The following is a 57,641-nucleotide window of genomic DNA, read 5'->3' as shown; positions in this document are numbered from 1 at the left end:
TTTTACTTCTTTTTTACACGTTCGCTTTATACCTTTATCACACTTTTTATCACTTTCTTCGTTCGTTTTTTATCCAGTATAAACTAATAAAACTATCTATAAGTTTGTCTTTGTATAAACGTTGACTAATAAAAAAACCGCCAAAGCGGTTTTACTTGGCGCGATGCCATCGCTGCCCTTGTGGTGTATCTTCTATGATAATACCTAATGTCTTAAGTTGCTCACGTAGCTCATCTGATGTTTGGTAGTCTTGCGACGTCCGTGCAATGGCGCGGGCATCAATCAAGCGGCGTTGTTCAGCCGTCAGATCCGACGCTCCTGATAACCCATCAATTCCCAAAACACCCATTAGCGTCTCAATTGTCGTTAATAGTTTTGTCACCGTACCATCGTAAACAGTTGTCGCTTCTGCATACGTATTTGCTAATGTAATCAACTCAAAAATTGCAGCTACGGCATTGGGTACATTAAAGTCATCATCCATCGCTAGCTCAAAGGCTTCGACCTGTTGCTGGATGGTTGTTTCTAGCACAGTATCTTGACCAGGGACAGCATCTGCTAAACGGAATTGTAAATTGCGATATCCTGTCCGGAGCCGTTCTAGCGCAGCACGTGCCTGTGCCAATGTGTCCGGCGCATAGTTAATTGGCCGCCGATAATGTGTTGTGGCAAGTAAATAGCGAATTGCCATTGGGTCATCGTAATCCGTTAGCATATCATGCAGGGTGGTAAAGTTCCCTAATGACTTGGACATCTTTTCATTATCAACATTCACAAAGCCGTTATGTAGCCAATAATTCACAAATTTTTGACCCGTCCGTGCCTCTGATTGGGCAATTTCATTTGTATGATGTGGAAACGCCAAATCAATGCCGCCACCATGAACATCAATCGTTTTGCCCAAATATTTTTGTGACATGACCGAGCACTCAATGTGCCAACCTGGTCGACCATTGCCCCAAGGCGATGCCCAAGCAATTTCATCGACATCACGACTAGCTTTCCAAACCGCAAAGTCAATCGGATCTTCTTTGCGGGTTTGTTCGTCATCATCTAAGCGGCCAGCAGCATTAGCAGTCATTTCGGTTAAGTCTTGATGGGCCAAAATACCATAGCCCTTGAATTGCTTGGCACGGAAATAAACATCTCCCGCCGATTCATACGCATACCCTTTATCAATCAAATCTTGTACAAAGGTAATAATATCTGGAATGACTTCGGTCGCGCGTGACCGAATCGTTGCAGGCTTAATGTTAAGTGGCAACGTATCGGCATGAAAAGCATCAGCATATTTGTTGGCAATCGTCATTTCATCAACGCCTTCTTCGCGTGCGCGCTTGATGATTTTATCGTCCACGTCGGTAAAATTCGAGACATATTTGACAGTGTAACCGCGATATTCAAAGTAACGACGAATCACATCAAAAGTAATCGCCGATCGCGCATTGCCAATATGGATGTAGTTATACACTGTCGGTCCGCAGACATACATACTCACTTTACCCGGTGTTAGCGGTTTGAAAACTTCTTTTTCTCGAGACAATGTATTATAAACCTGAATCATACGACACTCCTAAATCTTAGTTGACTTCGTTAGTCCTATTATACATGACATCGTCAAAATTATCCGAAGCCGACCTGATCAAAACCAACTAAAAAACAGCCGTTTGGCTGTTTTAACGTTTACTTTTCTGTAATTGCGGCAATTCCTGGCAATTCCTTACCTTCAAGGTATTCCAATGAAGCACCACCACCAGTTGAGATATGTGACAATTGGTCAGCAACACCTAATTGTTGTACGGCTGCAGTTGAATCACCACCACCAACAATTGTTGTACCACCGTTTTCAGTGACCTTCACTAATTCTTCGGCGATAGCCAAAGTTCCCTTAGCAAAGTTAGGCATTTCAAAGACACCCATTGGGCCGTTCCAAACAACTGTCTTAGCACCATCCAATGTATCTTGGAACAACTTCACTGACTTTGGTCCAATGTCTAGTCCCATGTAACCATCAGGGATACCGGCTGCTGCATCAACAACTTCTGTCTTGGCATCATTTGAGAAAGCATCAGCGGCAACTGAATCAACTGGCAAAACAAGCTTGTCGCCAGCTTCTGCCATCAATTCCTTAGCCAATTCAACCTTATCCGCTTCAAACAATGAGTTGCCAATCTTGTAACCCTTTGCAGCATCAAAAGTATAGGCCATCCCACCACCAACAATTACCTTGTCGGCCTTTTCAAGCAATGACTTGACGATTTCAATCTTATCTGAAACCTTGGCACCACCAATAATGGCAACAAATGGACGCACTGGGTTTGCCACAGCGTCACCCAAGAACTTGATTTCCTTTTCCATCAAGAAGCCAGCTGCTGCTTGTGACACATTTGCTGAAATACCAACGTTTGAGGCGTGGGCACGGTGTGCTGTACCAAAGGCATCGTTGACGAAGATATCATCACCCAATGATGCCCAGTACTTACCAAGTTCATCATTGTTCTTTGATTCATACTTTGTTTCTTGGCCGTCTGCAACGTCTTCAAAACGTGTGTTTTCAACCATCAAAACTTCGCCATCCTTCAAATCTGCAACAGCAGCTTCAAGTTCAGCACCGCGTGTTTGTGGGACAAACTTCACTTCTTGACCCAACAATTCACCCAAACGCTTAGCAACTGGTGCCAATGACAAGTCCTTCTTATCGTCTTCAGACTTGATACGACCCAAGTGTGAGAACAAGATCGCACGTCCACCATGCTCAAGTACGTACTTGATTGTTGGCAACGCTGCCACAATACGGTTATCGTTTCCGATAACGCCTGCCTTGATTGGCACGTTGAAGTCAACGCGCATCAATACTTTCTTACCTGAAAGTTCCAAATCTGAAACAGTCAATTTAGCCATGATAGCCTCCAAAATTTTATTCTTACATACCTATTATAGAACAAAATCCCAACGTTGTGTTGGGATATGTGAAAAGGTATTCAAATTGTGACGACTTGGACTTTTTGCAACGGTAATCCTAGGACTTGCAGTGCTTGGTAGTCCTGTTCTGACACCCGTATCGTGGTCACTGGATGGGTGTCATCACGTAAAATATCTGCTAATTGTGCCCGTAAACGCCCTTTGGCATCTAGTACCCCATCTACCAGTGTTAATGTCGTCTGTTTTGGGACAAACGCCAATGTGCGATCTAACTGCGTCACATTAAACTGTGCCTGTGGCCAACGCTGGCACACCGCAGCTAAATAACTGGCAGCAGACGCATATTTTTGATCATACGCATACACAAAATTACGGTGCCCTTCAAAGTAAAAATCACGTACCTGGACAGTTTGTTTGCCAAAATAAAAATCGGATTGTTGCAACTCACCCGCACTAAAATATTGTTTGGCAAATAATGCCCCATTACGCTGGTAGATTTCTTTATAGTCTACTTTACCCGCTAAATCTAGCCAAATCACCGCTTGAACAAACCGTTGCGCATCATTAAACCAGCGCACCCGCGCACGATCATAACCGTGACTCACAATATGTTTGGTCCAATCACTATAAATCAAAAATTGCGCATCAGCTGGTACTGGAAAATCCGTCCACCAAATACCCGTCGTGTCATCAATAGCCGTTAAGTACCGTTGCGCATACATATCATAAACTTGCTCTGGTAATAGTCCTAATTTTTTCACAAGATGAACCGCGTCTTCATGCGGTGTTGCCAGCCACAAAGCGTCACTTTTCCCCGTACGTACCCGCTCAATTTGCCAAGCAACGCCCGGTGCATCACTATAAGTTAAGGCATTAATCATTTCAATCCTCATCTCAAAGCCTCCACTAAACGCCCCCACTGCCTGGCAATATCAGCATTGAGAAATACACTTGATCGTCGACTAGCACCACGCGATAACGCATCATAGTTATCAAAAATGCGGCGCATGGCCGCAGCCAAATGTGTGATGTTCTGTGCTTCAGCCGTGGTTTGTGGCTCAAAGGCCGCCAAATAGCCGTTCTCGCCGTCACGCACTAAAGTTTGTGCCCCATAGCGATTCGTATAAGTTGCAATTGGCAGTCCTAAACTCATCGCCTCTAGGTAAGCCAGCCCAAAACCTTCGGAATAAGAAGCAGAAACAAACGCATCATACTGCTGCATGTCTGCTAACACATCCTGACTCAACCCTTTTAGCGTCACGACATCTGCTAACTGATGCGTTTGGATGAATTGTGCTAAGGGGGCATATTCTTGTCCCACACCATAAATTGCTAAAGTTAGGGGCATCCCCGCATCACGTAATTGTTTGACGGCCATTATGACATGCGTTAAATTCTTTTCGACGTGTAAACGTGCTGCGGTGACGAATTTAGCCGTGTGCCCTTGCCAATGACGCGCCGGCGCAATGGCCGGCACCCCACCAACTGGTATCACCACGATTTTATCAGCAACATCCGACACACCTAGCGTTTGTAACTGCGATAGGATATCTTCACGCTGCTGATGCGTTGAGACAATAATGACATCGACGACAGCTAAATGATCAAATAAGTATTGATAATAAGTATTCCAAAGTGGATGGCCGTTAACAAAACCAACAAAATGCGCCGCATGAATGACCACCCCCAGCTGCAATGGCGAACCGGCCTGCTTCAAACTAATTAAGGCTGCTTCATGTGAGACACCACGATCAACGAAATAAACATTTTGGGTAAAATAACGCTGCAGTTCTGCAAAGAAAAAGGTGAGCAACTCTTCCTGCGTTGTGAATAAGTAGTGCTGACCGCGAAAGTTATCGACATGGATATTGACAGGGCGTTTACCATTTTCGCCATCATATTGATAATGCCAAGCCACGCGATGTTGCTGATTTTCAAGTATCACGCGATCATCAACCACAACATATTCACCGTCTCGTGTCCGACGCTTTCGGCGTTGGATCGTTTCTGTATACCGACCAGTGGCTTGTCTAAACAGTAGTCGTTGTGTTTGCTCAGTATCCCAAAGCGATTCTTCATAATAGACTTGTGGCTGACGCGTCCCCTGTTGTAGATAATCATCTGGGTCGTCACTTAACAAATAGTCATAAAGTCCAATAACTTCATGTTCAGCCAGTTGCCATTCTGACATATGTTGATGTAACTGTGGTAAATGGTCAGTAAACACCAACTTAAACGGCAAGCCTTGTTCACGAAAACGGGCCGCACGATAAAACTGGGCATGTTCGACACCACTATTGCTATGGCCAATGCCTTGATTGACAAAAAAATACATGCGTAAATTCACCCTCCTGTCGCTGACTGTGACCCGTACCATATCGGTACACTAGCCCATTATTTTCATTATCATAGCATAAAAGCGACAACCTCTAAAGTCGAAGTTGTCGCTTTTATCTGTGCTTATTGTGTAATTTGCAACACTTGTTTAATCTGATCAACTTGTGCGCGGGCGGCCCGATCTGGGTCTATCTTGGCCAAAGCAGCTAATTCCGCTTGCTTGGCCGCAGCACCAGCTTGTTCTTCTGGTGTCTTAGGTGCCATCTTGGCAGCCAACGACTTCGCCTGATCCGGCGTCATCGCAATCCAAGTTGCCGGCACTTGATAAATCACATGCTTGTGCTTCAACTGGTGATTATTATCTGCCCAACCAAACAAGAACTTGTAAGTGTTGTTACGGTAGACATAACGCGTTGTTTGCACAATTTTGTATGCCTTATCACCAGCAACGGCGACACGCTGAGAGGTCGTCTTCAAATCCGGTTTTGCCAATGTCGTTTTCTTGGCGTCCGGTGAAGCCTTGTAAATATAAACATTTTCTTTACCCGCAGTCCCAACACTTTGATACAAAAGTACCCCAAATTGTTGTTGCGGTGAACCTGCTGAGTAAATTTCAGTTTTAGTCGTTGTCACCACTGTTTTCATACCAAAATGGCTATGCATGTTGGCAACAATCGCAATAACACTCAAAATCAAACCGATAAACATGACGGTTACCGTCACATAACGTGTCACAGTTGACTTAATCGTCATATTTGCCCAAAAGGCTAGAACGGCAAATACTGCCAGAATAATGATAATCATCTTATGCTGCCTCCTTTGCCGGTGTATTGACCTTACCACTGTGTAGGAAGAACGCGATTAAGATGGCAACAATCGCAAAGCCTGCAGCTAGGAAGAATGAGGCGTGGAAACCAGTTAACGTGGCATCCAAGGCTTTCTTACCAAACAACAATGGGTCTGCGCCCTTCATAGTGGTTGCTGGCATGTGATTTTGTGTGACCGATTGCATCACTGAAGCCAACACCGCTGTTCCCAAAGAAGACGCCACTTGACGCATGGTATTGTTTGCAGCTGTCCCTTGGGCAGCTGTTTGTGGTGACAAGGCACCCATCGCTGACGCCGTTAATGGCATCATGGTCATGGCAATACCAAACATACGCAATGTATAGAGCGCTGTAATGTAAAGTGTTGGGGTATCAGCAGTTAAATAAACCAATGGTACTGTCCCAATAATTAGGATCGTAAAGCCGGTAATCGCTAAACGCTTGGCGCCATGTTTATCGTAAAATGCCCCAGCAATTGGTGACACAATACCCATCATCAAGGCACCTGGTAACAAGATCAAACCAGAGTGAAGTGGCGTTAAGCCACGGATGTTTTGCATGTAAATTGGCAAAACCATTTCCACACCGATCATGGCCATCATGGCAAGTGATACCAAGATTGTTGTAATCGTAAACTGTTTTGATTTAAAGACGGACATATCCAAAAACGGCTTGTCCATTTTTGATTGATGCCAGATAAATTCGATCACGGTCAAAAAGCCAATGATTAATGGCACAATGACCTGCGCACTACCCCAACCATTTGAGGCAACCATCGCAAAGCCATACAAAACCAACCCAAAACCAAAGGTTGATTCAATTAATGAGCGCACGTTCAACGTCACCTTTTGCGTTGGTAAGACATCATGGAAAATGAAGCATGACGCAATCATAACTACAATGACCACGGGTAGTACCACACCAAAGATAGAACGCCAAGAACTCACTAATGTGAAGCCCAATAACGTATGATCCTCTTCAAGAATCCAACCAGATAACGTTGGTCCGATGGCTGGTGCCATACCGATAACCAAGCCCCCAAGCCCCATGGCTTTACCACGTGATTCTGCATCAAATAATGATAGCGACACCACCTGCATTAAAGGCATCAAGATACCAACCGCCATGGCTTGCAAGACACGGGCCACCATCAACAGCCAAAAAGCATTAGTTGGCGTCACAAAAGCCACCAAGGTCCCGATAGTAAATAGTCCCAAAGACGAAAGATACAAAGCCTTCGTTGGAACGCGTGTTGTCAAGTAAGCTGAAACTGGCACCATAATACCGTTTGCCATCAAGAAAATGGTTGTTAACCATTGGACGGTTGAGGCATTCACGTTAAAAGCGGTCATTAACGCAGGTAACGCAGTCCCTAATGCTGTTTGCATCAGCATCACTGAGAACACGCCGACAAGCAAGACCATCATCATCGCCATACGATTGACGGGTTTCCCATGCACGTCGAGAATTTTTTCACTCATATATAACTCCTTTTTTGATCATTATCACATTAATTAGCGTTTTCTAAACGAACGATCCATTTGATCATGTAGAATATCTTACCGCTAACGAAAAAAATTGTCAACAAAGTTGACAATTAATTACGATCATTTTATTGTTATACGGCGAATCTGATGTTCCGAATCCAGACTGACAACAGCATCAGCCTGTTGTTGTGTGGGTAAAATATAGCGATCCAGATTGACTTGATTCGTTTCATCCCAGGTGGTCATCGCTAATTCAGATAATTCAGCAACCGGCATTTTGGCAAACTGATACCGCCATGAGGTCGGATCGTCTTGCGCTTGCGCCGTCATGGCCAATGTCCGTGACAAATACCACGCTTTAATATCTGCTAATGACGCATCTAAATAAATTTTAAAATCAAGGACTGCCAATTGCAGGGCGACAACACCTTCAATAATTAAAATATCCGGACGCGAAATCGTTTGCTGGGCTTGGGCATCAATATCTGCAATATCTTGGCGATAAAGCGGTATTGTAACGGTCGATTGACCAGCTTGAAAGGCCGCAATCATCTGTGCCATTTTGTCCAACCCATACGTTTGCGGGAAGCCCTTTTGATCAAATAACCCCTGCGACATGAGCGTCGCGTTAGACATCAAAAAATCATCCGTGCTAACAACAGCGACGTTAACGGCTAATGCCTCAGCCAAATTGGCCGCAAACGTACTTTTCCCAACCGCCACCGATCCGGTAATCCCCACTGTCATGAAGTCACCCTGATAGCGTTGTTGAATCGCTTGTACTAACGTGTTCATGCCTTAACCTCATAGAGGTCTGCCGGCACATCATCCAACAAAACCGTGGCCTGGTCTTGCGCTAGCATCGTCAATTCGTGCATCGCGCGGCTCGCTACCGTATATAACAGACGGCGTTCTGAATCATCCCCATAACGGGTATTATCCGCATGCCAAATCACCACTGAATCAAATTCCAACCCTTTAGCTAAGTAAGACGGCACAATAATGGCCCCTTGTGCCAGTCGCTGATTTTCAGATTGAATCAACGTCACCGAACGATCACCCAATTGACGCGCCAAGTTCTGGGCATCTTCCAGTGTTTTGGTGATAATGGCCGTCGATGTTTTCTGCTCAGCATCTACTGCTAACCGTTGACGGAGTTGTGCCAGCATCGCCTCCTCATCAGGTAACACGTATAATTCTGGCTTATTTCCTGCACGGTTAAAGGCATCAATATCCTCACCACCTCGCAAAATGTGCTTGGTAAAGTCAGTAATTTGTTGGGTTGACCGATACGTTTGGGTCAATTTAACCGTTTCAACGCGATCTGGATCAAATAAGGTCGCAAAATCTTGTTGTAACGTTGTGGCATTATCTTTGGTAAAGATCGCTTGATTCAAATCACCTAGCACCGTGAATTTTGCGCGTGGGAAGCTAAACTTCAAAAAGGCCAGTTGGAAAGGCGTGTAATCTTGTATTTCATCAATAAATAAGAAGCGAATATCACGTTCCCCATTTTTTCCGGTAATCAAATCATAAAGATACAGGTAAATGGTCGTGTCAATTAATGATAATTGCTTATTTTTTAGGGCATCGATCACGCTGTCAACATGGGCTGTCCAGTCCGCCATGGATACCCCAAATTTTGACAAATCAATATACTCATGAGCATGACGTAAGAAATCAACAAATTGCGCATTGATATTCAAAAAGCTACCCCGTCGAATTTGACGTGCTAATGGCTTTAAGGCACGCGTTACAATTTGTCGTGACAAGAATTGGCGTTCCGCTTTTTCACTCGCAAACTCGCGTTCTTTAGGGCCTTCACCCAGCTGTGCTAAGCGTGTTTTTGCAGCCGCATCTTGCTCTTGATCATCGCCCATCCGGACACGGCCGGCACCAACTAATTCGTCATATTCTTGCTTAGAGAGGTTTTCAATTTCAAGTTCAACCCAGTCTTTGCGCATTTCCGTCCCAATTCGCGCACTTAACAGCCGCATGAGACTGTCACGTGTTGCTTCTAACCGTTGGCCCAACTTATAGTTGTCGTTATATTGGTAATAAATTTCGGCAATGCGTTCTTTCGTTACCAATGGTTCACCGCGGAACATAATATTACGAATACGCATATCGGCGCGGTTCAAATGTTCAGCATACGCGGTAACCGCGTCAAACATCGCCAAACTTCCCTTCGCTAAGTTGATTGCAGCGGAGGTGTGATCATATTCAAAGCGTTCTTGCAGGGTTTCCACCGCAATCTTTGGTAAACGACGTGACGCATACTGATAAAATGTCATCTGGACCATATTTTGTTCACCAAGTTCTGGCAAAACATTATCAATATAGTCATTAAACAATTGGTTTGGACTAAATAATACCACTTGTCCAGATGTCAACTTACCGCGGTAGCGGTACAACAAATAAGCAACACGCTGCAAGACAGCCGCCGTTTTCCCCGATCCGGCAGCACCTTGGACAAATAACAAGTCGGCAGCCGTGTTACGAATGATTTTATTTTGTTCTTTTTGAATCGTTGTCACGATGGACTTCATTTTAGTTGATGATTCACCTGACAAGGCATTCATCAACATCGCATCCCCAATCGCTTCCTCTGTGTCAAAGAGTGTGACAATCACACCATCTTCAATCTGGAATTGTCGTTTCAACGTCACATTTGCTTGTTGGGTACCATCTGGTGTCAGATAAGAGACATCACCAATGCCGCCATCATAGTAAATCGACGCCACTGGCGCACGCCAATCATACACTAAAAACTTATGGTCTTCATCACTAAATGACCCAAGACCAATATAAATCGTTTCGGCTTCGCCAGAATCACTTGCTGACTCGCTAAAATCAATCCGCGCAAAGTACGGCCGTTCAATTTGCTTCGTCAACGTGGCAAAACGTTGTTCTGCCCGCGTCTTAGAATTTTCTCGTTCGGAAAGCATTTGTTGCTGTTGCCGAATTGAGGCGGCTGTCTCGACAATCCCAGAATAAGTGTCCGTCTTGAGGCGAACACCCCCCCAATTCTGGGCAACACTGTTAATGTTTTTATTTGTCCGTTTAATTTCAGCATCAGTGGTCTGCAATGCTTTTTTCATTGCTGTTAGCGTTTTGTTCAAGTATTTTGTTTCATCAGTTTTAATTTCGTTGGCCAAAATCCGTCTCGCTCTCTTCAAATTCAGTGCTTTAATTATACGCTTTATCCAGCCAGAACACAAAAAAGCACCAACCAACAATTGGTCAGTGCTTTTGGACACATAAAAAGCCGCAACCGAAGTTGCGACTTGATATAGCTCGTGAGAGAATCGAACTCTCGATTCCGCCGTGAAAGGGCAGCGTCTTAGCCACTTGACCAACGAGCCATGGTCAGTGATGTTTGATCTGTATCAAACAACTATATTAGTATAGCAAGAAATCAAAACGCCGTCAATACTTTTTATCAAAAAATGTCATCAATTTTTACAAATTAATTGCCCTCACATTGGTTTATTCAGATTGTGACGCTTTTGGCTTCATCGTTAAGAGTTGGGTTGGCTCAACTGGCCGTGGCGCATTCACAACGTTGTGCTTATAGTATTGCCATGGAACTTTGGGATCAAACTCCGGATCGGTTGTAATGGGCAAACCATTTCTAAAGCGTGTCAGTAACCACTTTTCTAATGGCTTTGGCACTCCTAACAACTCAAAATCAGCTGGTGAAACCGCATACCGAATGGCTTGTATATCATGTTGCGCCACCTTTTGTACCCAGTTTGGTTCCACAATCAATTCACGGCCTAAGGCGGCAAACGTCACCCCTTCATCCATCAAACGTTCAACTTGTTCTGGTTGCTTCAATAGCCCAGCCACCATGATCGGAAAGTCTGCTGGTAATGCCTGCTTGTAGTGTGAAATAATCATGGCCGTGTCTGTTTTATCTTTAAACGGTGTTTGAAACGCATCTTTCAGTGATAAATGTAAATAGTCCACCGGCACTGCTGCAATCTTTTGAGCAAATGCTAACGAATCAGCTAGCGTAATCCCTGGTGTCATCGGTTCTTCCGGCGATTGTCGGTACCCTAACAAAAACGGCCGATCAGCATATTTATCAATCGTTTGTGCCACTTTAGCCGTCACGGCTAAGCCAAAACGCTCACGTTTTTCTAACGAGCCACCCCAAATATTATCCCGTCGGTTACTATCTGGTGAAAAAAACTGTTGCATCAAATATAAGTTCGCCCCATGCAACTCGACGCCATCAAAACCTGCTAAGATAGCACGCCGTGTGGCCTGTGCAAAATCATCAATCGTTTGTACAATTTCATCATGCGTTAATGCCCGTGGTGTTTCGTGATCACCTTTTGGATAAGGCTGCGCTGAAGCCGAAACAGGGGTTTCGCCACGTAAAATCGCACTTGTCGCTTGGCGACCAGCAGAAAAAATTTGTAAAATGGCCTTCGCACCACCAGATTGAATCGCACTTGCTAAGCGGCGCAAACCAGGAATATTGTCATCATGCGCCGCTGAAAGGCCGCCCTCCCAACCACGGCCTAATTCGTTCACATAAGCCACTTCGGTCACAATCATCCCCGGCCCTTGTGCACGTAATTGATAAAAATGCAATTCATTATCTGATACACTACCATCTTCTAGTGACGAGCGTAATGTCGTTGGCGCCATCACCACGCGGTTACGTACCGTCATCGCTTTATTTTTAAAGGTATAGTTGTCTAAAAAATCATAATTTATTTGCATAAGTCCATTATACAAGAAAAAGCAATTATCGTACGGCGTTGGTGACGAGAATTGCTTTTTCGAAATGGTCAAAATCATGGTACAGTAACTTTTCATAATTGAGCCATTGGTCTGCTGGTTGAATAAAATAAACCAGCTCAATTAATTTACTGTACAGCATTTTGGCTGTGGCGGTCTGATCTTGTAAAATAGCTTGAATCACAGTGACAATTTTTTTAATGAATTGAGCATGCCAAGCCAATGCATCAGTTGAAACGGTCGTAATTTGTGTCACAAGTTGCATACTTGTGGTCATATCTTGCTGTTGCAGGGCTGCCATCAACATTTTGTATTGCATTTCAACTAAAAAATTCGTCAAATACGGTGCGACGTCATGACTGTCTGTCAGTCGCTGCGTTAATGCCGCTTGGGCTTTAGGAAAATTCATTTGTAGTTGGTCATAAGTTAAATGTGGTATCACCACTAAAAAAGCGCAAGTTCAGTTGCTGTACGGTACGTTGAGGCACACAAAATACCGGTTATCAGTGGTAACAACGGCTGAATTTGTGCCCGTTCTTCGTCATAATCAACGGTTTGCTGTATTTGACGCAACACCTGCACCAACGGTGCATAATCATGCACTTGGGTCGCAACTTGTGCGGCTATTTGTAATTGTTCTGATCGTGACAAACCTTGCTGTGTCGGCTTTTTGCCTATTGTTTGGCAAGCTTCTTCTTGTAAGACACGGGCATACATCAAAAAATCAGTCAAATTAACGTGTAATACATTGAGAATGGATAACAACCGCGTCATCCCCAAATCACCCGCGCCGTTAAGATAAGCATAAAAACGACTACGTGAAATATTGGCTTCCGTTAAAATACGCTTAACCGGCACTCGTTTTTCATGCACAAAAAACTTTAATGCCTGATTATAGTATTGGCTCTCTAACATTGTCATCGTTCCCCTCCCCAAAGGCCCTCTTGCGTTGATACAAGTATACCGACTTGCTAAAAAGGTGTCAAACAAGTTCAGCCAAAATGGCAACAAAAAAAGATCACCGTAGTGATCTTTTAACGTATAAATTCGGGCGTATTCACGCTAAATTTTAATACCAACCAGTTTCTTGTGAGTGTGCCCAAGCGTTTTCGGCTGTACCATAACGTGCTGCAATATAAGCCTTCATGGCGTTCAATTGGTCGTTATAGTCAGCTGAGTTACCACCGTAAACGGCACGTGCTTGTGCTGACAATTGACCGATACCATAGTATTGACCGTTACGTGCATGCACGTTACCACCAGATTCGCGCGCAATCAAAGCGTTCAAAGCCGCTGAAGATGATACTTGTGGTGCAGCTTGGCGAACAGGCGCTGCAGCTGGTGCTTGTTGTACTGGCGCTTGTTGTACCGGTGCGGCAACAGGTGCTGCTGGTGCTTGAGCAACTGGTGCTTGTGCTGGGGCAGCAGTTGCTTGTGACGCAGCTGCTTCAGCAAAAGTCAAATGTTGACCAACAAAAATCAAGTTCACATCAGTGATGTTGTTCTTAGCAGCGATATCTTCAACTGTTGTGTTGTATTCACTTGACAACTTGTTCAATGTGTCGCCAGCCTTAACAACATAGTCTGTTGGGCGGTTTTGTGAATCTGTCGTGTCGGCGCTAGCATGTGATGCACCGAAAGCAAATGCGCTGGCTACACCAGCAGCAACTGTTAATGTCTTTTTAAAACTAAGCATGAAATATATACCTCTTATTGGATTGATTTAAGTTTTTCTTACGATATGTTACGTAGAGTATTCTATGCTTTAAATATAATAAGCAAACATCGAGATGATGTCAGTTATATTACGCACTGTTATTTAATAAACTTTAACAATCAAATTTGTTCAATATTTCAGTTTGAAGGCGAGTTTTGGGGCGGTTGGGAGCTGCTGATGCGTTTTAAAATAGGCCGTTAGCAATTCTTGTACGGCCCGATCATCACTAAAAACAGTTGGTGCCTGTTGATAAGCCGCATAATTGCCACCACCAACAGCACGATAACTATTCATGGCAACGGTTAAGGTATCCTCGTCCTGGACCGCTTGTCCGTTAAAACGCATGGCAGTCACCCGTTGCCCAACTGGTTGCGTGACATCAAACGTGTATTGCAACCCATACACCAAATCATAGTTATAGTGTTCAACTTTAGGCTGGAGCCAAGCTGGATTAATCGCCAACTGGCCGTTTTCTTCTAATATAAAGTAGTCTGCGGTATGTTCTAAACTAGCCCGCAACGCACGACCCGTGACCCGCTTAGTGACTAAGGTGTTATCAAAGGGATAGTTTTGCAAAATTTGTCGTAACGTGACGTTGACCGGTAAACTCATCGGATTGTTGTTTAAACTCACCAGTGTCACATCAGCTTGCGAAGCAGCGAGTTGCACGGCAGCAAGCCATTGCAAAATAGGATGACCAACTTGCGCTAATTCCAAAGGCGTCGCCGATGGTACTGGCGCATTTAATGTCGCAACCGGCTGGTCCAGCCACGCCTCAACTTGTTGCTGTAACGGCGCGAGGGCTGTAACGATGTCTGGGCGGGCGATGTCACCAACTGGTTTCGTTTCAGCAGCAAACTCCCATTGGTCTTGATGCTTTTGACCTGTTACCACTGCAAATTTTTTCGCTTGATTGGGTAGTTGTAGCGTTAACACCCCATTAATCACTTGCGGCTGCACGTCACCATGCTGGTGCGCGGTGAGTAAGATGTCTAAATCAAGCGCTTGCGTTAATGCCCACGCCATATTTTCTGTCGTGTCACTCAGTAATTGACCAGTGGCCAAATCGCGTTCATACCCCCCATGATAAAGCCCAATCACCACATCAGCATGTGCCCGCAAGTAAGCAACGGTTTGTTGGGCCTGATGCAATGGTGCGGTAATTTTAATGCCATTTAAATGGGCCGGTTGTTCCCAAATATTGATATAATCCGTAACTAAGCCCATTAACCCAATCCGTGTCCCATCCCCTAGCGTTTTAATTTGTGCGGGGTACAGAGTGTGGCCGTTCAAATCCGTCACATTTTCGGCAATCACCGTCGCATCCAGGCGCGCTAAATGTTGCTGGAGGGCATCATAACCAAAATTAAAATCATGATTTCCTAGGGTCACATAATCGTAACCCGCCAGATTCATGGCCGTCGTCACGGCATCTTGTGCCGGCTGTTGTTGTAAATATTGCAACATTGGTGAGCCTTGAAACATATCGCCGCCATCAATAATAAGCGTTTGGGCATCTTTTTGAAAATGAGTGGCCGCATTGGCTAAGCCTAACGGCTGCGCACCTGCTTGTATGTAGTCCGTTGGAAGTAAGTAGCCATGGACGTCAGATGTATAATACAGTTTAAATTGTTTCATTGTCTCCTCCTAAAAAAAGACGACCTTGGTCGTCTAGGTGTCCTAGCCCCGTAAAATTTTTTGTCGTAATTTGTCCGACAAAATTTCCACAACAAAGACCAAAATGAAGAGTCCGATTAAAATAGCGCCCACTTGATGCCAATGATACGCACTCAAGGCAAAAATCATTGGCGCTCCAATACCACCAGCGCCGACAAGCCCTAAAATAGTCGCTTCCCGTAAATTCATATCAAACCGATACACTAAAATTGAAATAAAATCTGGCCCCAATTGTGGTAAGACGCCATAACGAATTTTCTGGAAAAAAGTTGACCCAAACGCATCCAACGATTCTAAAATACCAGGATCCAAATCTTCAATTGTTTCAATAAATAACTTCGAAATCATTCCAATTGAAACCACCGCCAATGTCATGACCCCCGCAAATGGCCCAGGCCCCGTGACACGAATAAACATCAAACCATAAACTAATGACGGAATGGTCCGAATGGCCATAATGATAAAACGGGTCACAATCACAACTGGTCGCGGCACAATATTCGTCGCTGATACAAATGATAGCGGCACCGCAATCACTGCCCCAACCAAAGTGCCAAGAAACGCAATAGCAATCGTTTGCAAAATCAGGTAGAAAACACCACTATCACCTAAGCCAAACAGCAATTGTGTATCTGGTGTGACAAGCCCCGTTAAAATACTCTGACCAATGTCAAAACCTTTAGCGGTAATATCTGCCCCCTTTAATGCCGGTGACGATAACCCAACCAAAACAAGCAATACCAGCGCAATCAGGGTATATTGACGGCCACGGCGTGGTGCTTGATTGAGAACTGACGTTAATTTTTGATTCATCTGCTCTCTCCTTAACTCAAATAGCGACGTAATTGTTGACTAACCATCTCAATCACAATCACAGCGACAAAGATTGCTAGCAAAATCATGCCCACACTTTGAAATTCCCGCCAGCCAATTTTTTCGTTCAAAATCATGCCAATACCACCAGCGCCAACATAGCCTAAAATAGCGGCGTAACGCACATTACCTTCAAACGCAAATAACGACGTTGATAAATAAGTCGGTAAAATTTGTGGCAAGATGGTGGTCACAAACGCCCGCGGTGCACTGGCACCAGTAGCGATTAACGCTTCATAGGCCCCCATATTCACCGTTTCAATATATTCAAATAATTGTTTCCCGACAAATGAGAAACTAAAAAGGAAAATCGCCACGGTGCCGGCAAAGGTGCCCAACCCGAAAATATAAGTCGCAATCAAAGCGGCCACCAATGTCGGAATCGTTCGCACAACGGTTAAAATAAAGCGCACCACTAAATTGACTAGTCGATGATTCATCACGTTGTGCGCTGCTATAATTGCAAACGGCAAAGCCAACGCTGCCCCAAAAAACGAGCCAAAAAATGACATTTGAATCGTGACCAACAACGGTGGCCACACTTGTGAAAAATAGGCCAAATTAGGTGGCCACATGCTCGCCAGAATTTGCCAAAAACCGACAAAATTGGTCACTAAGGTGACCAAACTAAACCCAGTTACCCACACCGAGATACTAATACCAATTAGCAATAACACGATAATGAGTGGCAATCGCGTAAATTTTTGTGAGACCACTTTACCATTAGCTAACTGATAGCTTTCGGCTTCAAATAATTTATCATACCAACCCATTACTGTCCCTCATCTTTACTGTAGATTAAGTCCAGGGTGGCTTGATTGATGCCGCTAGCTGGGCCATCATAAACAATTTGCCCCGCACGAATACCGATAATACGCTGCGTATATTCTAAGGCTAAGTCAACGTGATGAATGTTAATCAGCACCGTTTGGCCTAATTCTTGGTTGATCCGCTTAAAGTCATCCATGACTTCGTGCGCCGTCACCGGATCTAACGCTGCCACAGGTTCATCAGCCAGTAGGACACTTGGGTTTTGCGTTAATGTCCGCGCTAATGACACCCGTTGTTGTTGACCACCAGACAATTGATCAGTCCGCACGAATGCTTTATCTAACATTGACATCCGATCTAGTGCCTCTAGTGCGCGAATCTTTTCTGTTTTGGAAAATACCCCAAACAACACGCGCCAAAATGGCATATCCGGCACCAACGAACTCATCACATTTTTGAGAACTGAGATACGTGGCACAAGATTATACGATTGGAAAATCATGCCTACTTTGCGCCGATATTGTCGCAAGGCTTGCCCTTTCAAAGTTGAAATTTCAATCCCATCAACCGTGAGTTGGCCTTCGGTAATATTATTCAAGCGATTGATTGTCCGAATCAGCGTCGACTTCCCTGCCCCCGACATCCCAATAATGCCAATAAACTCACCGTCTTGAATTTCTAAATTAATATCTTGTAGCCCCTTAACCCCATTGGGATAGGTTTTTGAAACATGTTCAAATTTGATCATTTTTGCCGTCCTCATTTTCTGTGCCGTGCGCCAGTCTTGCTGTTCTAACGCAAGAAAAGCGGCGCAAAGTTGCGCTGCTTTTCTATGATAGCCACTCACTGTTCTAACACTTTGACTGATGACGCTATTATCAGCGCCGCCTTATCTTGTGTGTTTACTTTTGTGTTGATTTCAGCAACTTTTGGGCAGCGCGTTCGCCATCATAGTTTGATGACTTCGCTGGCACATAACCTTCATGTGAGTAGATGGCAATCACTTTTTTACCTTCAGGCGTCTTAGCTAAATTAATGAAAGCTTGTGACAAAGCCTTTTGAAATGCCGGTGTCATAATCTTTGACTTCTTTGAAACAGAAATTGTATCGTTATAAATGTTTTGTGACACACCGATGACGTTTGTCTCGGCCCAGATTGATTTTGGTTGTTGGTAATCTGTTGTCCACATTTTCGCAAAGTCACTACGGGCATCGGCATAAGCTGGCAAAATATCAATTTGACCAGCAGCCAAACGTGCCATACCTGAGCCGTATGAGTCAACGGTTACGGTGTTTTTCAAATCTGCAACCGTTTTACCATAGCGCTTATCCAACCAGAGTGATGGATAAATGTAACCTGCTGATGACGTCGTTGATGACAAGCCCCACTTGGCTGAATTCAAATCATCCCAGGTCAACTTTTCACCAGCATTGACTTTTTTGGCCAATTCTTGTCCCTTAGCTGATGGCCCAGCAATCAAAATTGATCGGTACGTTGATACTTGCTTATCTGTCTTCTCGGTTGGCTTACCATCATTCCACTTAGCTGCATCAGCAGAATCCTTGTTCAGACCAGCGCGTGTTGCAGTCAACAACGCTTGCGCACCATCTTGGTACATGACATAAGTTCCCCCAGGAATGAAGCCGACATCAGCCGTTCCTGAAGTCAAGGCTTCCCCAGCTGCTTCGTAACTTGTCCCAACTTTGATATCAACGTTTTTAACGTCATAACCTTCTTTTTTCAATTGCTCAATCAGCAAACCTTTTAACGGCTTGGTCATGGTAATGATTTGATCTGGTTGCTTTGATGGCACAAAGTAAACCTTGATGTCTTGAATCGTCTTTTCTGACGTTGACTTTGACCCTGTATGTGTGAAACCAAAATAGGCTGCAATTGCAATTATCACAACAACAGCGATCCCTGCGAGCGTTTTCGCATTCTTACTCATGGTATTTCTCTCCTTATACCCATCGTGCAATTTGTGTCTCAAATATGACTGTCTTCAGCATACAGAAGCTGTGTCAAAAAACACGGCCTAGTTGCGTAAAGATGGTGTATATTTGCGTTCTTTACAATATAGCAGAAAAACATGGCAGTAATTCTGATTTCAAATTATAATCTCCTCATTTTAAAATGGAACATCCGGCACGTCGTGAACATTAAACCAAAATATAACGTCTAATCCGAACGTTTGTATTTTGAACAACGCCTAACATTTAAAAAGACACAAAAAAACCGAACATTACTGTTCGGTTTTTCATGCTTTATCTTACAGCACATTACTTGCCTTGCTTGACCGCCGCCACATGGATACGGTTAACGGCACGCATTAAGGCAACCCGTGCTCGTGCCAATTCGGCATCATTTTTATCATCTTGGGCATGCGCAATACGGGCTTCCGCACGTTCTTTGGCATTCTGCGCCCGAGACACATCAATGGTGTCAGAAGTTTCAGCACTGTCAGCAACAACTGTTAACAGGTCATTTGAAAATTCCGCAATACCACCATTCACCGCTAAAACTTCACGTTGATCGCCTTTTTTGATGATTAATTCATCAATGGTTAACGCAGCGAGTAACGGCACATGCTTTTTCATGACACCAATTTGGCCGCCTTGTGTATTCACAATGGCCAAATCTACATTTGGTTCATTATATATTTCACCAACAGGGGTCACAATTTGGACTGTAATGCCTGTTGCGGTCTTTTCATCTGCCATCTCTCAATACCCCCTTATTGGGCCATTGTCTTGGCTTTTTCAACAACTTGTTCAATCACACCAACGTTACGGAAAGCATCTTCTGGCAAGTCATCATACTTACCGGCCAAGATTTCCTTAAATGAACGCACTGTTTCTGAAACAGGGACATATTCACCCTTAATACCGGTGAATGTTTCCGCAACTGAGAATGGTTGTGACAAGAAGAATTGGATACGACGTGCACGGTTAACCGTTGTCTTTTCTTCGTCTGACAATTCATCCATTCCCAAAATTGAAATAATGTCTTGCAATTCACGATAGCGTTGCAAAGTCCGTTGTACTTCTGTTGCTACTTCATAGTGTTCTTGACCAACAACTTGTGGGTCAAGCGCTGAAGAAGTTGACGCCAATGGATCCACGGCTGGATAAATACCTTGTTGTGTTAGGGAACGTTCCAAGTTCGTTGTGGCATCCAAGTGCGCAAATGTTGTAGCTGGTGCCGGATCCGTATAATCATCGGCAGGCACATAAACGGCTTGAATAGATGTGACAGAACCCTTCTTGGTTGACGTGATTCGTTCTTGCAATTGACCCATTTCTGTGGCCAACGTTGGCTGATAACCAACGGCTGAAGGAATACGACCAAGCAAGGCTGACACTTCAGAACCAGCTTGCGTAAAGCGGAAAATGTTATCGATAAACAACAACACATCCTTACCTTCGTTATCACGGAAGCTTTCTGCCATTGTCAAACCAGTCAACGCAACACGCATACGCGCACCTGGTGGTTCGTTCATTTGACCATAAACCATGGCTGTTTGGCTCAAAACACCTGATTCAGCCATTTCATGATACATATCGTTACCTTCACGTGTGCGTTCACCGACACCCGTAAAGACAGAAATACCATTGTGGCCTTGTGCAATATTATGAATCAATTCTTGAATTAGCACCGTCTTACCAACACCGGCACCACCGAACAACCCAATTTTTCCACCACGGATATAAGGTGCTAACAAATCAATCACCTTAATCCCAGTTTCCAAAATTTCTGTTGAACTTGCCAATTCATCATACTTAGGTGCAGCACGATGGATTGAATGACGTGGTGTATCAGGCGCCACCGGACCATTATTGTCCACTGGTTCACCCAAAACATTGAACACACGACCCAATGTCGCATCCCCAACTGGCACTTGAATTGCAGCGCCAGTGTCCGTTACTGACATACCGCGTTGGAGGCCATCAGTTGAGTCCATCGCAATGGTACGAACCACACCGTCGCCCAGTGCCAATGATACTTCAACTGTCAAATTTTGACCATTGCCCTTATCGATTTTGAGCGCGTTATTGATTTCAGGGATGACATTTCCTGGTTCAAACGCAACATCGACGACCGGACCAATCACTTGTACGACTTTTCCAGTACTCATTGTCGTTTTCCTTTCAATTTAGCATATGACATCTTTAAATTTGTACCACACATCACTGCAAACACGCAGCGTTTAATTTGATTAATGGTTACAGTTGGTCGCGCCTTACTCAAGCGCTGCCATACCACCTGTAATTTCTGTAATTTCTGTCGTAATTGCTGCCTGACGCGCACGGTTAAACTGCAACTCCAAACCACTGATAAGATCTTTGGCGTTATCAGTAGCACTCTTCATCGCTGTCGATGAAGCTGCATGTTCAGCCGTCTTCGCATCAAGAACAGCCTCATACACGAGACTCTGTGCAAATTGCGGTAACACTACGTTTAAGACAGCCGTCGTATCTGGTTCAATTTCATACGCACTTTGAACGTCTAACTCTGCTTTCGCAGCATCTGTGCCACCCATCGCATCCAACGTATCACCGGTCAAAGGTAAGAGTTGGACATCACGATATTCACTCGTCAAACGGTTTACAAAGTGATTGTACACGACATGCAAAGCATCAAACACTTCTGTTTCATACAAGCTTGTCACCGTTCTAACGACCGAACGAATTTCATTAAATGATGGAATATCAGACACACCACGATGCTCTAAGATCACGTTGAAGCCACGCTTTTTATAGAAATCAGCCCCATTACCACCAACTGCCAAAATCACCGTGTTGTTTTGGTCCAAACCTAAACGCGCCAACAAGGCGTTGGTTTGTTTAATGATATTAGCGTTATAAGAACCCACCAATCCACGATCAGAGGTTACCACAAGAATCCCAGTCTTCTTAATTGGACGTTGTGCAATGAGTGGAATGTGCTTAGCATCAGCATTACGAAACAAGTTCGCTGATACTAAATGTTCGACAACCGCCTCTAACCGTGCAGCGTAGGCTTGATAGCCCGCACTGTAACGTTGAATTTGGTTGAGTTTAGCTGTTGAGACCATTTGCATGGCACTCGTAATTTGCCGCGTCTTTTTTGTGGATGAGATACGACGCTGAATATCTTGCAAAGAAGCCATTGCAGCGTCCTCCTATTATTCTGCTGCTGAACCAGCAAAACCAGCCTTAAAGGCTTCAATTGCTGAATTCATAACAGCTTCATCTGGCAAGTCCTTTGTTGCAACAATTGTCTTAAAGATATCGTCTGCATTGGCTGAGACATAAGCAATCAATTCATCTTGGAAACGTTGAATATCTGTAATTGCCACGTCATCCAAATAACCGTGTGTCAAGGCATACAATACCAACACTTGTTGTTCAACCGGCATTGGATGGTGTAATGGTTGCTTCAAAACTTCAACCGTCCGACGACCACGCGCCAACTTAGCTTGGGTTGCCGCATCCAAATCAGAACCGAATTGCGCAAAGCTTTCAAGTTCTCGGAATGATGCCAAGTCCAAACGCAGTGTGCCGGCAACCTTCTTCATCGCCTTAATTTGCGCATCACCACCAACACGTGACACAGAAGTTCCCGCATCAATGGCTGGTCGTACACCAGCATAGAATTGTTCAGCATCCAAGAAAATTTGACCATCCGTGATTGAAATCACGTTAGTTGGAATATAAGCAGAAACATCGCCAGCTTGTGTTTCAATGATTGGCAAGGCTGTCATTGAACCACCACCCAGTTCATCTGACAACTTGGCTGCACGTTCGAGCAAACGTGAGTGCAAGTAGAAGACATCACCTGGATAGGCTTCACGACCTGGTGGCCGACGTAGAATCAATGACAGTTCACGGTAAGCCGTGGCTTGCTTTGATAGATCATCATACACAATCAACACGTTCTTGCCGTTATACATGAATTCTTCACCCATTGCTGCGCCAACATAAGGGGCCAAATACAGCATTGGTGCTGGTTCTGAAGGACCAGCATTCACGACAATGGTATAATCCATCGCCCCAAGTTGACGTAATGTTTCAACTTGTGTACGCACCGTTGAATCTTTTTGTCCGATCGCCACATAAATCACGATCATGTCTTGATCTTTTTGATTCAAAATTGTATCCATGGCCAAAGACGTCTTACCTGTCTTACGGTCACCGATAATCAATTCACGTTGGCCTCGACCAATTGGTACAAGGGCATCAATTGCTTTAATCCCCGTCTGTAATGGTTCAGAGACAGACTTACGTTCCATGACACCTGGTGCTTTAACTTCAACCGGACGTGTCTTATCTGTCTTGATTTCACCCATACCATCAATGGGTTGTCCCAACGCGTTCACAACACGCCCAATTAATTGTTCGCCGACCGGTACTTCCATGATGCGGCCAGTACGCTTAACTGTATCACCTTCGCGAATATCGTCATAATCACCAAGAATGATGATCCCGACTTCACTTGATTCGAGGTTTTGGGCCATACCGAACGTGCCATTAGCAAATTCGAGCAACTCACCAGCCATAACATTGGCCAAGCCAGTTGCACGGGCCACACCGTCACCAATATAAGTAACAGTTCCCACTTCTTCTACCGTTAGCGTTGTGTCGAACTTTTCGAGCTGTTGCTTAATTAAAGCAGAAATTTCTTCAGCTTGAATCGCCATTATTCTTCCTCACTAACCTAATAATTGTGCCTTCATTTTGGCAATTTTTGTTTGTAGACTACCGTCAATCAGGGTTGACTGTGACTTTAAAATCACCCCACCAAGAATTGTTGCATCCACAACATTTGTCAGATTAACCTGCTTTGCGCCAGTTTTAGCGGCAAAGACATTGGCTAATTTTGATAAACGCGCGTCGTCCAATGCCACAGCTGTTGTTGCTGTCACATCCACGATGCCGTTGGCCTCGTTATAATACTGATTAAACGCATCAACCACTAAGGGCAATACGTTAAGACGTTGATTACGTGCTAATAGTTTCACCAAATTTTGCACGGGTTCAACTGCGCCTTGTGTCAACGTCTGTAACAAATTAACACGGACCTGCGCGTCAACATCATTTGATGTTGCAGCTTGAATAAAATCTGGGCTGTCTGCCAGCACGGCCTTAATCGCACGTAAATCTGCTAGTGTTTCATCAACTATTTGATAGTCACTAGACAAGTCAAAAATTGCTTTAGCGTATTGGTTAGCGACATCTTTAAGATTTTTTGCCATCCCAATACTCCTTATTTAGTTTCTAAATCTGAAATGTAAGCATCAATTAATGCTTGTTGATCATCTAACGAGAGTTCCTTTTGCATCAGCTTTGAAGCAATCGCTACTGAGAGCGCTGCTACATCGTCTTTTGCGTTAGAAATCGCGTCTTCCTTGAGCTTCTCAGCATCTGTTTGCGCTTGCTGATTAATTAAAGTTGCACGTTCAGAAGCAGCAGCAAGTAATGCTTCACTTTGCTTTTGTGCGCTAGCTTTGGCGTCAGCGATAACCTTGGTTGCCTGTTGACGCGTATCAGCTAATTCACTTTGCCGTTGTGCAGCTAATTTTTCGGCTTCTTGACGTGCTTTTTCCGCACTATCAATGTCCGACGAAATTTTCGCAGCACGTTCGTCAAGTACTTTAGTCAACGGCCCGTAAGCCACCTTCTTCAAAATAACCATCAGCACGAGGAATGAAATGATAATAAACAGCATATTACCGAGTGGCAATTGATGTGCTGCTAAGGTTGTTAAACCAAACATGATTTTCCTCCACTCATTCTATATGATTACTTACTCATCAACATAAAGGCGAAGACAATTGACAAAATTGGCATAACTTCGACCAACGCAACACCCAAGAACATACGAGACAACAAACGGCTTTCAAGTTCTGGTTGACGACTCATACCTGCTAAGAATTGTGAAATCAAAACACCGTTTCCAATACCACCACCAATAGCGGCTCCAGCGGCTGCAATACCCGCTGCGATTACACCAAGATTGTGCAAATCCATGAGATTACTCCTTATTCATATCGTGTTGACAGCAGACAATACCCGTCATGTGCCAACAGCAGTCTATTTTTATTAGATGAAACGCTCCCGCGTGTTGTTCAGTAAGAGCAGCAACTCTTACCGCGTACATTTATTCGTTACCTGACAACTGTGCGATAAATACGCCAGTCAAGATTACAAATACGTAGGCCTGTATTCCACCGATAAAGAGTGAAAAGCCTTGCCAGACCATTTCAATCGGCAATGCCAACACTGTCCAGAACCCATTAAAGTGTCCCGGCCAAGCGAGGCTTTTAGCCACGAGTGTCAATAACATTTCACCAGCGAAAATGTTACCAAACAAACGCAGTGATAACGTTAAGAAGTTAGCCAATTGTTCAATGATATTAAGGGGTAGCATCCAAGCATAAGGGGTCAACAACATATTTTTAAGGTAACCCTTAAAACCAAGTTGTTGGACACCCATACCGTGGGCTACCATCAATGTCATCACGGCTAACGTCATCGTCACGATCGGGTCCGCAGTCGGAGACTTAACATAAGTCACCCCATTTGCACCCTGCAATTGCAGCAGCATACCCATTTCGTTTGCCACAATGATGAAGAAAAACAACGTAAATGCGTACAAACCAAATTGGCGTGCCTGTTTCTGTGGCAATTGGCCATCCACGATGTTGTTCGTAAAATCAAGTAAGTATTCAATCAAATTCTGTCGCTTACCTGGTCGTATCGACAACTGTCGTGTGAGCACAATTGATACAATCACAACGATTGCCATAGCCAGCAACGTTGAAATTATCGTACCCCAGTCAAACGTGAGGCCAAGAAACTCAAACGGTGCCGTAGGGTCATCCATGCGCCTTCTCCTTTCTCAATAAATTTGGCGAAATGGTCGTAAACGGCTATTCGTCATAACATATAAATCTATAATACGCTTTTCAAAATGAAATACAACCGTTTTACCCCACTTTTTCACAAAGAAAGCGTTTCATTTTTTGAAATCTAGAAAAAATATAATCTTGACATGATTTGGACAAGAATTATCAATTTTTAACGGTATTATAACCCACAAAACAGAGTTATATCTAGGCATAGTACTGCTCAACCAAAAAATTGCGCGTGGCCTCATAATTTCACCTGTCGGCTCATCATGACTTGACCCAGCGGTTTCTTCAACGCAACCCAGTCGCTATTTTGCCTTAAATATCGCGTTTTTTGTGATAAAAAAAACAAGTGGTGACCCACTTGTTACTTTTCACTCGCCGCCACTTTTGGCAACGTTAAATTCAAAATAATCCCTAACAATGTTGCAATTGCCACACCAGAAAAATCAACTTGTGGCCCAAGTTGCAGATGGAAATTACCAATACCAATCACTAAGATTGGCGCTGCAATCATCAAATTGCGCTTCTGCGTGTAATCAATTTTGTTATCAACGATGACTTGCAAACCAGCCGCCGCAATGACACCATACAACACAAAACCGACACCACCAGTTACCGCGCCTGGAATCGTTGAAATCAAAGCTGATAATTTACCAATGAAACTGAAAACAACAGCAAAGGCGGCAGCACCACCAATAACCCAAACGGAATAAACACGACTCAACTGCATCACGCCAATGTTTTCACCATAAGACGTGACCGCCGGTCCACCAACTAATCCCGCAACAATTGAGGCTGTTCCATCACCAGCTAAGGTACGCTTCAAGCCAGGGTTTTTAAAGAAATCACGTCCCGTCACTTTTGACAACACCATCAAGTGACCCAAATGTTCAGACAAGGTGACTAAAGCAAGCGGTGCCATACTCAAAACGGCGGCAGGATAGAACTGAAAACCATCTTTGCCAATAAACGTTTCAAAATCTGGTAATTGGAACCAATGTGCGGCAGCAACTGGTGATAAATCAACCAACCCAAAGACCAACGCGACAATGTAACCAAAAATAATCCCTAATAGGACTGATAATAGGCCTAAGAAACCTTTGAGAAACATGTTAAAGGCAATTGTCCCAAGCAATGTGATCAACGCCACCACAAAGATTTTCCAATCATATTTCCCATTTAACATCGTGGCTGAACTAGCCGCTGAACCAGCTAAACTCAAGCCAATCACCACAATGATTGGGCCAACTAATTCCGCTGGGAACAAGCGATCAATCCAACGTGTCCCAATAAAAGTCACGATAGCTGCTACCACAAGGTAAACCAGACCAACAGAGATAATTCCCTGTGCCACGCCTGGATAACCCACTGTTTTCATCAATGACGTCATCGGAATAATGAAGGCAAAACTCGAACCCATATAGGCCGGGATATTCCCACGGGTAATCAACATGTGGAGCAACGTGCCGACACCCGAGATAAATAGCGCAACCCCAGGATTTAAACCAACCAACAACGGCACGAGGACTGTCGCACCGAACATTGAGAATAAGTGTTGCAATGATAGTCCAAACCACGTCCAAAAAGGCGGCTTATCATGGACATCATAAATCGCATTATTTGCTTTTGTCGTCATAATCGTGTTTTGTCAACTCGCGTTAACACATCCTCCTAAATATTCTAAAACCCACAACCAGCGCGAGTTTCAACACTTCCATTATAAACCAAAGAACCTGACTCATGCTATGCATAATGTCAGGTTCTTTTGTATGTAATTATAAGGTTGCGCTGCAAACGCAGATTGAAGCTGAAACATTCACGTTCGGTCACCTTCTCGCTTCTTGCCAATTTATCACCCCTACATTACTTGTCACTATTGTCCAGAAAATATCATCTGCTGTTATGTCTATTTGACGTAGTGGATAAATTTTTATCACGCCGGTTAATGGTTCAAATCACGCTTTGATGTTATCCCTTAGGATGTTATTGTTATTAACCATTGTCTACAAGTTGATGCCCTAACGCTGCAATTTCTGATAAATTACTTTGCGTCATTAATGGCCTCCTCTTTATTTGTTATCTTTATTCTACCACGCTATGTAAACGCTTACAATAGGATTAAAAATAAAAACAATCACACGTTTTAACTGCGATTGTTTTTGGGATTACATCTTTTCTTCTAGGACAACATCTGGATACTTGTCGTGGAACCAGTTCATCGCAAACTTGTTTTCAAACAAGAAAACGGGTTGATCATAGCGATCCTTCACCAACAAGTTACGGCTAGATGCCATTTTTTCATCTAATTGTTCAGGGGCAATCCAACGCGCCACTTTTGAACCGATGGGTTCAAATTGAATTTCGACGTTATATTCATTTTCCATCCGGAATTGGAACACTTCAAACTGCAACTGACCCACGGCACCAATAATATATTCACTGCCCTGCCAAGACTTGTAGAGTTGAATCGTCCCTTCTTGCACCAATTGTTGAATGCCTTTGTGATATGACTTTTGCTTCATCACATCTTTGGCAATCACGCGGTTAAAGAGTTCAGGGGTAAAGGTTGGCAAATCTGGGAATTGGACCACCTTCTTCCCGGCATAAATCGTGTCACCGATTTGGAAATTCCCCGTGTCATAAACACCGATAATATCACCAGGTACGGCCGTTTGGACGTTTTCACGTTCTTCCGCCATAAACTGTGTCACATTGGACAACTTCAACTTTTTATTGTTGCGTTGTAAGGTCACGTCCATCCCACGGCTAAATTCGCCAGACACAATCCGCACAAAGGCAATTCGGTCACGATGGCGTGGATCCATGTTCGCTTGAATTTTAAAGACAAAGCCTGTAAATTGCGCATCTTCTGGTGCAACGACTTGTTCATCAACCGTTGTCACGGCAGCTGGAGCCGGCGCATAGGCCAAGTAATCACGCAAGAATTCGGTCACCCCAAAGTTAACCAAGGCTGAACCAAAGAAAACCGGTGTCAGGCGCCCATGCGCAATGGCGTCACGGTCAAATGGATTCCCCGCATCACGCAACAATTCAATTTCATCCATGGTTTCATCCACCACCTCTGGATGCGATGAGGCATTTTTAAACGGCACCATCGTGTCACGTTGCAAGTCATAAATGCCTTGCAAAATCTGTCCTGAACCCACCGGCCAATTCATTGGATAAGCTTGAATACCCAAAACTGACTCTAATTCATCTAACAAATCCAAGGCTGGTCGCGCATCACGATCAATTTTGTTAAAGAACGTAAAGACGGGAATGCCACGTTGTGCCACGATTTCAAACAGCTTCTTGGTTTGCGGCTCGATACCTTTTGCGGCATCGACCACCATGACCACCGAATCCACGGCCATTAACGTCCGGTACGTGTCTTCAGAAAAGTCCTCGTGCCCAGGTGTATCTAAGATATTAATTCGCTTGCCATCATAATCAAACTGCAAGACCGAAGAAGTCACAGAAATTCCACGCTGCTGTTCAATGGCCATCCAGTCAGATGAGGCCAATTTATTTGAGCCACGGCCTTTAACGGTTCCCGCTTCACGAATCACGCCACCATGGAGCAATAACTGTTCCGTTAACGTTGTTTTTCCGGCATCGGGGTGCGAAATGATCGCAAAAGTACGACGATTTTTTAATTGTTCTTGAAAGTTTTCCATAATCTCTAGTTTACCTGATACAGTGGTGTTTCACAACAAAAAAAGCACCGTCTACGGCGCTTAGTCTTGTCAAATATCACGACCACATGATTATTTTTTCCCTGATACAAATAAAATTTCACGACCAGCTAACGCTTGTACATCACGATAGTTTTCGGGATAGCGCGCATGCAACAAAGCAGTATCTGCAGCTGTCATGCCAATGGGTTGTGCCAAAACGAGCCACGTCACATCTTGACCTAACGGTGGTGTTGTCAAGGAACCCACATAGCGAAAATACGCACGATCAGTGGGTAGTAACCCAACGAGTCTTTGTGCGGCCACCGGCCCGTTTAAAATGGCCTGAATAGGGGTTGATGTCACGTCACTTGCGACATCAGCTAAAACAGCTAAGACCAAGACGCGCTCACCTTGTCGACACACAAAATGAATTTCAGCATCATGCCGATGACCATCAATCAAATGTTCTGCCCCATCATGAAAATGGAAACGTTCTAATTGCCAGGTCTCGCCATCCAATTGCAATGTGCCATTCACTAAGAATTGTTCACCCACAATCCGATCATCATAGGTGGTTTGGCCTTGAAATGTTAAGGTCATGGCTGAGGCCATCACTGGCTTACTTTGCTGTTGATTGATATCAATCGGTGATTGAAATGGTGTGTCGTCAGCTTGTCGCCAAGTATCTTGCTGACTGTAGTCAAGGTGTTGCATGTGCTGCCTCCAATAGATTTATTACCTATTGTATCAAATAAAAAGACGAACATTAACAAGTCAAGGAAATCATATCCCACGATACGCGAATATCCTGTATAATAAAATGCAGATTGAGAAAGAAAAGTGACGCGCATGCAACTTGTAACAGCTGCAGAAATGCAGAAAATTGATAACTATACCGTAGAAACAATTGGGATTCCACAAGACGTACTCATTGAACGCGCTGCAATGGCAGTCCTTGACGTCATTGGCGCTGGCCATTTTAATTTAGATCATATCCTCGTCCTTGCCGGCTTAGGCAATAACGGCGCCGACGGTGTCGCGATTGCCCGCTTACTTTACGCACAAGGTTTCAACGTTTCCCTGCAATTTGTGGGTAACGTGGCACGCGCTAAAGATGCCGTTCATCGACAACTCGCCATTATCGAAAAATACGGGTTGGTACGGGCCGAAAAAAGTGACTTTAACCAAGCAACCTTGATCATTGATGCGATTTTCGGGACTGGTTTAAATAATATCCTCCCAGAAGGCTTGCAAAAAATGATTAAAGCAGCCAATCACATCGAAAAAACTGTTATTGCAGTTGATACACCAACCGGTATTGATGCTTCAACCGGTGAAGTCCGCGGGGCGGCACTCAAAGCCCACACGACCGTCACGTTTGGCTATAACAAACTTGGTCTCACCCAAAAAGTGGGTGCCCATCTCTCTGGTCAGGTTGTTGTCAAAGACATTGGTCTACTGACACCCCCAGATATGACTTTTTCAGTACCTGAACGGCCATAATACGACGTTGCTAGGCTAACGGCCTAGCTTTTATTTATCACAACTAAGAACAAACGTTTGTTAAAACGAACACATGACCCAATAATTTTACAATGACAAGACCAAAATCTCACAAAGTTGCTCTCACCAAAGCACGCCGTCAAGAAACGTGGCAACAATTAACCGCTGAACAACAAGCCGTGCTGATACAACATATTCGCTACCGTCAGACCTCTTTGATGATGGATCGCCAACTTTTCGGTCGTGATGGCCAATGGCTTTTCAAAGCGTACCACTATAACGACGCCTATGATACGCCCACAGAAAAACAACTATACTGTGCATGTGGCCGCCGACTCAAGCATCAATATGTCTTAGAAAATGGCGAAGGCACAGAAATCCGGTTAGGCATCACCCATTTTGCCGATCATCTGGGTATTCCTGAAACCGTTATGCGGCAACTACAAACGCAAATTCATCATATTAACTTCGGCCTCGATGAAATTTTGCAACGTATCCGTCGCCACGCAGGCCTGAACCCCACCATGCAACAATGGTTTATCACACACCATCACAACTACCCTGATTTACCACCTGATGCCCTTGATTTTGTCAGAGTGGGTTTACCGTTAGAAAAACCCGTTCAAGCCGACATTTTCCGTTACTACAAACAAGCTACCTATCAACCCAAACCACGCCGACCAAAACCGGCTAAACTCTCTCAAAAAGCCTGGGCGGCATTGTTTCAAGACATTTAAAAAAGCTTTCAAACCATCGTTTGAAAGCTTTTTTATTAGGCCATGTGGAGCAAACCAGCAGCACCCAAAATCAAGAAGACGATACCAATCACAATTCGGTACCAACCAAAGGCCTTGAAGTCATTGTTTTGGATATAACGCAACATAAACTTGATGGCAAACAAAGCAACAAGCCATGATACAACGAACCCAACAAAGAGAACGCCGAGCTGACCACCAGTAAATGAGCCACCATGTAGTAAGTACATCCCCACTTTCAAGATTGTCACCCCAAACATCACTGGAATTGACAAGAAGAATGAGAATTCAGCCGCAACAAATCGTGAGGCACCTAGCAAGATGGCACCAAGGATTGTTGCCCCAGAACGTGATGTTCCAGGTACTAGTGAAAGCAATTGGAACAAACCTATGAACAACGCCATTTGATACGTCACCTTGTTAACGTCAGTGACACGTGGCGCAATACCCTTTTGGCGATTTTCAATCACGATAAACGCAATACCGTAGATGATCAACGTCGCTGACACGACCCATGGATTAAGCAAATGCGCATCCATAAAGTCATTCAACAATAGTCCAAACACAACCGCTGGCAAAACACCAACAATCACCTTAATCCACAAACGCCAAGTTTGGAAACGTTCACGTGGCGTTTTTTGCGCTGAGAAAGGATTCAATTTATGGAAGTAAAGTTGAATCACGGCAAAAATTGCACCAAGTTGAATGGCATAATCGAAAACAGCCGTAAAACTCTTAGTCCAAAGGGCACCACCAGGGATTTGCATTAACGATTCTGCCAAGATAATGTGGCCAGTTGATGACACAGGCAAGAATTCAGTCATCCCTTCAACAATCCCAATGATCACTGATTTGATAAAGTCTAACATAGGTTAATCACTGTGTAGCTGATCACTTAACAACTACAATTCCTTCCAATTTAACTTTCTTTATTTTATACTATATTCTTGCAACTCGCCATAAAATGTCAATTTCAGCATTTTTTTGCTAAAAAGTGTTGCACAAATTTTAATCCCATGATATTATATTATATGTTGTTTGAAACAATACAACGTGATGGACAGTTAGCTCAGTTGGTAGAGCAACGGACTCTTAATCCGTGGGTCCAGGGTTCGAGCCCCTGACTGTCCACTACATTAACAGCGCATCAGATCTGATGCGCTGTTTTTCTTTGCATTAAAGCATCAAAAAAGCAATCATCAACTGATGATTGCTTTTTTATAGACTGATATAAATACTAGCAAACATTAAGCCAGCGCCACCTAGCACAAAAAAGTGCCAGTAAACATGACCCATTGGAATTTTTGGTACGAGATAGAAAATTGTCCCTGCTGAATAAGTCAAGCCACCAGCCAGCAACAACCAAAAGGCTGTATGTGACAAAACGCCCCAAAGTACCGGCATCGCTAAGACAATCAACCAACCCATAACCAAATAAATCGTCACGGACACCCATGGCCAACGGCCAACAAAAAATAGGTCATAGATAAAGCCAGCAATGGTCATTGCCAAAATGGCACCCCAAATCGTCCAACCGACCCAACCTTTAATTAATAGCCAAGTATATGGTGTATAACTGCCCAAAATCACTAGGTAAATCCCGGCATGATCAAAGAATTGAAAAGTTTTAGCTGCTCGGGTAAAGACCAGCGAATGAAAAAGTGTTGAAGCTAATAAAAAGAAGCCCACCGTGGTCACATAGATAGCGATTGCTGTAATTTCTAACCCTGTTACCGGGCGTCGCAAGACATGAAAAATTAGCGCAACTCCTGCGCCAACGGCTAATAAAAATCCCAAGCCGTGCGTGACGGCATTTAATACCTCATACGTAATTTGGTATGCTTTCGATTGTTTCATTTAGTCGTCCCCATATATTAATTGTATCGTTCTATTATATCATGTCACACTGAGACACTATGCGCCACAAAAAAATAAAACAGCAGCCAAGGTTACCCTCGACTACTGTCATCATCAGTTATGATTAAATAATATTTTCCCAATCACGGGCCCATAAGACACCCATGGCGCCATCACCTGTATGAACCCCAATATAAGCCCCAATTTCACCACGTTCAAAGGTCACCATTGGGTACTCGTTTTGTAAGTCCTTTAACCACTTATCCCCGAGCTTTTGATTATTACCATCAACCACAACAGCCCGAACTGGATAATCGACCTGGGTCAAATATTGATCCAATGCGGTTTTGATTTCTTTTAAGGCGCCGCTCATCTTGCGCGCCTTGCCAACGGCACCAATCTTACCTTCACCTTGGACATCCATTGATAAAATGGGCTTAATGTTTAACAAACCACCAACTAGCGCCGCTCCACGTGATAAACGGCCCGTCCGTTGCAAATGTGAAATGTCATTGACAGCAAAACGCACATCAAAAGTCTCACGTAACGTTGTCAAAGCAGCCCAAACGTCATCCATTGAGCGGCCCTTTTCAGCCATATCAGCAGCCATCACGGCTTGCATGCCTGAACCCATCACGGCAAACTTAGAATCCCATACGCGCACATCAGCCATGCCATCATACCCAGCCGCCACGGCTTGCGCTGTTTGGAAGGCGCCTGACAACCCAGCAGAAATCGGGATAATCAAAGCGGCATCATAGCCGGCTGCTTTGGCATCGTTCAAAGCCTCTTCCCAATCGCCAGGTGCTGGTTGTGACGTTGAGGCAATCATTTTCTTGTCTTTCATCATCTTAACTAATTCGCCAAGACCCTGAACGTCAACTGTTTCTTTATACACTTCATCCCCGAAAATAATCGGATCATTCACTTGGAAAATATGATACCGATTACGCAAGGTAGTCGGTATTGTTGAAGCTGAATCACTAATAATTGCTATTTTAGACATTATTTTCTCCCAAACCAGTCGTTAATTAAGGGGACAACGGCCGGTATCTTATTGATTTATTTTAAAATGACAGCCAGTAAGCTACCTAAGACAAAGCTCAACAATCCCGTCGCAACCTGTACGATCAAATAAAGACTTTGTCGCCGTGGCCGTTGGGCACTTTGGGTCATCATGGTACTAAAAGTGGTTAAACCACCAAGCACACCGGTGGCTATTGCCCCATGCCAAACTTGTAAGGTATTAGTGGCAAACATGACACCCATAAAAAAGGCCCCTATCATGTTCACGGTAAAGACAGCTGTTAAATACGTCGTTTGCCACGGCCAAAACGTCAAACACACATAGCGTAACATTGTCCCGACAAAAGAACCGATAAAAATCGCCATTAGTATGGTCATTGCACACCACCTAACCGACGACCGCACCAACGCCCAAAGCGCAGAAAAATCAAGCCACCAACGATTGTCAGTAGCAAATAACCTACCGCCCAAACAAGCGCTATTGTCGTCAATTGGAAATATTTCAAGACCATCGTACTAAACGTGGTATACCCACCAATCACACCCGTACCGATAAACGTTTGCCAACTCGCGAGTCGACTCGCCCTTTGTGCTAGATAGGCACCCAGGCAAGCCAAAAGAAACGTACCCGACCAGTTAATCATCATAGTCATCACTGGTAGGGGGCCAATACCTGGAACAAAGTGCAACAGGTAGCGTAGGCTTCCGCCGATCCCACCACCAAAGCTCACAAGTGCCAGTTCTGTTAAATAATGCTGTTGTTTTTGCATACTCTCTATTCTAACAACTTTGTCGTCAATGAGCAAAAAAGCGACCGTTTACATTTTCAAATCATAGTTATTTTCAACATTTTCAGAAAATTTTTCTGCTATCACACCACAAATAGTGATGATGCCCAACGACAGATTAAAAAAAACGCCTCAAGAAAAATGTTAAAGTCACTATTGACAACTCATGGACTTCTTAGTATTCTTAAAGCCATAAACAAATCGGAGAAAAAATCATGCAAAATGTGTTAGCACAATTGAACAATGCCTGGTGGCGTCGGTAAGTCAGCTTTTCGGTAACGGATAAAGCTGATGTTTAAAACATTTGTTTTATCCATACCGACGCATTTTGTGTAACATTCGAGTCTGTATGGGAATATGCCATACAGACTTTTCTTTTGACCTTGGAAAGCCCTGTGTGGCCATCCAAGGTCAATTTTATTTTAGAGAGAAATTCGGAGAATTGAAGATGAATAAACGTTTACTAGCTACTATCACGGCCATTGTCGCCTTTCTCGCCGTGGCGTTTGTGACAACTAGTCACCCTAACAGTAGCGCCAAAAAGGCTGACACGGTCCCCACTATCGGGATCCTACAACTGGTAACCCACCCCGCCCTAGATGAGATTCATCGCGGGATTCTCGCTGGCTTAAAATCACAAGGTTATAGCGGGCAGAAAATCAAAATTGATTATCAAAATGCCCAAGCGAACCAGGCCAATTTAAAAACGATGTCACAAAAATTTGCCAATGAAAATGCCACCCTCACCATTGGGATTGCGACACCAGCCGCTTTGTCATTAGCTAAAACAGCCAACGGTGATCACCCGGTTATTTTAGCCGGTATTACTGATCCGGCTGGCTCAGGATTAGTCAAAACAGCCCAACATTCTGGTAATAACGTGACCGGGACGACCGGTGACTCACCGCTATCACAACACCTCAGCGTAATCCAACAAGCTGTCCCCCATGCTAAAAAATTAGGAATCATTTATACCACGTCTGATCACGGTGGTGAATATAATGCCAAAAACATGGCCAAACTTGCGCAAGCAGCGGGTTACAACGTCAAGCTGTATACCATTTCAACGACTAATGATATGCAACAAGTTGCCGAAACCATGGCAAGTCAAGTGGATGTGGTTTATGCCCCACAAGATAACGGCGTGGCCAGTGCCATGAAGACGCTGATTAACGTCACCAATCAAAACAAAATTCCAGTCATTCCAGCAGTTGATACCATGGTCAAAGATGGTGGCTTAGCGACTATTTCTGTGAGTCAATATGATATTGGGTATCAAGCCGGCATCATGGCCGCCAAGGTGCTCAAAGGTAAAGATCCTGCCACCTACCCCGTTAAAACCATTACCCAAGGGGATATGGTCGTGAACTTAAAGCAAGCGCAGCTATTAGGGATTCAACTCCCCGACAGCATGATTAAAGCAGCAGAAACCAAAGGAGAAGTCATCAAATGAGTATGATCGTATCAAGCATTGGCCAAGGGCTACTTTGGGCCGTTCTAGGCGTTGCCCTATTTCTTACCTTCCGAATTTTAAACTTCCCCGACATGACCGTTGAAGGGTCCTTTCCCCTCGGGGCCGCCACTGCCGTGACCATGATTGCGCACGGGTTTAATCCTTATTTAGCCACCCTTGCCGCTTTTGTCGTTGGCACGTTAGCTGGTTTAACGACTGGCTTACTTTACACCAAAGGCCGTATTCCAATCCTTTTGGCTGGTATCTTAGTCATGACAGCGTCATTATCAATTAATTTACGCATTATGGGGTCAGCCAATATTTCCTTGCTCAACCAACAATCCATTTTCTCAGCATCCTTTCTCCAACACTTACCAAAATATTTTGATGGCGTTGTCGTCGGCTTTGTAATTATTACCGTCATCACGCTTGGCCTAATCTTCTTTTTGCAAACAGAGCTTGGGCAAGCTTTTATTGCTACAGGGGACAATGCCACAATGGCACAATCTATTGGTATTAAGACCGATCGGATGACCATTATGGGCTTGATGCTTTCCAATGGTTTAATCGCCTTTGGCGGGGCTGTCATCGCCCAAAATAATGGCTATGCCGACATCAACATGGGGATTGGTGTGATCGTTATCGCGCTGGCCTCGATTATCATTGGTGAAGTCGCCTTTGGTGAGTTGTCTTTGAACGAACGCCTCGTTGCCGTCATTGTCGGCTCAATTATTTACCGTCTGGTCCTACTAGCCGTTTTGCAACTTGGCTTCTCAACAAACGATTTGAATTTGATTTCAGCCATTGTCCTCGCTGTCGCCATGATGTTACCACAATTACGTCAGGCTTTACGCTTGGAACACGTCATCAAAAAAGGAGTCACACCACATGACTAAACCGGTACTTTCATTACAAGACATTGTTGTCACCGTTGGTGACAACGTCAAAATCCTTGATCATCTCAACTTTAATATTTATGACGGTGATTTCATTACCGTACTTGGGACTAACGGTGCCGGAAAGTCTACCTTGTTTAACACTATTGCCGGTAATCTCCCCGTTGCGTCAGGTACTTTATTGCACAACGGGCAAGATATTACCCATACCACAGCCGTTTCCCGAACTGACACCATCGCACGCGTCTTCCAAGATCCTAAAATGGGGACAGCGCCACGGATGACCGTCGCTGAAAATCTGTTATTAGCCGAAAAACGTGGCCAAAAACGGACATTGCGGCCACGCGGACTCACTAAAGAAAAACTTGCTGAATATGCCCAATTGACCAAGGTTATGGGGAACAATTTAGATACCCGCTTGCAAACTGCAACTGGTGATCTCTCAGGTGGGCAACGCCAAGCGTTGAGTTTCCTCATGGCTACCCGCGTCAAACCGGAATTATTACTGCTTGACGAACATACCGCAGCGCTAGATCCCAAAACTTCTGAACAACTCATGCATGCCACAAACGACCAGGTAGTCAAAAATCACCTCACGGCTTTGATGATTACCCATAATTTAGCCGATGCTTTAAAGTATGGTAACCGCTTAATTATTCTTAATGCTGGTCAAATTGTGCTCGATGTACGTGACGACGAAAAAGCCGTTTTAGATGAAGCTAAGATTTTAACTTATTTCATGGCTTAAAAAAACCGCCTTTCGGCGGTTTTTTTAGTTGTTTTTAACACGTAATATACTCAAAATAGTGAGTACAATAAACCATACGATGGCAAAAATAGTTGTCCCCATAGTTGCCGGTGAGCATAGTAAAATCACAAAAATACCTAACATAAAGGCAATCGTCAAATAATTTGATACAGGTGCCCATGGCATCTTAAAATGTTGCTCACCCTGTTTAAAATCAGCTGAGCGACGATATTTCAGATGCGTCACTAACAAGGCCACATAAATGCCAATAAATGTCACTGATGCCGTTGACGTCACCAGACTGAACGCATCTTCTGGGAAGACATAGTTCAAACCGATGGCTAACGTAACCAAGATAGTCGATGCTGTGATCGCCCGTAACGGGATCCAACGCCGATTAACTTGCGCCAAGTAACTTTTTTTCGGTGAAAGTGAGAAGAGCATGCGCCCAGTTGTAAACAAGGCACTGTTCAATGACGAAGCCGCGGCCGTCAAAATGACAAAATTAATAATCCCGGCTGCCGTACTAATCCCAATATTTGAAAAGACTTGGACAAACGGTGAGTGATCGGCACTGTAATCCGTCCAGGGTTGAATAACCATAATGGCCAACAAAGCCCCAACATAAAAGATCAAAATACGAATAATAATGGAATTGATTGATTTTGGAATTGTTTTAATCGGATTTTGAGTTTCTGAAGCGGCAATCCCGACAAATTCAACGCCCAAGAAAGCAAAGAAGGCCATTTGGAAAGTTGTCAAGAGTTGACGCCCGTGATCAGCCACTAAACCGTGTGACCACAAGGTTGATAGTTGGGTCACGCCAACGCTTGTCCGGACATGGCCAACAACCATAATGATGCCTGTCAGAATCATGGCTATAATGGCCACAATCTTAATCAACGCGAACCAAAATTCTGCTTCGCCGAAGGCTTTCACCGCCACAATATTCATGGTGTACAATAGCCCCAAAAAGATTAGCTCCCACAGCCATGCAGGCGTTCCTGGCAGCCAAAACTGCATATATTGCCCAATAGCCGTTAGCTCAGCCATTGCAATAATGATCCAACCAATCCAATAAGTCCACCCCATCACGAAGCCAGCTCGTGGCCCGAGATATTTTTTGATGAAGCCAATAAAGGTGGTCTGATCATGATCAGACAGTAGTAATTCGCCAAGCGCCCGCATCATGGCAAAAACGAAGAAACCAGTAATGATATAGACCAATAAAATAGCTGGGCCGGCCTTTTGAATTGAGCCACCCGCACCTAAAAACAAACCGGTACCGATCGTTCCGCCCAGGGCAATCATGTTAATATGCCGGCCTGATAGCGTCCGTGCCAGCTGATGTTTTTGTGTCATGATGCTTTTCCCCTTAAATAACGTCTATATTTATCTTAGAGGATACGCATCAAGAAATAAAACTAAACTTTTTCATCTTTAGATGAAAAATATTCACGTATCGCCTCCCAACCGCAAGGCAATAAAAAAAAGCCTGCCAAGACAGACTTTTAACCTAAAAATAGCGTCGTTAAATAAATTGCAATCAAACCGGCAATCACCGAAACCACCATAGAACGGCTCTTATAAGCAACCAAGAAGACGATGACCACCGTCACAACATATGGCCAACGCCATTCAAATGTTGTGCCTTTAATGAACACATCTTTTGCCACTAAAGCCGCAAACAAGGAAATCGGCACATACTTCATCCAGTCGTGGAACCAACTAGGAATTTGCCGTTTTGAAAAATAGAAAATTGGGAGCACCCGCGGTATGTACGCGGCTAAAAACAACCCGAAAATAAGACCGTAAATTGCTAAATCAGACATTCTTATTCCTCCACAGCAACCGCTGGATTAGCGAGCGCCCGGCGCTTATGCTGCCCCTGTTCAAAACTATGTCCAGCATAAGACGCAACTAGGGTTGCTAACACAATCCCAAAGGTGTTTTTAATCGTGACCATAAAGAGTACGGCTAACACGGCAGAAACCACCGCGGCCACCAGACGCTTTTTATTTTTCACATGCATCACAAGCATGTAAACAAACATGGCAGTCAGCGCAAAATGCACTAAACTACTATCAATCTTGATAAATTGGGCCCCAAGCGTCCCCACCATGTTCGCTGAAGTCCAAGCGAACATCGACAACCAGTTGACCCAGAGGGCCTTTTGACCGTCCCAAGAACTATCGGTCATAAATTTCAAATGATTGACGGCATAATTTTCGTCATTCATCGATTGTGAAAAAATCGCTAAGAACCCGTTACTTTCATGCTTAAGATAGCGTGACAAGGTTGCCCCCAAAAGCGCATAACGTAATTCTAAAAAGAACACCATCATTAAGATTGTGCTGACACTACTTTGCGTTGCCAGTAGCGCCACCACTAAAAATTGGCCCCCACCTGAAAAAACAAGCACTGAAATCAAGAACGTCTGAAAGACGTTGAAATGTACCGACTGTAGTAAAATACCGCTCGCCAGTCCTAATGGTAAATAACTGACAAAAAGTGGTAGCACAGCATACCACACTTTGCGGAAATCGGTTTTGGACATCAATGACATGATGATCTCCCTTAATATTTTTAAAGTATCACACAAGGTTCTATTTTATCACAAATCAAACCAATAATTATCACGCAATCGGCGCTTAATCCCACCTATTTCCCCAACTCATTTTTGCAATCAGCAACTTATGATGTTCCACGTGAAACATGAGCGAAATTTGGCGTTTTCCTATAAAAATGTGTATAATCTAATCAATAACACATTTTAAATTCATGAGGTGGTTTTATGCGAAAAATTGGCGTTGTTGGGATTGGTCACGTTGGTGCAACAGTTGCCCATCTGATTGTGAGCCAAGGTCTCGCAGATACATTGGTCCTTGTTGATAAAAACCCTGATAAGTTGGCATCAGAGGTACTTGATTTTCGTGATGCCGCGAGTTTATTACCTCAACACGTGACGGTAACAGCCGGTACAACGGCTGACTTAGGCGATGCTGATGTCGTTATTTCAGCACTGGGTCATATTGACCTCATCCAACCTGGCGGGGATCGTTTCACGGAATTACGCGCCAATACACCAGAAGTACAACAAGTCGGAACTGACTTAAAACATGCAAGTTTTAAGGGGGTCTTAATCGTCATTTCCAATCCAGTTGACGTGATGACTGGCCTTTATCAACAAGTGACTGGTTTACCCACCCAACAAGTTTTTGGCACAGGGACTTATTTAGACACTGCCCGTTTGAAACGCGCCCTCGGTGACGCCCTGAATATTGATCCGCGCAGTGTCAGTGGCTATATGTTAGGCGAACATGGGGCGTCACAATTTGCCGCCTGGTCAACCGTTCGGGCACTTGGCCAAACCGCAACTGAACTGGCCGCTACCTACCAGCTTGATTTGAATCAAATTGCCGCTGATGCGCGCGATGGTGGCTTTACTGTCTTTGCTGGTAAAAAATATACCAACTTTGCCATTGTCCATGCTGCTGTGGCATTAGCCCAACTTGTGCTGTCAGATGCCCGCCAAGAAGCGATTGTGTCCCATTACGACCACCAATTTGACAGCTATATCTCGACACCCGCTATTATTGGTCGTGGTGGTATTGTCGGGGATTTTTCTTTAGCGCTTACGGCTGCCGAGCAGGCCAGCCTCAAGCAATCTGCCGCTGCCATCGCCGAAAAAACAGCGGCCTATCTATAAAAAAGCGCATTGCTGCGCTTTTTTGCCTTATGACCAAACAAACAACCCAGCGGCTGCCGCTGAAACCAGTGAAACCAAAATACCCGCAAGTAACATATAATGAACGCGTGCGCTAAGATAATCATTCTTTTCCTGACTGACCAATCCTTTAAAGGCGCCAATAATCATGCCCAAAGTGCCAAAATTCGCAAAACTCGTCAAGAACACAGTCAAGACAATGCGCGCATGTTCATTGGCAAAGAGCCCTTTTTGCGCCATGATGTTTTTGGATACTTCACCCATCACCACAAATTCGTTGGTCACTAATTTCGTGCCCATGAACTGGGCAATTTGAAAGGCTTCATGGGCATTAAAGCCCAGGAGCCATGCAAACGGAAACATGACGACACCAAACATATTTTCTAATGTTAACCAGCGTAGGCCAGTTAAACTCAATAACTGGTCGATCATGGCAGCCAGTGAGACAAAGGCAATAACTGTTGCAGTGATAATCAAGATTAGCTTACCTGCCCGAAGAATCGAATCACCTAGAAATGAGAAGAAGGGCGCTTTTTTATTGTCGCCACCAGCAACACCAACAATCACGTCATCTTCGGGTGACACTTTAGTTGGATTCAAGATGGCGGAAATAATAATTGCCCCCAAGATATTTAACGGAATCGCTGTTAACACATACTTACCTGGCACCATTTGAGTGTAAGAACCAATAATCGCTGAGGTCACACAGCTCATCGACATCATAGCCAACGTAAAGTTACGGCGGGCTGACATCTGATCAAGCTGCGTTTTTGATACGGCCAAAACTTCCGTATTCCCCAAAAACATCATTTCAATGGAGAAAAAGGCTTCAAACTTAGGCTGTCCTGTAATCAAGGCCAACCCCTTACCAATCCATTTGATCAACCATGGCAAAAAACCAATATAAGTCAAAATATCAAATAATGGCACAACCAATAAAATTGGTAATAAGGCCGACGTCACAAAGTTAGGCCCACCATTATTAGCTGTCAACCAATCCGGCAAAGCAAAAGCTGTTCCCTCTGCAGCCACGGAAACTAACTAGTTAAAGCCGTCAGCCGCACCTTGAACGGCAATTTGACCCATTTTAAATTGCGTGAAAAACCACGCTAATATTAATTCAATGGCTAACACCGTCACTACTGATCGCCATTGGATATTTTTTTTATCGTTTGAAAACAAATACGCAATCCCAATAAATATGGGAATACTGAGTATGTTCATGATCACAAGCATTTTAATTACCTCTTAACTCTCTCGCTTTTCTGCCATGGTGATAAGCTATCACGTCTCATTAGAAAATTTATTTCTCTATCTATTGTAACAGGACAGCGATATAACAACAAAAAATGATTATAAATTAAAATCTTATCGCTCACCTTCGGCAGTATATAACCTTATTTTCGGGCAAAAAAATCCTAGCTGGATCCAGCTAGGATTTTTACCAGTCAGCTTATTTAAGCTGCCTTAATATAGTTGACACCATCTGCCTTTGGCGCACGTGTCTTACCAAAGAAGAAGACAAGCACGATAATCGTCAAGACGTACGGTGCGATTTGTAACCAAATTGATGGGACGTTCTTCAAACCTGGCAATTGTGCCCCAACCACAGCAAGTGATTGTGACAAACCAAAGAAGAGCGAAGCGCCCAATGCCCCAATTGGATTCCAACGACCAAAGATCATCGCTGCCATCGCCATGAATCCCTGACCCACAATGGTGCTGGCTGAATAGTTCAATGAAATTGATTGTGCCACTACGGCGCCACCAACGCCACCAAGCAAGCCTGAAAGCATCACGCCTGAATAACGCAAACGGGCCACATTCAAGCCTAATGTATCAGCTGCTTGCGGATTTTCACCCACTGACCGCAAACGCAAACCAAACTTTGTCTTGAAAATCACGTACCAAGATAGCACTGCCACCACGATTGCTAGCCAAGCAGGCCCAGAAGTCTTCGCAAAGAAGAGGTCCCCAAGAATCGGAATGTGTGACAAAACTGGAATTGATGTATAACCAAAGTCTTGTGAAATTGGTACAGTTTGTCCCTTACCATAAAGAACTTTAATTAAGAAGACACCCAAGGCTGGGGCCATCAAGTTAATCACAGTACCCGAAATAATGTGGTCCGCACGCAATGTGATTGTGGCCACACCATGTAACAAAGAGAAGAGCAAACCAACCACAGCACCAGCAAGCAAGCCAAACCAAGGTGTGGCTGAACCTAAAGTGCTAGCAAAAGTCAGGTTAAAGACAACCGCCGCAAACGCGCCCATGCCCATAATCCCTTCCAAACCAACGTTGACGACGCCGCCACGTTCTGAGAACGTGCCACCAATTGACGTGAAAATCAACGGCGTTGAGTAAACTAATGTACTAGAAATTACGAGTGATAACATCGCCATTAATGACATCTTTATTCACCGCCTTTCTGATTTTTACCGGCAACCGACTCGGTTTTGGCTGCCTTCTTAATTGCAGCTGCTTCAGCTGCCTTTTCGTCCATTTCATGGACACGCTTTTGAATCAATTGAATCAAATACTTTGCTCCAACGAAGAAGATAATTGACGCTGTCACAATATCAACCAATTCAAATGGTACACCTGAAGACATTGGCATACCTAGGCCACCAATCTTCAATACTGAGAAGATTGCGGCTGATGCTAAGATACCAAGGTATGAGCCGCTACCAAGCAACGCAACCGCCATCCCATCAAAGCCAATAGCTGGCGAACCGTTTTGCGTAAAGAAGTTCAGATAATTCCCAAGACCTTCAATGGTACCAGCTAAACCAGCTAAACCACCAGAAATGGCCATAGCAATCACGGCATTACGCTTGTCTGACATCCCCGCGTACTTTGCCGCATCCGCATTCAAACCAACGGCACGAATTTCAAACCCAAGTGTTGTCTTAGTCATCACAAACCAGATCACAACAATCATGATCAAAGCAATGAAAATACCCGCTGAAATACTTGAGCCTTGCGTCAAATCAGTCAACCACTTCATTTGCAATGACGCATTGGCGCCGACTTGCTTGGTTGTTTCGGCTGATTCTTTAATGCTCTTTGACATCGTATTTTGCAAAATGTTATTCCCTAAGAACAACAAGATATAGTTCATCATGATGGTCACGATCACTTCACTGGCACCAAACTGGGCGCGTAACCAACCCGGAATAGCGCCCGCGATCGCCCCTAACCCAACGCCAAGCAAGATAGAACTTGGCATCATCAGATAAGCTGGCATATCTGGAAAACTCAACGCATACCAGACTGAACCAACCCAACCGGCTAAGGCTTGACCAGATAACCCAATGTTAAAGAATCCAGCTGTTTGCGCCACGGCAAAACCAAGTGCTGTTAAAATCAATGGCGTCATTTGAGTCAAGACACCACCGATGTCTTGCATTGAACCAAAAGCTGAACCCAGTAACGCCACATAACCAGAAATCGGATTATACCCGAAAACCAGCATAATAACGGCCCCAATAATCAACCCAAAAAGGACTGAGAATAAGGCCACAGAAAATGAATTTTTTTGTGCTGCCATTAGGCGTGTACCTCTTCTTTAAGCGCTGCACGGGCGTCGGCTAGACTCATCCCTGTCATCAGCAATCCTAATTCTTGTTTATTTGTATCTTTTGCATCAACAATCCCGACAACTTTACCCGCATTGATCACGGCAATACGATCAGACAAATTCAAAATTTCATCTAATTCAAAGCTGACGACCAGCACCGCTTTACCGTCATTACGTTGGTCAATCAAACGTTGATGAATGTATTCAATCGCTCCGACGTCAAGCCCACGTGTTGGTTGTGCCGCAATGACTAATTCGTTATCACGATTTAATTCACGGGCAATGACGGCTTTTTGTTGGTTACCACCAGACATCGACCCAGCCAAAACATGAATACCAGCTGAACGCACGTCAAATTCCTTGACCAACTCGTTGGCCAACTTATCCATTGCATCAGCTTGTAAGACACCATGTTGTGACAAAGGCGCCTTATAGTACGTTTGCAATGCCAAGTTTTCTGACAACGTCATATCAACTTCCATCCCAAACCGGAGACGATCTTCAGGAATATGCCCCACACCAGCTTCTGTGATTTGGCGTGGCTTCTTATTGGTAATGTCTTGTCCTTGCAAGACCACCTGACCTGACTGTACTTTGGTCAAGCCAGTAATCCCTTGGATTAATTCTGTTTGTCCATTGCCATCAATGCCGGCAATACCGACAATTTCACCCGCTTTAACGTCCAATGAAAAGTCTTTCACCGCGGCCACGCCACGTGCATCATGCACTTCAAGATTGTCAATGTGCAACACTGTTTCGCCAGGCGTGGCATCAATTTTATCAGTCTTGAAGCTCACTTCACGGCCAACCATCAAATCAGCTAATTCTTGTGATGACACCCCGGCCACTGGGAAAGTATCAATTGACTTACCGGCACGAATAACCGTCACCGTGTCAGCGGCTGCCCGGATTTCATCTAACTTGTGGGTAATCAAAATAATTGACTTTCCCTCTTTGGCCAAGTTATGCAAAATAGCAATTAATTCTTCGATTTCTTGTGGGGTCAACACCGCGGTTGGTTCATCAAAAATCAAAATATCCGCCCCACGATAGAGCGTCTTCAAAATTTCAACACGTTGTTGCTGCCCCACGGAAATATCAGAAACCTTCGCATAAGGATCAACTTGCAACCCGTATTGTTCAGACAATGCCTGAATCTTCTTGGCTGCTGACTTGGTGTCAAGTGACAAACCTTTCGTCACTTCAGACCCCAAAATGATATTTTCAGTTACGGTAAACGCGTCAATGAGCATAAAGTGCTGATGCACCATGCCAATACCCAAAGCAGCTGCCTTTGAGGGTGAATCAACGGTAACTTGCTTACCATTAATCAAGATTTCTCCTGACGTTGGTTGCAACAAGCCCGTGAGAATATTCATCAGAGTTGATTTCCCTGCACCGTTCTCACCAAGTAACGCGTGAATTTCACCTTGTTGGACTTTTAAATTAATGTCATCATTGGCTGCGAAATCACCAAATTTTTTGACGATGTGACGCATCTCAATGACTGGTAATGATTCGGTCATTTATTTTCTCAGCGCGCGGGAAATGGCAGTATTTGCACATTATCAACCGCGTTTCCACTTTCTGATATATTTTCAAAAAATTCCACGGACAAATGCTGTTCGTGGAAAATTCTTCAAATAATATTATACCATGTTTGCTATCGTGCAATTATTTCAATTGATTTACTATACACACCGCTATTAAACGTTTTAAAAATCCGTATCGCTTTTGTTCCGCCGCCTCAAAATTACGCTATAATAGAGGCATGTCACGAGAAATTGAACTCCCCACTGCGGCGGAAATGAAAAAATTTCATAATCAATCGCTTCAACGGACATTCTGGTCACGTTTTTCGATGCCCCAACGACTGACACTGGGCTTTCTATCCGTTATCACAGTCGGCGCACTGTTGTTGATGCTGCCCATTAGCCATTATGGCAATATGCGGCATAGTTTTCTCAATGCCCTATTTACCTCGACATCAGCTGCGTCAGTGACGGGACTCACCGTGGTTGACACAGCCACGCATTGGACACTCTTTGGCCAAATTGTCATTATGTGCTTGATTGAAGTTGGTGCGTTAGGGTTTATGTCTTTTTCTGTGCTATTGTTCACAGCAACCAAGCGACAGATGGACTTACGTAACCGGATGATGATTCAAGAAGTTTATAGTCTTGAAAATCTGTACGATACCCGCGCGGTTTTCGGTTACGTCATCAAGTTGTCCATTATCATTCAAATTGTCGGGGCACTTTGTCTGGCGCCATTCTTTATCAATGATTTCGGTTTCAAAAAAGGGAGTTTCTTTGCCCTTTTCCATGCCATTTCGGCCTTTGGAAATGCGGGGTTCACGACGCTACCTGGTAACGGGGTGGCGTATACAAGTCAGCCTTGGGTGATGTTCATTTTTGCCGCCTTAATTGTGGCCGGTTCGCTAGGATTTTTGGTTTGGCGAGATGTTTTGTTGTATCCACGGACTAAAAAATTAAGTCTCCATTCAAAACTCGCCTTAGTCATGACTGGTGCCCTGATTGTTGGTGGTTGGCTTTTATATGAAATTACGCAAAGTAATTTAGCTATCGCTCACACCCTGTCACCACTCAACCGCGCCTCCAATACGCTTTTTATGTCAATTTCTTATCGCACAGCTGGCTTTTCTCAATTCAGCTTTACCGATATGTCACAAGCCACAATCTTAGTCACGATGATCTTAATGTATGTTGGCGGTACCCCCGGTTCTACTGCGGGTGGGTTAAAAACAACCACTTTAGGTGTTTTATTGCTCAAAACACACGCTGCGTTGCGCGGTAAACAAGATGTGACCTTTGCACATCGCCGTCTTACTGATGAAAACATTACCCGTGCACTACTTCTTGTTTTTGTTTCAATGATATTCCTGGCTGGTCTATCATTTTTGCTCCTCCTCACACAAGGGACCGACGCCCACTTTGGTCTTGAATATATCGTCTTTGAAGTGGTCAGTGCGTTTGCCACTGCCGGACTATCCCTTGGTCTCACGCCACACCTCACGGACTTTGGCCAATGTGTCATTATGCTCACGATGTTTATTGGTCGTGTCGGCGTCTATACGGTGATGTTCTCTGTACTCAATGTGCACACCGAGCACGCCCCTTATCGCTACCCTGAAGAATCCGTCATTATCGGTTAATATTTGTTTGAAAGGATAAAAAAATGCGTCAAACCTATGCTATTATTGGTCTGGGCCGCTTTGGCGGTGCCTTACTGGAAACGTTAGTGGCCAATGGCCAAGATGTGCTTGGCATTGATATTAACGAAGAACATGTTAACGATTATCGCGACATCGCCACTCAAGTCGTCATCGCTGACGCCCAAGAAGATGATGTCTTGCGCAAATTAGACATTGCCAGTTTTGACCACGTGATTATCGCCATTGGTCATAATATGCAGGCTAGTATCTTAGCCACCATCAACGCCAAAGATCTTGGGGCTAAAAACGTGATTGCCAAGGCTGAAAATCGGACCCATTTACGGGTATTAACGAAAATCGGGGCTGATTTTGTTGTTCAACCCGAACGTGAAATGGGTGAACGAATTGGCCGTAAGTTACTCGCGCCTAACATGTTAAACTTCATTGAACTATCAGATGATTATTCAATGGCCGAAGTCCAAATTGTGAATCCAGCCTTTGCTGGCAAGACCCTTTCTGAATTGAAAATTCGCAAAAAGTTCGGCTTAAACGTTATTGCTGTGCGCCACGATGGGGAAGTCATTGTGGCACCAGAAGCCAGTTATCGAGTGCATCACCTCGATATTCTCTCAGTTGTCGGACCAAAAGATATGGTGGACGACTTCGACCAAATGACGAATAAATAAAAAAAACACCGGTTCACCGGTGTTTTTTGATGCCCTTAGTCCATTATAAATTGCGCAACTTGTTGGGTCACGGCAGGATTATCTCGCACCTGACTATGTTGGGTTTTTGGCCCGCTAATGGTCACAGACTGATATACTTGCCCTTTTTTCAGCCAAAATTTTAACGCTGCCGAACTAAAATTCGTCACGACGCCATCACTGCCATCCCCAATATCACCCATCACATTTAATATTTTTGTCTGTTCAGGCATATTAGCCCGATGTTGATTAAAGTAACGATAACTCGCATCTTGCAACCGTGGGCGTTTTGTCGCTGAATCAATCGTATTGTGGTCAAACGCATGGTCAAAACCGCCTGATCCCAACCCAGAATTAAACGGTGCGGCAATGGTAACCAAATGCGTAGCAGTTGGATACGTCGTATCCTGTATCGGGTGTGATAATAACACGCGTAACGCAGCCGTCGCCCCCATCGAGTGTCCAACTAGGACGACTTGATTGACATGACGCGCTTTGAACGTCTGTAACAAGCGCGCGAGGGCGGCACTCGCTTGCTGAGCAGTTGTTTGTTTATCGGTAAAATTCAATTGATAAATGCCACCTTGTTGTAGTTGGCGGGTCGTTCCTGACAATTTCACCGTACCTTACGGTGATACGTTGACTTGTTGGCTCCGCTTCAAATGCGTTTGCGTCTGAATCGCGGTCGCCAACGCCGTCGTTGCCCGTGCGCTACTCCCATAACCATGCAATAAAATAATGGTTTGACGAGAAGCGGGTCGGACACGCTGTTGCATTGCAAACCACAAACCCACACTGGTCAATAATCCCAATATGACCGTCACAAGCACAACCCTTTTTACGTGGTACTTTGACATTTGACCACCTCATTTCGGCTAATTCAGGTACTTAATCGATCGGATCGCTTTCATCAATTTGATTAATTTTATCGAAGACACGGAACAAATTATCCATTTCGGTTAATTTATACTTACGTGAGTTACGATCATAGACAATTTCAGATTGAATCGGTTCTCCAATTTGCAGGTCATGCAAAAAATCACGAATTTCAGAGATATCCCGTTGCACAGTCTTGCGGCCAATAAAAAACATGTCTTCGATTTCTTCAATCGACAAGGCTCGATGACTAATTAAAGCCGAATAGAGCCTCAAAATACGCTGTTTATCGTTAAATACTGTTTTCCGTGCTGCCATAATTTTCCCCAGGTTTAAATGTTAAATTTATTGTACCAAATAAAACAGATGTTCGGTACAATAAAGATAAGCAATTTATCACGAAAGGTTGGCCTCATGTCTTTATTTGATTTCTTTAAAAAGAAAGCCACTAATGCGACACCCGAACCCGCCCCAGTCACCGACGACACGCCGATTACTTGGGAAAATACCACTGATCCAGATGATTTTTTTGAAGGTTATCAGGCCGCTATGCAAGCCCTAACGGACGCTGGCAAACACGCAGCCGCGGAAACATTACGAGCGAACGAACCGGCACTTCAACTGGCCTTTATTGAACGATTTGAAGTCAAAACACGCGCTGACATCGCTAATATCAGCGACCTTGATGCACGCACAGCGGCTGTCATTGATGCCGTCAGCACGGTCCGTCGCTATAACCGGCACATGTCCGTCGCCGTTCGCGCCCGTTTGGCCCAAGCCAAGAAAAATTTAATTGGAGAATAACATGCAGCTCACTGTACCACTCGAAAATGGTCTCATTCCCGATAAGTATGCCAAGTTTGCGCCGGCAAAATATCGAACACAAGACATGCCGACCACAAACTTTCCCATCACCATCACGGATATCCCTGACGGCACACAGTCACTGTCAATCAGTCTGATTGACTATGACGCCATCCCCGTTGGTGGTTTTCCTTGGATTCATTGGTTAGCCGCCAATGTCCCTGTTGGCAATGTGCCGGAAGACTTACGCGCAACGGGTCAGGCTGTTTCGGGCACGAACTCAACGTGGCATTTTGTCCAAAAATGCCAACAACCGGCCAATCCGGCGATCAACCAAGCCTACATCGGCCCCATGCCACCAGATACAACGCACAACTACACGCTGACCGTCTTTGCCCTTGATACACAATTGGATCTCCAAGATGGCTTCTTCTTAAACGAGCTTCGCACCAAAAGCCAAGGCCACGTATTGGATATGGCAATTGTAGAACTGCCCGCCCGCGCTTAACACCTCATTGAGGTGTTTTTTTTATGCAGTAAATTAGGATTATTCACCGCTTGATTGCATATTTGTTGTATTTAAATTCATGACGCTTTATGATTTAAAGCAACGACTCGGGAGGAAATAGTATGACAGCAACTCAAATTAAAGTGGCCATCGTTGGCGTCACCGGCTATGCCGGAATGGAATTACTACGCTTACTTCACGCTCATCCATACGTGCAGGTCGTCTCAGTTCATCAAACAACTGCGACCCATGAAACGCTTAACCAAACCTTCCCTCATTTGCAGTCGCTGTATAAAATGACACCAACACCCGTTGACCCAGTGCATATTATGCAAAACGCCGATTTAGTTTTCTTCGCGACATCGAGTGGCGTCACCAAAACGCTCGCTGCGCCATTTATGGCGCAACACTTTCCAGTCATTGACTTGTCTGGCGACTTTCGTTTGAACGCCAAAGACTATGCGCAATGGTACCATCAACCCGCCGCACCACAAGCATTGTTGGACCAAGCCAGTTACAGTCTAGCCGACTTTTACACGAATGATAAATCTTATATTGCGAACCCCGGCTGCTACGCTACCGCCACCCTCCTAGCTTTAGCACCGCTGGCCCAATCACAGTTACTCGATGCCAATAGCATTGTCATTGATGCCAAAAGTGGCCTCTCCGGTGCTGGGAAATCATTGACGACAGCTAGCCATTTTGTCACTGTCAACGAAAATATGATGATGTACAAAGTGAATCAACATCAACATTTACCTGAAATCATGCAACAATTACAGCGCTGGCAGCCCAGTCTAGCGCATATTCAATTCACCACCTCACTGCTGCCGATTAACCGCGGCATTTTCGTCAGTGCGTATGCGAAATTAAAACAACCACTCACACCCGCAGCCATTCACGCCCTTTATCACCAAACTTACGCTGACAAACCATTTGTCCGCTTGATGCCATTGGATACCTTACCTGACATCAAACAAGTCATTGGCACGAATTTCACCGATATTGGCCTCACCTATAATCCCATTACCCACTATCTCACGATTGTCAGCGTGCTAGATAACATGATTAAAGGCGCGGCCGGCCAGGCCATTCAAAATATGAATCATCTGTACGATTTTGAGGAAACAACTGGCTTAAACCTGATTGCACAATACGCTTAACACGACACCGAGGAGACAACATGCCCGAAACACTGACCGCCCCATTCACAACCTTATCGCACCCCAACATCGCCGCCCCCAAAGGCTTCACGCTGACGGGCAACATGTTGGGCTCAAACACAAAGCCAAAGATCTTGGCTGGCTAATCAGCGACGTGCCCGCTGCGGTGGCCGGTGTGTTTACAACCAACCAAGTCCAAGCCGCCCCTGTCCAAGTGACCAAACAAACCATTCAAAACGGTCAACTACAAGTAATTATTGTCAATTCCGGCAATGCCAACGCGGTCACGGGGCAAATCGGGGTGATCCATGCTAAACACATGCAAACCACCACCGCAGACAAGTTAGGGATTGACCCCAGCTTAGTGGGCGTTGCCTCAACTGGGGTTATTGGCCAAATCCTCCCCATTGCGACTGTGACCGCAGGCATTCATCAACTCCAGCCTGATGGCGATACGCTTGGGTTTGCCCACGCCATCATGACTACCGATACCAACGAGAAGTCCGTGACGATTCAAGGCACCATTGCCGGTAAGCGCATCACGATGAGTGGGGTTGCCAAAGGTTCGGGGATGATTCATCCCAACATGGCTACCATGCTTGGGTTTATCACCACGGATGCGAACATTACCAGTTCGCTATTGCAACAAGCCTTGTCAGAAGATGTCGAGACGAGTTTTAATCAAATCACCATTGATGGCGATACCAGCACCAACGACATGGTCTTAGTCATGGCCAATGGGCAAGCTGGCAATTCGCTAATTGCCCAAGACGACGCGGCTTACGCCCAATTTAAAGCGATGTTACATCACGTGACCACGACGCTGGCCATTGCGATTGCCAACGATGGCGAAGGGGCAACGAAACTCATCACCGTCCCCGTTACCCATGCGGCTTCGGCCACCGCTGCTCGACTTATTGCCAAAAAAGTCGTCGGCTCATCATTGGTCAAAACCGCCATGTTTGGCAAAGACCCCAATTGGGGTCGGATTATTGCCGCCATTGGCGCTGCCGAAACGGATATTTCCCCAGATACCATTGCCATCAGCATTAATGACTACCCAGTCATGCAAGCTGGCGCCCCTGTTGCCTTTAATCAGACAGCACTGGCAAATTCACTAGAAGACCCGCACATCACGATTCAAATTGATCTCAACAATGGGGAAGCCACCGGCCAAGCCTGGGGATCAGATTTGACTTACGACTATGTGAAAATTAACGCCCTCTACACCACGTAAGCAACACCAAGGAGCGAAGCGATGACCCAAAAATACATCATTAAAATTGGCGGTAATGCCGCCCAACAGCTCACCCCAAAGTTTTTTGAGACGATTAAACATTGGCAAAAACAGCATATTCAAGTCGCCATTGTCCACGGCGGTGGCGATCAAATTTCTCATTTGATGACGCAATTCAATGAACCAGTGCAAAAGTTTAACGGTATTCGGGTCACCACCGCGCAAGGCCTTCATATCACACAAATGGCGCTCCTCGGCCAAGTGCAACCAGCACTAACCGAAGCTTTTCGTCAACACGGCATAGCAGCCATCGGACTTAATGCCGGTAGCAATCAGCTGTTAACCGGCCATGTGTTGGATCAGGCACTTTATGGCTATGTGGGCGTTATTCACCAGGTTAACACCCAGCTCATTCAACAACTTTGGCAGCAAAATTTAATCCCAATTATTGCCCCCCTTGCCATGACAAATGACGGCCAGTGGTTAAATGTCAACGCTGACCACGCAGCCACCGCCATTGCTAAACAACTCCACGCTGATGCGCTGTATTTACTCACTGACGTTGCTGGGGTGAAAGTCAGTGGTTGCTTACTGCAAGCACTCACACCAAAAACGGCCCAACAATTAACCGCCGATCATCTCGTCACCGGTGGTATGATTCCAAAAATCAACAGTGCCTTAAGCGCAGTCAAACGCGGCGTCCATCATGTCCATATTACCAACACCGTCACCCAACCGGGCACGGTCGTCACACTTTAACAAGGAGTAATTTATGACCCTCTTTCCGAATTATCATCGCGCACCCGTAACTTTTACCCAAGCACAAAATGCCACTTGGTTTGACGACCAAGGCCAAGCCTATAGTGATTTAACCAGCGGTATCGGTGTCTATAACATTGGCGCAACCCACCCCAAAGTCGTGGCAGCACTAAGCCAGCAGGCCGAAAAAATATGGCATATCCCCAATTTATATCAAAATCCTTTGCAAGAGGCCGTTGCCCAACAACTCGGTGGACCGGACTACACTGCTTACTTTGCTAACTCCGGTGCCGAAGCCAATGAAGCAGCGATTAAACCCGCACGTCTGGTAACCGGTAAATCAACGATTATCTCGTTTACCAACTCGTTTCACGGTCGTACCTATGCGGCGATGTCAGCTACCGGACAGGACAGTATTCATGCTGGCCTACCCATGTTGACCGGTTTCACTTACGTGAAATTCAACGATATTGCCAGTGTCAAAGCACTGATCACCGACGACACGGCGGCCATTATGTTGGAACTCGTTCAAGGTGAAGGTGGCGTTTTCCCCGCTGATCCAGCCTTTGTCGCTGAGTTAGTTAATTTGGCAAAAACAAATGGCATTTTGTTACTTGTTGATGAAGTCCAGACAGGCATGGGCCGGACTGGCACAAGATTTGCTTTTGAACAATATGGTTTCACACCAGATATTTTTACCACTGCTAAAGGATTGGCCAACGGCATTCCCGTGGGCGCCATGTTAGCGAAAAACGACTATGCCGAAGCCTTGGCCTATGGTACCCACGGTTCCACTTTTGGCGGCAATCCCTTAGTGATGTCCGCCGCGCAAGCGACCCTGACTGTCTTAGATGAAGTGCTCCCAACATTGCCAGAGAAAATCGCTTTATTTTGGGATAAGTTAGCGGAGTTTAAAACCTTAGCAGTCGTAGATGACGTCCGCGGGTTGGGGATGATGGCTGGTATTGCACTCACGGTGCCTGTCGAACAAGTCGTCGCTGATCTTTTAGCAGCACATATTATTGTTTTATCTGCCAGCCACAATACGTTGCGCCTGCTACCACCGTTGACAATTCCCACCACACAACTTTTGGAAACGTTGGATAACATTAAAATTCAACTTGATAAAATTTAGTTGTTGACAATTAATTCTCATGTTGTTATACTTAAATAGTTGAGTAAACAACAAATTGCTCCATAGTTCAGCGGTAGAATAACGCACTGTTAATGCGCAGGTCCCTGGTTCGAATCCAGGTGGAGCAGTACAGAATTAACTTATATTAGAAAGCACATGGTTTAAATCATGTGCTTTTTCTTTTACAAAATATACTCTCATAATGATTGTATTATTTTTAAACGATTATCAAAATGTGTTAAATTAATTTATCTATTATTGTGCCAATAAAAAGAGACCCATCTACTAATTTAAACCAAACCCTAAAAAATTGGAGTGAAGTTTAAGTAACCAACTGATCGAAAAAATGTCGGTATTGTACCGATGTCTTTTCAGCCCGTTATTTAATAAGTTAGGTACTCGTTGCTTCAATATCACTTTCTCATCCATGTGGCAACACACCTTCATGATGCTTTAATTATAATTTCGGTACCCGCTATCATCTTAATGCCCAATCTACTAGCTGTTTTCCTGATAATACCTATCTTACACTACTATAACGTCAAGCAATTAACGACCTTATTGTCTTTATAAAAGTGTAAATTCCCCCTCATAAACTGCTGATACAATAAGAAAAATCAAATAATCATATTTGTTGATATTTTACAAAACTATGCTATATTATTACCTGTAATATATTATTATATCTGTGATGTATTATTAAATGTATAAAGATAAAAAGGGGGACCAATCGAATGAATAGTGTAGTAAAAAAGAGTATTGTTGCGGTAACAGGTGCATTAGCACTTATAGTAGCTGGTGGGAGCTCCGTACATGCTTACACTAGTTGGCAGGCTGGTAAGGGGGTTATCTGGATGAAACGTCACGCCACATTGATACCTTGACTAAGCACATCGCTGGAATTAAGGCCGATCAAAAGAAAAGTCTCGATGATGTGGCAGATTGCAAGAAATAACTTGAACGAATTTAGTGACGTAGATTAAGTAAGAAGATCTCGATTGGTGTAT

Annotated in this window: 57 protein-coding genes, 3 tRNA genes and 1 pseudogene; 17 read left to right on the top strand and 44 right to left on the bottom strand. The window is 44.4% G+C overall.

The window, feature by feature from the left end; genetic code table 11:
- Positions 1-151: 151 nt before the first annotated feature.
- The 29 genes from cysS to IE039_RS04135 all read right to left on the bottom strand — a co-directional run bounded on the left by cysS (position 152) and on the right by IE039_RS04135 (position 30,651).
- On the bottom strand, positions 152-1,564 hold the full coding sequence (cysS, locus tag IE039_RS04275; RefSeq protein ID WP_189428794.1) for a cysteine--tRNA ligase: 1,413 nt from the start codon (positions 1,562-1,564) through the stop codon (positions 152-154).
- A 119-nt stretch (positions 1,565-1,683) separates the two neighbouring features.
- Positions 1,684-2,901: a phosphoglycerate kinase gene (locus IE039_RS04270; RefSeq protein ID WP_010004464.1), complete on the bottom strand. Its 1,218-nt coding sequence runs from the start codon at positions 2,899-2,901 to the stop codon at positions 1,684-1,686.
- 80 nt (positions 2,902-2,981) lie between these two features.
- Positions 2,982-3,815, bottom strand: a complete 834-nt coding sequence (locus IE039_RS04265) for a glycosyltransferase (RefSeq protein ID WP_189428793.1) — start codon at positions 3,813-3,815, stop codon at positions 2,982-2,984.
- Positions 3,812-5,257 (bottom strand): glycosyltransferase, encoded by a 1,446-nt coding sequence (locus IE039_RS04260; RefSeq protein WP_189428792.1) that lies wholly within the window; start codon positions 5,255-5,257, stop codon positions 3,812-3,814. The genes IE039_RS04265 and IE039_RS04260 overlap by 4 nt, the downstream gene beginning before the upstream one ends.
- Before the next feature lie 125 nt (positions 5,258-5,382).
- Positions 5,383-6,063, bottom strand: a complete 681-nt coding sequence (locus tag IE039_RS04255) for a DUF4811 domain-containing protein (protein ID WP_189428791.1) — start codon at positions 6,061-6,063, stop codon at positions 5,383-5,385.
- A gap of 1 nt (position 6,064) precedes the next feature.
- Complete coding sequence (locus IE039_RS04250; protein ID WP_189428790.1) at positions 6,065-7,567, bottom strand: MDR family MFS transporter; 1,503 nt, start codon at positions 7,565-7,567, stop codon at positions 6,065-6,067.
- Between the two features lie 126 nt (positions 7,568-7,693).
- Positions 7,694-8,368, bottom strand: coding sequence for a type I pantothenate kinase (locus IE039_RS04245; RefSeq protein ID WP_010006521.1), 675 nt, complete (start codon positions 8,366-8,368; stop codon positions 7,694-7,696).
- Positions 8,365-10,731, bottom strand: a complete 2,367-nt coding sequence (helD, locus tag IE039_RS04240; protein ID WP_189428789.1) for an RNA polymerase recycling motor HelD — start codon at positions 10,729-10,731, stop codon at positions 8,365-8,367. The genes IE039_RS04245 and helD overlap by 4 nt, the downstream gene beginning before the upstream one ends.
- A 135-nt stretch (positions 10,732-10,866) precedes the next feature.
- Positions 10,867-10,938: transfer RNA gene (locus IE039_RS04235), tRNA-Glu, on the bottom strand.
- Between the two features lie 124 nt (positions 10,939-11,062).
- Complete coding sequence (locus tag IE039_RS04230; protein WP_189428788.1) at positions 11,063-12,310, bottom strand: NADH-dependent flavin oxidoreductase; 1,248 nt, start codon at positions 12,308-12,310, stop codon at positions 11,063-11,065.
- A 25-nt stretch (positions 12,311-12,335) separates the two neighbouring features.
- Positions 12,336-12,773 carry a hypothetical protein gene (locus tag IE039_RS04225; RefSeq protein ID WP_229782835.1) on the bottom strand — a complete coding sequence of 146 codons (438 nt, stop codon included), beginning with the start codon at positions 12,771-12,773 and terminating at the stop codon, positions 12,336-12,338.
- Positions 12,773-13,249: a hypothetical protein gene (locus tag IE039_RS04220; RefSeq protein WP_010004136.1), complete on the bottom strand. Its 477-nt coding sequence runs from the start codon at positions 13,247-13,249 to the stop codon at positions 12,773-12,775. Before IE039_RS04220 ends, IE039_RS04225 begins: the two co-directional genes overlap by 1 nt.
- A gap of 148 nt (positions 13,250-13,397) precedes the next feature.
- Positions 13,398-14,024, bottom strand: coding sequence for a LysM peptidoglycan-binding domain-containing protein (locus tag IE039_RS04215; RefSeq protein WP_010004135.1), 627 nt, complete (start codon positions 14,022-14,024; stop codon positions 13,398-13,400).
- A 150-nt stretch (positions 14,025-14,174) separates the two neighbouring features.
- On the bottom strand, positions 14,175-15,683 hold the full coding sequence (locus IE039_RS04210) for a bifunctional metallophosphatase/5'-nucleotidase (RefSeq protein ID WP_189428786.1): 1,509 nt from the start codon (positions 15,681-15,683) through the stop codon (positions 14,175-14,177).
- A 42-nt stretch (positions 15,684-15,725) separates the two neighbouring features.
- Positions 15,726-16,535 carry a phosphonate ABC transporter, permease protein PhnE gene (gene phnE, locus IE039_RS04205; protein ID WP_048700442.1) on the bottom strand — a complete coding sequence of 270 codons (810 nt, stop codon included), beginning with the start codon at positions 16,533-16,535 and terminating at the stop codon, positions 15,726-15,728.
- A gap of 11 nt (positions 16,536-16,546) precedes the next feature.
- Entirely contained in the window at positions 16,547-17,368 is an 822-nt protein-coding gene (gene phnE, locus IE039_RS04200; RefSeq protein WP_010003735.1) for a phosphonate ABC transporter, permease protein PhnE, read from the bottom strand.
- Positions 17,368-18,114, bottom strand: a complete 747-nt coding sequence (gene phnC / locus IE039_RS04195; protein ID WP_029510006.1) for a phosphonate ABC transporter ATP-binding protein — start codon at positions 18,112-18,114, stop codon at positions 17,368-17,370. Before phnC ends, phnE (IE039_RS04200) begins: the two co-directional genes overlap by 1 nt.
- Before the next feature lie 154 nt (positions 18,115-18,268).
- On the bottom strand, positions 18,269-19,315 hold the full coding sequence (locus tag IE039_RS04190; protein WP_189428785.1) for a phosphate/phosphite/phosphonate ABC transporter substrate-binding protein: 1,047 nt from the start codon (positions 19,313-19,315) through the stop codon (positions 18,269-18,271).
- Between the two features lie 331 nt (positions 19,316-19,646).
- Entirely contained in the window at positions 19,647-20,087 is a 441-nt protein-coding gene (locus IE039_RS04185; protein ID WP_019040753.1) for a F0F1 ATP synthase subunit epsilon, read from the bottom strand.
- Positions 20,088-20,101: 14 nt separating this feature from the next.
- On the bottom strand, positions 20,102-21,502 hold the full coding sequence (gene atpD / locus IE039_RS04180) for a F0F1 ATP synthase subunit beta (RefSeq protein ID WP_019040754.1): 1,401 nt from the start codon (positions 21,500-21,502) through the stop codon (positions 20,102-20,104).
- Positions 21,503-21,607: 105 nt separating this feature from the next.
- Positions 21,608-22,516 carry a F0F1 ATP synthase subunit gamma gene (locus tag IE039_RS04175; protein ID WP_010002737.1) on the bottom strand — a complete coding sequence of 303 codons (909 nt, stop codon included), beginning with the start codon at positions 22,514-22,516 and terminating at the stop codon, positions 21,608-21,610.
- A gap of 15 nt (positions 22,517-22,531) precedes the next feature.
- Positions 22,532-24,046, bottom strand: coding sequence for a F0F1 ATP synthase subunit alpha (atpA, locus tag IE039_RS04170; RefSeq protein WP_189428784.1), 1,515 nt, complete (start codon positions 24,044-24,046; stop codon positions 22,532-22,534).
- A gap of 12 nt (positions 24,047-24,058) precedes the next feature.
- Positions 24,059-24,601: an ATP synthase F1 subunit delta gene (atpH, locus tag IE039_RS04165; protein WP_010002260.1), complete on the bottom strand. Its 543-nt coding sequence runs from the start codon at positions 24,599-24,601 to the stop codon at positions 24,059-24,061.
- Between the two features lie 11 nt (positions 24,602-24,612).
- Positions 24,613-25,122, bottom strand: a complete 510-nt coding sequence (gene atpF / locus IE039_RS04160; RefSeq protein WP_010002258.1) for a F0F1 ATP synthase subunit B — start codon at positions 25,120-25,122, stop codon at positions 24,613-24,615.
- 26 nt (positions 25,123-25,148) lie between these two features.
- The gene (gene atpE, locus IE039_RS04155; RefSeq protein WP_010001510.1) at positions 25,149-25,376 is read right to left on the bottom strand and encodes a F0F1 ATP synthase subunit C; all 228 of its coding nucleotides are present in this window, start codon (positions 25,374-25,376) and stop codon (positions 25,149-25,151) included.
- A 130-nt stretch (positions 25,377-25,506) separates the two neighbouring features.
- Entirely contained in the window at positions 25,507-26,232 is a 726-nt protein-coding gene (atpB, locus tag IE039_RS04150; protein WP_029510011.1) for a F0F1 ATP synthase subunit A, read from the bottom strand.
- A 392-nt stretch (positions 26,233-26,624) separates the two neighbouring features.
- Complete coding sequence (locus IE039_RS04145) at positions 26,625-27,896, bottom strand: uracil-xanthine permease family protein (RefSeq protein WP_010002257.1); 1,272 nt, start codon at positions 27,894-27,896, stop codon at positions 26,625-26,627.
- A gap of 529 nt (positions 27,897-28,425) precedes the next feature.
- Entirely contained in the window at positions 28,426-29,937 is a 1,512-nt protein-coding gene (locus IE039_RS04140) for a peptide chain release factor 3 (RefSeq protein WP_189428783.1), read from the bottom strand.
- Between the two features lie 90 nt (positions 29,938-30,027).
- Positions 30,028-30,651 (bottom strand): carbonic anhydrase family protein, encoded by a 624-nt coding sequence (locus tag IE039_RS04135; RefSeq protein WP_189428782.1) that lies wholly within the window; start codon positions 30,649-30,651, stop codon positions 30,028-30,030.
- Positions 30,652-30,786: 135 nt separating this feature from the next.
- On the opposite strand from IE039_RS04135, the gene IE039_RS04130 reads away from it, so the two are divergent.
- Both IE039_RS04130 and IE039_RS04125 read left to right on the top strand, forming a co-directional pair.
- Positions 30,787-31,440: an NAD(P)H-hydrate epimerase gene (locus IE039_RS04130; protein ID WP_010006140.1), complete on the top strand. Its 654-nt coding sequence runs from the start codon at positions 30,787-30,789 to the stop codon at positions 31,438-31,440.
- Between the two features lie 92 nt (positions 31,441-31,532).
- Complete coding sequence (locus IE039_RS04125; RefSeq protein ID WP_189428781.1) at positions 31,533-32,177, top strand: hypothetical protein; 645 nt, start codon at positions 31,533-31,535, stop codon at positions 32,175-32,177.
- 35 nt (positions 32,178-32,212) lie between these two features.
- On the opposite strand, the gene IE039_RS04120 is transcribed toward IE039_RS04125, so the two are convergent.
- Entirely contained in the window at positions 32,213-33,064 is an 852-nt protein-coding gene (locus IE039_RS04120; RefSeq protein WP_146975848.1) for an undecaprenyl-diphosphate phosphatase, read from the bottom strand.
- Positions 33,065-33,253: 189 nt separating this feature from the next.
- Here IE039_RS04120 and IE039_RS04115 point away from each other — a divergent pair.
- Positions 33,254-33,326: transfer RNA gene (locus tag IE039_RS04115), tRNA-Lys, on the top strand.
- Positions 33,327-33,413: 87 nt separating this feature from the next.
- On the opposite strand, the gene trhA is transcribed toward IE039_RS04115, so the two are convergent.
- From trhA to IE039_RS04095, 4 genes are all read right to left on the bottom strand, one after another.
- Positions 33,414-34,052: a PAQR family membrane homeostasis protein TrhA gene (trhA, locus tag IE039_RS04110; RefSeq protein WP_189428780.1), complete on the bottom strand. Its 639-nt coding sequence runs from the start codon at positions 34,050-34,052 to the stop codon at positions 33,414-33,416.
- Between the two features lie 124 nt (positions 34,053-34,176).
- Positions 34,177-35,058: a DegV family protein gene (locus tag IE039_RS04105; RefSeq protein ID WP_019041689.1), complete on the bottom strand. Its 882-nt coding sequence runs from the start codon at positions 35,056-35,058 to the stop codon at positions 34,177-34,179.
- Positions 35,059-35,114: 56 nt separating this feature from the next.
- Entirely contained in the window at positions 35,115-35,456 is a 342-nt protein-coding gene (locus tag IE039_RS04100; protein WP_019041690.1) for a fluoride efflux transporter FluC, read from the bottom strand.
- Complete coding sequence (locus IE039_RS04095) at positions 35,453-35,848, bottom strand: fluoride efflux transporter FluC (RefSeq protein ID WP_189428779.1); 396 nt, start codon at positions 35,846-35,848, stop codon at positions 35,453-35,455. Before IE039_RS04095 ends, IE039_RS04100 begins: the two co-directional genes overlap by 4 nt.
- A 466-nt stretch (positions 35,849-36,314) precedes the next feature.
- On the opposite strand from IE039_RS04095, the gene trpX reads away from it, so the two are divergent.
- The 3 genes from trpX to IE039_RS04080 are packed head-to-tail and all read left to right on the top strand — an operon-like array spanning position 36,315 to position 38,963.
- On the top strand, positions 36,315-37,319 hold the full coding sequence (trpX, locus tag IE039_RS04090; RefSeq protein WP_019040670.1) for a tryptophan ABC transporter substrate-binding protein: 1,005 nt from the start codon (positions 36,315-36,317) through the stop codon (positions 37,317-37,319).
- Positions 37,316-38,215: an ABC transporter permease gene (locus IE039_RS04085; RefSeq protein WP_010005833.1), complete on the top strand. Its 900-nt coding sequence runs from the start codon at positions 37,316-37,318 to the stop codon at positions 38,213-38,215. Before trpX ends, IE039_RS04085 begins: the two co-directional genes overlap by 4 nt.
- Positions 38,208-38,963, top strand: a complete 756-nt coding sequence (locus tag IE039_RS04080; RefSeq protein ID WP_189428778.1) for an ABC transporter ATP-binding protein — start codon at positions 38,208-38,210, stop codon at positions 38,961-38,963. Before IE039_RS04085 ends, IE039_RS04080 begins: the two co-directional genes overlap by 8 nt.
- Before the next feature lie 24 nt (positions 38,964-38,987).
- Here IE039_RS04080 and IE039_RS04075 read toward each other — a convergent pair whose 3' ends face one another.
- From IE039_RS04075 to IE039_RS04065, 3 genes are all read right to left on the bottom strand, one after another.
- Positions 38,988-40,325, bottom strand: a complete 1,338-nt coding sequence (locus IE039_RS04075) for an amino acid permease (RefSeq protein ID WP_189428777.1) — start codon at positions 40,323-40,325, stop codon at positions 38,988-38,990.
- 149 nt (positions 40,326-40,474) lie between these two features.
- A complete protein-coding gene (locus tag IE039_RS04070) occupies positions 40,475-40,795 on the bottom strand; it encodes an AzlD domain-containing protein (protein WP_010005917.1) in 321 nt (106 codons plus the stop codon).
- A 2-nt stretch (positions 40,796-40,797) separates the two neighbouring features.
- Positions 40,798-41,520: an AzlC family ABC transporter permease gene (locus IE039_RS04065; protein ID WP_229782834.1), complete on the bottom strand. Its 723-nt coding sequence runs from the start codon at positions 41,518-41,520 to the stop codon at positions 40,798-40,800.
- A gap of 237 nt (positions 41,521-41,757) precedes the next feature.
- Here IE039_RS04065 and IE039_RS04060 point away from each other — a divergent pair, with 237 nt between their 5' ends.
- Positions 41,758-42,672, top strand: a complete 915-nt coding sequence (locus IE039_RS04060; RefSeq protein WP_010003472.1) for a lactate/malate family dehydrogenase — start codon at positions 41,758-41,760, stop codon at positions 42,670-42,672.
- A 27-nt stretch (positions 42,673-42,699) separates the two neighbouring features.
- Here IE039_RS04060 and IE039_RS04055 read toward each other — a convergent pair.
- The 4 genes and pseudogenes from IE039_RS04055 to IE039_RS04040 all read right to left on the bottom strand — a co-directional run bounded on the left by IE039_RS04055 (position 42,700) and on the right by IE039_RS04040 (position 47,799).
- Positions 42,700-43,926: pseudogene (locus IE039_RS04055) on the bottom strand (NupC/NupG family nucleoside CNT transporter).
- Between the two features lie 221 nt (positions 43,927-44,147).
- Positions 44,148-45,104, bottom strand: a complete 957-nt coding sequence (locus IE039_RS04050) for an ABC transporter permease (RefSeq protein WP_029510030.1) — start codon at positions 45,102-45,104, stop codon at positions 44,148-44,150.
- Positions 45,105-45,106: 2 nt separating this feature from the next.
- On the bottom strand, positions 45,107-46,243 hold the full coding sequence (locus IE039_RS04045; protein ID WP_189428775.1) for an ABC transporter permease: 1,137 nt from the start codon (positions 46,241-46,243) through the stop codon (positions 45,107-45,109).
- Positions 46,243-47,799, bottom strand: a complete 1,557-nt coding sequence (locus IE039_RS04040; protein ID WP_029510032.1) for an ABC transporter ATP-binding protein — start codon at positions 47,797-47,799, stop codon at positions 46,243-46,245. Before IE039_RS04040 ends, IE039_RS04045 begins: the two co-directional genes overlap by 1 nt.
- A gap of 245 nt (positions 47,800-48,044) precedes the next feature.
- On the opposite strand from IE039_RS04040, the gene IE039_RS04035 reads away from it, so the two are divergent.
- Positions 48,045-49,448 carry a TrkH family potassium uptake protein gene (locus IE039_RS04035; RefSeq protein ID WP_019040087.1) on the top strand — a complete coding sequence of 468 codons (1,404 nt, stop codon included), beginning with the start codon at positions 48,045-48,047 and terminating at the stop codon, positions 49,446-49,448.
- A gap of 23 nt (positions 49,449-49,471) precedes the next feature.
- Positions 49,472-50,134 (top strand): potassium channel family protein, encoded by a 663-nt coding sequence (locus tag IE039_RS04030; RefSeq protein ID WP_019040086.1) that lies wholly within the window; start codon positions 49,472-49,474, stop codon positions 50,132-50,134.
- 35 nt (positions 50,135-50,169) lie between these two features.
- Here IE039_RS04030 and IE039_RS04025 read toward each other — a convergent pair whose 3' ends face one another.
- Genes IE039_RS04025 through IE039_RS04015 form a run of 3 tightly spaced genes read right to left on the bottom strand, consistent with a single transcriptional unit; the run spans position 50,170 to position 51,346 of the window.
- Positions 50,170-50,772, bottom strand: coding sequence for an alpha/beta fold hydrolase (locus IE039_RS04025; RefSeq protein WP_189428774.1), 603 nt, complete (start codon positions 50,770-50,772; stop codon positions 50,170-50,172).
- A gap of 6 nt (positions 50,773-50,778) precedes the next feature.
- Positions 50,779-51,009, bottom strand: a complete 231-nt coding sequence (locus IE039_RS04020) for a hypothetical protein (RefSeq protein WP_010004899.1) — start codon at positions 51,007-51,009, stop codon at positions 50,779-50,781.
- A gap of 31 nt (positions 51,010-51,040) precedes the next feature.
- Complete coding sequence (locus tag IE039_RS04015) at positions 51,041-51,346, bottom strand: helix-turn-helix domain-containing protein (protein WP_010001397.1); 306 nt, start codon at positions 51,344-51,346, stop codon at positions 51,041-51,043.
- 96 nt (positions 51,347-51,442) lie between these two features.
- Between IE039_RS04015 and IE039_RS04010 the strand changes: the two genes are divergently transcribed.
- The 8 genes from IE039_RS04010 (at position 51,443) to IE039_RS03975 (ending at position 57,518) form a co-directional block, all read left to right on the top strand.
- On the top strand, positions 51,443-51,832 hold the full coding sequence (locus IE039_RS04010; protein WP_189428773.1) for a GTP-binding protein: 390 nt from the start codon (positions 51,443-51,445) through the stop codon (positions 51,830-51,832).
- 1 nt (position 51,833) lies between these two features.
- Positions 51,834-52,340: a YbhB/YbcL family Raf kinase inhibitor-like protein gene (locus IE039_RS04005; protein ID WP_010006000.1), complete on the top strand. Its 507-nt coding sequence runs from the start codon at positions 51,834-51,836 to the stop codon at positions 52,338-52,340.
- A gap of 122 nt (positions 52,341-52,462) precedes the next feature.
- A complete protein-coding gene (gene argC, locus IE039_RS04000) occupies positions 52,463-53,503 on the top strand; it encodes an N-acetyl-gamma-glutamyl-phosphate reductase (RefSeq protein WP_189428772.1) in 1,041 nt (346 codons plus the stop codon).
- 43 nt (positions 53,504-53,546) lie between these two features.
- Positions 53,547-54,740 carry a bifunctional glutamate N-acetyltransferase/amino-acid acetyltransferase ArgJ gene (gene argJ / locus IE039_RS03995; protein ID WP_189428795.1) on the top strand — a complete coding sequence of 398 codons (1,194 nt, stop codon included), beginning with the start codon at positions 53,547-53,549 and terminating at the stop codon, positions 54,738-54,740.
- Positions 54,741-54,761: 21 nt separating this feature from the next.
- Complete coding sequence (argB, locus tag IE039_RS03990; protein WP_019041353.1) at positions 54,762-55,499, top strand: acetylglutamate kinase; 738 nt, start codon at positions 54,762-54,764, stop codon at positions 55,497-55,499.
- Between the two features lie 13 nt (positions 55,500-55,512).
- Positions 55,513-56,634 carry an acetylornithine transaminase gene (locus IE039_RS03985; protein WP_189428771.1) on the top strand — a complete coding sequence of 374 codons (1,122 nt, stop codon included), beginning with the start codon at positions 55,513-55,515 and terminating at the stop codon, positions 56,632-56,634.
- Positions 56,635-56,690: 56 nt separating this feature from the next.
- A tRNA-Asn gene (locus IE039_RS03980) sits at positions 56,691-56,762 on the top strand.
- 606 nt (positions 56,763-57,368) lie between these two features.
- Positions 57,369-57,518 carry a hypothetical protein gene (locus IE039_RS03975; protein WP_010003798.1) on the top strand — a complete coding sequence of 50 codons (150 nt, stop codon included), beginning with the start codon at positions 57,369-57,371 and terminating at the stop codon, positions 57,516-57,518.
- Positions 57,519-57,641 lie beyond the last annotated feature (123 nt).

Source organism: Leuconostoc lactis KCTC 3528 = DSM 20202 (assembly GCF_014651235.1).
Classification (GTDB): Bacteria; Bacillota; Bacilli; order Lactobacillales; family Lactobacillaceae; genus Leuconostoc; species Leuconostoc lactis.
The sequence above is the reverse complement of the archived record's forward strand: the minus strand, read 5'-3'. Positions and strand labels throughout refer to the sequence as shown.

Coding starts and splice junctions, on each gene's coding strand:
- cysS (WP_189428794.1), bottom strand. CDS start 1,564: ATGATTCAGGTTTATAATACATTGTCTCGAGAAAAAGAAGTTTTCAAA.
- IE039_RS04270 (WP_010004464.1), bottom strand. CDS start 2,901: ATGGCTAAATTGACTGTTTCAGATTTGGAACTTTCAGGTAAGAAAGTA.
- IE039_RS04265 (WP_189428793.1), bottom strand. CDS start 3,815: ATGAGGATTGAAATGATTAATGCCTTAACTTATAGTGATGCACCGGGC.
- IE039_RS04260 (WP_189428792.1), bottom strand. CDS start 5,257: ATGTATTTTTTTGTCAATCAAGGCATTGGCCATAGCAATAGTGGTGTC.
- IE039_RS04255 (WP_189428791.1), bottom strand. CDS start 6,063: ATGATTATCATTATTCTGGCAGTATTTGCCGTTCTAGCCTTTTGGGCA.
- IE039_RS04250 (WP_189428790.1), bottom strand. CDS start 7,567: ATGAGTGAAAAAATTCTCGACGTGCATGGGAAACCCGTCAATCGTATG.
- IE039_RS04245 (WP_010006521.1), bottom strand. CDS start 8,368: ATGAACACGTTAGTACAAGCGATTCAACAACGCTATCAGGGTGACTTC.
- IE039_RS04230 (WP_189428788.1), bottom strand. CDS start 12,310: ATGCAAATAAATTATGATTTTTTAGACAACTATACCTTTAAAAATAAA.
- IE039_RS04220 (WP_010004136.1), bottom strand. CDS start 13,249: ATGACAATGTTAGAGAGCCAATACTATAATCAGGCATTAAAGTTTTTT.
- IE039_RS04215 (WP_010004135.1), bottom strand. CDS start 14,024: ATGCTTAGTTTTAAAAAGACATTAACAGTTGCTGCTGGTGTAGCCAGC.
- IE039_RS04210 (WP_189428786.1), bottom strand. CDS start 15,683: ATGAAACAATTTAAACTGTATTATACATCTGACGTCCATGGCTACTTA.
- phnE (WP_048700442.1), bottom strand. CDS start 16,535: ATGAATCAAAAATTAACGTCAGTTCTCAATCAAGCACCACGCCGTGGC.
- phnE (WP_010003735.1), bottom strand. CDS start 17,368: ATGGGTTGGTATGATAAATTATTTGAAGCCGAAAGCTATCAGTTAGCT.
- phnC (WP_029510006.1), bottom strand. CDS start 18,114: ATGATCAAATTTGAACATGTTTCAAAAACCTATCCCAATGGGGTTAAG.
- IE039_RS04190 (WP_189428785.1), bottom strand. CDS start 19,315: ATGAGTAAGAATGCGAAAACGCTCGCAGGGATCGCTGTTGTTGTGATA.
- IE039_RS04185 (WP_019040753.1), bottom strand. CDS start 20,087: ATGGCAGATGAAAAGACCGCAACAGGCATTACAGTCCAAATTGTGACC.
- atpD (WP_019040754.1), bottom strand. CDS start 21,502: ATGAGTACTGGAAAAGTCGTACAAGTGATTGGTCCGGTCGTCGATGTT.
- IE039_RS04175 (WP_010002737.1), bottom strand. CDS start 22,516: ATGGCTTCTTTGCAAGATATTCAGCGTCGTATCTCATCCACAAAAAAG.
- atpA (WP_189428784.1), bottom strand. CDS start 24,046: ATGGCGATTCAAGCTGAAGAAATTTCTGCTTTAATTAAGCAACAGCTC.
- atpH (WP_010002260.1), bottom strand. CDS start 24,601: ATGGCAAAAAATCTTAAAGATGTCGCTAACCAATACGCTAAAGCAATT.
- atpF (WP_010002258.1), bottom strand. CDS start 25,122: ATGTTTGGTTTAACAACCTTAGCAGCACATCAATTGCCACTCGGTAAT.
- atpE (WP_010001510.1), bottom strand. CDS start 25,376: ATGGATTTGCACAATCTTGGTGTAATCGCAGCGGGTATTGCAGCCGCT.
- atpB (WP_029510011.1), bottom strand. CDS start 26,232: ATGGATGACCCTACGGCACCGTTTGAGTTTCTTGGCCTCACGTTTGAC.
- IE039_RS04145 (WP_010002257.1), bottom strand. CDS start 27,896: ATGACGACAAAAGCAAATAATGCGATTTATGATGTCCATGATAAGCCG.
- IE039_RS04140 (WP_189428783.1), bottom strand. CDS start 29,937: ATGGAAAACTTTCAAGAACAATTAAAAAATCGTCGTACTTTTGCGATC.
- IE039_RS04135 (WP_189428782.1), bottom strand. CDS start 30,651: ATGCAACACCTTGACTACAGTCAGCAAGATACTTGGCGACAAGCTGAC.
- IE039_RS04130 (WP_010006140.1), top strand. CDS start 30,787: ATGCAACTTGTAACAGCTGCAGAAATGCAGAAAATTGATAACTATACC.
- IE039_RS04125 (WP_189428781.1), top strand. CDS start 31,533: ATGACAAGACCAAAATCTCACAAAGTTGCTCTCACCAAAGCACGCCGT.
- IE039_RS04120 (WP_146975848.1), bottom strand. CDS start 33,064: ATGTTAGACTTTATCAAATCAGTGATCATTGGGATTGTTGAAGGGATG.
- trhA (WP_189428780.1), bottom strand. CDS start 34,052: ATGAAACAATCGAAAGCATACCAAATTACGTATGAGGTATTAAATGCC.
- IE039_RS04105 (WP_019041689.1), bottom strand. CDS start 35,058: ATGTCTAAAATAGCAATTATTAGTGATTCAGCTTCAACAATACCGACT.
- IE039_RS04100 (WP_019041690.1), bottom strand. CDS start 35,456: ATGACCATACTAATGGCGATTTTTATCGGTTCTTTTGTCGGGACAATG.
- IE039_RS04095 (WP_189428779.1), bottom strand. CDS start 35,848: ATGCAAAAACAACAGCATTATTTAACAGAACTGGCACTTGTGAGCTTT.
- trpX (WP_019040670.1), top strand. CDS start 36,315: ATGAATAAACGTTTACTAGCTACTATCACGGCCATTGTCGCCTTTCTC.
- IE039_RS04085 (WP_010005833.1), top strand. CDS start 37,316: ATGAGTATGATCGTATCAAGCATTGGCCAAGGGCTACTTTGGGCCGTT.
- IE039_RS04080 (WP_189428778.1), top strand. CDS start 38,208: ATGACTAAACCGGTACTTTCATTACAAGACATTGTTGTCACCGTTGGT.
- IE039_RS04075 (WP_189428777.1), bottom strand. CDS start 40,325: ATGACACAAAAACATCAGCTGGCACGGACGCTATCAGGCCGGCATATT.
- IE039_RS04070 (WP_010005917.1), bottom strand. CDS start 40,795: ATGTCTGATTTAGCAATTTACGGTCTTATTTTCGGGTTGTTTTTAGCC.
- IE039_RS04065 (WP_229782834.1), bottom strand. CDS start 41,520: ATGTCCAAAACCGATTTCCGCAAAGTGTGGTATGCTGTGCTACCACTT.
- IE039_RS04060 (WP_010003472.1), top strand. CDS start 41,758: ATGCGAAAAATTGGCGTTGTTGGGATTGGTCACGTTGGTGCAACAGTT.
- IE039_RS04050 (WP_029510030.1), bottom strand. CDS start 45,104: ATGTCATTAATGGCGATGTTATCACTCGTAATTTCTAGTACATTAGTT.
- IE039_RS04045 (WP_189428775.1), bottom strand. CDS start 46,243: ATGGCAGCACAAAAAAATTCATTTTCTGTGGCCTTATTCTCAGTCCTT.
- IE039_RS04040 (WP_029510032.1), bottom strand. CDS start 47,799: ATGACCGAATCATTACCAGTCATTGAGATGCGTCACATCGTCAAAAAA.
- IE039_RS04035 (WP_019040087.1), top strand. CDS start 48,045: ATGTCACGAGAAATTGAACTCCCCACTGCGGCGGAAATGAAAAAATTT.
- IE039_RS04030 (WP_019040086.1), top strand. CDS start 49,472: ATGCGTCAAACCTATGCTATTATTGGTCTGGGCCGCTTTGGCGGTGCC.
- IE039_RS04020 (WP_010004899.1), bottom strand. CDS start 51,009: ATGTCAAAGTACCACGTAAAAAGGGTTGTGCTTGTGACGGTCATATTG.
- IE039_RS04015 (WP_010001397.1), bottom strand. CDS start 51,346: ATGGCAGCACGGAAAACAGTATTTAACGATAAACAGCGTATTTTGAGG.
- IE039_RS04010 (WP_189428773.1), top strand. CDS start 51,443: ATGTCTTTATTTGATTTCTTTAAAAAGAAAGCCACTAATGCGACACCC.
- IE039_RS04005 (WP_010006000.1), top strand. CDS start 51,834: ATGCAGCTCACTGTACCACTCGAAAATGGTCTCATTCCCGATAAGTAT.
- argC (WP_189428772.1), top strand. CDS start 52,463: ATGACAGCAACTCAAATTAAAGTGGCCATCGTTGGCGTCACCGGCTAT.
- argB (WP_019041353.1), top strand. CDS start 54,762: ATGACCCAAAAATACATCATTAAAATTGGCGGTAATGCCGCCCAACAG.
- IE039_RS03985 (WP_189428771.1), top strand. CDS start 55,513: ATGACCCTCTTTCCGAATTATCATCGCGCACCCGTAACTTTTACCCAA.
- IE039_RS03975 (WP_010003798.1), top strand. CDS start 57,369: ATGAATAGTGTAGTAAAAAAGAGTATTGTTGCGGTAACAGGTGCATTA.